The 57,671-nt window shown below is 58.9% G+C and carries 50 protein-coding genes, 1 tRNA gene and 1 pseudogene (2 of these 52 cut by a window edge); 11 read left to right on the top strand and 41 right to left on the bottom strand.

The window, feature by feature from the left end:
- Positions 1-542, bottom strand: the beginning of a protein-coding gene (gene gabD, locus ACYZT7_RS01850; protein WP_054050229.1) for an NADP-dependent succinate-semialdehyde dehydrogenase. 901 nt of this gene lie to the left of the window's left edge; only the first 542 of its 1,443 coding nucleotides appear in the window; it begins with the start codon at positions 540-542; its stop codon lies beyond the left edge, outside the window.
- A 350-nt stretch (positions 543-892) separates the two neighbouring features.
- Here gabD and ACYZT7_RS01845 point away from each other — a divergent pair.
- Positions 893-969, top strand: a tRNA-Arg gene (locus ACYZT7_RS01845).
- An 83-nt stretch (positions 970-1,052) separates the two neighbouring features.
- On the opposite strand, the gene ACYZT7_RS01840 is transcribed toward ACYZT7_RS01845, so the two are convergent.
- Both ACYZT7_RS01840 and ACYZT7_RS01835 read right to left on the bottom strand, forming a co-directional pair.
- Positions 1,053-1,337 (bottom strand): type II toxin-antitoxin system RelE/ParE family toxin, encoded by a 285-nt coding sequence (locus ACYZT7_RS01840; protein ID WP_462039718.1) that lies wholly within the window; start codon positions 1,335-1,337, stop codon positions 1,053-1,055.
- Between the two features lie 20 nt (positions 1,338-1,357).
- The gene (locus ACYZT7_RS01835; RefSeq protein WP_462039717.1) at positions 1,358-1,657 is read right to left on the bottom strand and encodes a type II toxin-antitoxin system prevent-host-death family antitoxin; all 300 of its coding nucleotides are present in this window, start codon (positions 1,655-1,657) and stop codon (positions 1,358-1,360) included.
- A 178-nt stretch (positions 1,658-1,835) separates the two neighbouring features.
- On the opposite strand from ACYZT7_RS01835, the gene ACYZT7_RS01830 reads away from it, so the two are divergent.
- Positions 1,836-2,702, top strand: coding sequence for a hypothetical protein (locus ACYZT7_RS01830; RefSeq protein ID WP_462039716.1), 867 nt, complete (start codon positions 1,836-1,838; stop codon positions 2,700-2,702).
- Positions 2,703-2,729: 27 nt separating this feature from the next.
- Here the strand turns inward: ACYZT7_RS01830 and ACYZT7_RS01825 are convergent, their stop codons facing one another.
- The 5 genes from ACYZT7_RS01825 to ACYZT7_RS01805 all read right to left on the bottom strand — a co-directional run bounded on the left by ACYZT7_RS01825 (position 2,730) and on the right by ACYZT7_RS01805 (position 6,565).
- Positions 2,730-3,020: a hypothetical protein gene (locus tag ACYZT7_RS01825; RefSeq protein WP_462041728.1), complete on the bottom strand. Its 291-nt coding sequence runs from the start codon at positions 3,018-3,020 to the stop codon at positions 2,730-2,732.
- A gap of 20 nt (positions 3,021-3,040) precedes the next feature.
- Positions 3,041-3,640 (bottom strand): hypothetical protein, encoded by a 600-nt coding sequence (locus ACYZT7_RS01820; protein ID WP_462039715.1) that lies wholly within the window; start codon positions 3,638-3,640, stop codon positions 3,041-3,043.
- Entirely contained in the window at positions 3,637-4,203 is a 567-nt protein-coding gene (locus ACYZT7_RS01815; protein WP_282483175.1) for an RNA polymerase sigma factor, read from the bottom strand. Before ACYZT7_RS01815 ends, ACYZT7_RS01820 begins: the two co-directional genes overlap by 4 nt.
- Before the next feature lies 1 nt (position 4,204).
- Complete coding sequence (locus ACYZT7_RS01810; protein ID WP_462039714.1) at positions 4,205-5,917, bottom strand: vWA domain-containing protein; 1,713 nt, start codon at positions 5,915-5,917, stop codon at positions 4,205-4,207.
- Positions 5,918-6,004: 87 nt separating this feature from the next.
- Entirely contained in the window at positions 6,005-6,565 is a 561-nt protein-coding gene (locus tag ACYZT7_RS01805; RefSeq protein ID WP_462039713.1) for a YbhB/YbcL family Raf kinase inhibitor-like protein, read from the bottom strand.
- Positions 6,566-6,704: 139 nt separating this feature from the next.
- On the opposite strand from ACYZT7_RS01805, the gene ACYZT7_RS01800 reads away from it, so the two are divergent.
- Positions 6,705-8,234: an FAD-dependent oxidoreductase gene (locus ACYZT7_RS01800; RefSeq protein ID WP_462039712.1), complete on the top strand. Its 1,530-nt coding sequence runs from the start codon at positions 6,705-6,707 to the stop codon at positions 8,232-8,234.
- A gap of 41 nt (positions 8,235-8,275) precedes the next feature.
- Here the strand turns inward: ACYZT7_RS01800 and ACYZT7_RS01795 are convergent, their stop codons facing one another.
- The 18 genes and pseudogenes from ACYZT7_RS01795 to ACYZT7_RS01710 all read right to left on the bottom strand — a co-directional run bounded on the left by ACYZT7_RS01795 (position 8,276) and on the right by ACYZT7_RS01710 (position 27,019).
- Positions 8,276-9,238, bottom strand: coding sequence for a transposase (locus tag ACYZT7_RS01795; RefSeq protein WP_462039711.1), 963 nt, complete (start codon positions 9,236-9,238; stop codon positions 8,276-8,278).
- A gap of 8 nt (positions 9,239-9,246) precedes the next feature.
- Entirely contained in the window at positions 9,247-9,492 is a 246-nt protein-coding gene (locus ACYZT7_RS01790) for a hypothetical protein (protein WP_462041897.1), read from the bottom strand.
- Positions 9,493-9,590: 98 nt separating this feature from the next.
- Entirely contained in the window at positions 9,591-10,091 is a 501-nt protein-coding gene (locus ACYZT7_RS01785; protein WP_462039710.1) for a hypothetical protein, read from the bottom strand.
- Positions 10,092-10,533: 442 nt separating this feature from the next.
- The gene (locus tag ACYZT7_RS01780; RefSeq protein ID WP_462039709.1) at positions 10,534-11,451 is read right to left on the bottom strand and encodes a hypothetical protein; all 918 of its coding nucleotides are present in this window, start codon (positions 11,449-11,451) and stop codon (positions 10,534-10,536) included.
- Positions 11,448-14,720, bottom strand: a complete 3,273-nt coding sequence (locus ACYZT7_RS01775; protein ID WP_462039708.1) for a toxin VasX — start codon at positions 14,718-14,720, stop codon at positions 11,448-11,450. Before ACYZT7_RS01775 ends, ACYZT7_RS01780 begins: the two co-directional genes overlap by 4 nt.
- Positions 14,717-15,550 (bottom strand): DUF4123 domain-containing protein, encoded by an 834-nt coding sequence (locus ACYZT7_RS01770; RefSeq protein WP_462039707.1) that lies wholly within the window; start codon positions 15,548-15,550, stop codon positions 14,717-14,719. Before ACYZT7_RS01770 ends, ACYZT7_RS01775 begins: the two co-directional genes overlap by 4 nt.
- On the bottom strand, positions 15,547-17,616 hold the full coding sequence (locus tag ACYZT7_RS01765) for a type VI secretion system Vgr family protein (RefSeq protein ID WP_462039706.1): 2,070 nt from the start codon (positions 17,614-17,616) through the stop codon (positions 15,547-15,549). The genes ACYZT7_RS01770 and ACYZT7_RS01765 overlap by 4 nt, the downstream gene beginning before the upstream one ends.
- Before the next feature lie 252 nt (positions 17,617-17,868).
- Positions 17,869-19,374, bottom strand: a complete 1,506-nt coding sequence (locus tag ACYZT7_RS01760) for a YdgA family protein (RefSeq protein ID WP_462039705.1) — start codon at positions 19,372-19,374, stop codon at positions 17,869-17,871.
- Between the two features lie 290 nt (positions 19,375-19,664).
- Complete coding sequence (locus tag ACYZT7_RS01755) at positions 19,665-20,303, bottom strand: NADH:ubiquinone oxidoreductase subunit N (protein ID WP_462039704.1); 639 nt, start codon at positions 20,301-20,303, stop codon at positions 19,665-19,667.
- A gap of 82 nt (positions 20,304-20,385) precedes the next feature.
- Complete coding sequence (locus ACYZT7_RS01750) at positions 20,386-21,834, bottom strand: efflux transporter outer membrane subunit (protein WP_462039703.1); 1,449 nt, start codon at positions 21,832-21,834, stop codon at positions 20,386-20,388.
- Complete coding sequence (locus tag ACYZT7_RS01745) at positions 21,831-22,718, bottom strand: efflux RND transporter periplasmic adaptor subunit (protein ID WP_462039702.1); 888 nt, start codon at positions 22,716-22,718, stop codon at positions 21,831-21,833. The genes ACYZT7_RS01750 and ACYZT7_RS01745 overlap by 4 nt, the downstream gene beginning before the upstream one ends.
- Positions 22,715-22,924: a DUF1656 domain-containing protein gene (locus tag ACYZT7_RS01740; protein WP_033058629.1), complete on the bottom strand. Its 210-nt coding sequence runs from the start codon at positions 22,922-22,924 to the stop codon at positions 22,715-22,717. The genes ACYZT7_RS01745 and ACYZT7_RS01740 overlap by 4 nt, the downstream gene beginning before the upstream one ends.
- Positions 22,921-24,993: an FUSC family protein gene (locus ACYZT7_RS01735; RefSeq protein WP_462039701.1), complete on the bottom strand. Its 2,073-nt coding sequence runs from the start codon at positions 24,991-24,993 to the stop codon at positions 22,921-22,923. The genes ACYZT7_RS01740 and ACYZT7_RS01735 overlap by 4 nt, the downstream gene beginning before the upstream one ends.
- On the bottom strand, positions 24,990-25,418 hold the full coding sequence (locus ACYZT7_RS01730) for a MarR family winged helix-turn-helix transcriptional regulator (RefSeq protein WP_462039700.1): 429 nt from the start codon (positions 25,416-25,418) through the stop codon (positions 24,990-24,992). Before ACYZT7_RS01730 ends, ACYZT7_RS01735 begins: the two co-directional genes overlap by 4 nt.
- Before the next feature lie 258 nt (positions 25,419-25,676).
- Positions 25,677-25,799 (bottom strand): annotated as a pseudogene (locus ACYZT7_RS01725) (type II toxin-antitoxin system RelE family toxin); the annotation flags it as partial.
- Complete coding sequence (locus ACYZT7_RS01720; protein WP_347803064.1) at positions 25,789-26,034, bottom strand: type II toxin-antitoxin system Phd/YefM family antitoxin; 246 nt, start codon at positions 26,032-26,034, stop codon at positions 25,789-25,791. The pseudogene ACYZT7_RS01725 and the gene ACYZT7_RS01720, both read right to left, overlap by 11 nt.
- A gap of 144 nt (positions 26,035-26,178) precedes the next feature.
- Positions 26,179-26,424 carry a DUF2789 domain-containing protein gene (locus tag ACYZT7_RS01715; RefSeq protein ID WP_283189581.1) on the bottom strand — a complete coding sequence of 82 codons (246 nt, stop codon included), beginning with the start codon at positions 26,422-26,424 and terminating at the stop codon, positions 26,179-26,181.
- A gap of 133 nt (positions 26,425-26,557) precedes the next feature.
- On the bottom strand, positions 26,558-27,019 hold the full coding sequence (locus ACYZT7_RS01710) for an aminoacyl-tRNA deacylase (protein ID WP_462039699.1): 462 nt from the start codon (positions 27,017-27,019) through the stop codon (positions 26,558-26,560).
- Between the two features lie 195 nt (positions 27,020-27,214).
- Here ACYZT7_RS01710 and ACYZT7_RS01705 point away from each other — a divergent pair, with 195 nt between their 5' ends.
- From ACYZT7_RS01705 to ACYZT7_RS01695, 3 genes are all read left to right on the top strand, one after another.
- Positions 27,215-27,745: an NfeD family protein gene (locus ACYZT7_RS01705; protein WP_462039698.1), complete on the top strand. Its 531-nt coding sequence runs from the start codon at positions 27,215-27,217 to the stop codon at positions 27,743-27,745.
- Positions 27,746-27,747: 2 nt separating this feature from the next.
- On the top strand, positions 27,748-28,506 hold the full coding sequence (locus ACYZT7_RS01700) for a slipin family protein (RefSeq protein WP_462039697.1): 759 nt from the start codon (positions 27,748-27,750) through the stop codon (positions 28,504-28,506).
- A 359-nt stretch (positions 28,507-28,865) separates the two neighbouring features.
- A complete protein-coding gene (locus ACYZT7_RS01695) occupies positions 28,866-29,249 on the top strand; it encodes a DUF6124 family protein (RefSeq protein WP_282383246.1) in 384 nt (127 codons plus the stop codon).
- A gap of 109 nt (positions 29,250-29,358) precedes the next feature.
- On the opposite strand, the gene ACYZT7_RS01690 is transcribed toward ACYZT7_RS01695, so the two are convergent.
- The 13 genes from ACYZT7_RS01690 to bcsQ all read right to left on the bottom strand — a co-directional run bounded on the left by ACYZT7_RS01690 (position 29,359) and on the right by bcsQ (position 48,124).
- The gene (locus ACYZT7_RS01690) at positions 29,359-30,225 is read right to left on the bottom strand and encodes an ABC transporter permease (protein ID WP_462039696.1); all 867 of its coding nucleotides are present in this window, start codon (positions 30,223-30,225) and stop codon (positions 29,359-29,361) included.
- A gap of 20 nt (positions 30,226-30,245) precedes the next feature.
- Positions 30,246-31,106, bottom strand: a complete 861-nt coding sequence (locus ACYZT7_RS01685; RefSeq protein WP_462039695.1) for an ABC transporter ATP-binding protein — start codon at positions 31,104-31,106, stop codon at positions 30,246-30,248.
- Positions 31,107-31,111: 5 nt separating this feature from the next.
- Positions 31,112-32,137, bottom strand: a complete 1,026-nt coding sequence (locus ACYZT7_RS01680; RefSeq protein ID WP_462039694.1) for an ABC transporter substrate-binding protein — start codon at positions 32,135-32,137, stop codon at positions 31,112-31,114.
- Positions 32,138-32,155: 18 nt separating this feature from the next.
- A complete protein-coding gene (locus tag ACYZT7_RS01675) occupies positions 32,156-33,052 on the bottom strand; it encodes a TauD/TfdA dioxygenase family protein (protein WP_462039693.1) in 897 nt (298 codons plus the stop codon).
- A 329-nt stretch (positions 33,053-33,381) separates the two neighbouring features.
- Positions 33,382-34,524, bottom strand: a complete 1,143-nt coding sequence (locus ACYZT7_RS01670) for an alginate O-acetyltransferase AlgX-related protein (RefSeq protein WP_462039692.1) — start codon at positions 34,522-34,524, stop codon at positions 33,382-33,384.
- 11 nt (positions 34,525-34,535) lie between these two features.
- Positions 34,536-35,948 carry an MBOAT family O-acyltransferase gene (locus ACYZT7_RS01665; protein WP_462039691.1) on the bottom strand — a complete coding sequence of 471 codons (1,413 nt, stop codon included), beginning with the start codon at positions 35,946-35,948 and terminating at the stop codon, positions 34,536-34,538.
- An 18-nt stretch (positions 35,949-35,966) separates the two neighbouring features.
- Complete coding sequence (locus ACYZT7_RS01660) at positions 35,967-36,635, bottom strand: alginate O-acetyltransferase AlgF (RefSeq protein WP_462039690.1); 669 nt, start codon at positions 36,633-36,635, stop codon at positions 35,967-35,969.
- Positions 36,635-37,303, bottom strand: a complete 669-nt coding sequence (locus tag ACYZT7_RS01655) for an SGNH/GDSL hydrolase family protein (protein WP_462039689.1) — start codon at positions 37,301-37,303, stop codon at positions 36,635-36,637. The genes ACYZT7_RS01660 and ACYZT7_RS01655 overlap by 1 nt, the downstream gene beginning before the upstream one ends.
- 15 nt (positions 37,304-37,318) lie before the next feature.
- Entirely contained in the window at positions 37,319-41,251 is a 3,933-nt protein-coding gene (locus tag ACYZT7_RS01650) for a cellulose biosynthesis protein BcsC (RefSeq protein WP_462039688.1), read from the bottom strand.
- Positions 41,227-42,468: a cellulose synthase complex periplasmic endoglucanase BcsZ gene (bcsZ, locus tag ACYZT7_RS01645; protein WP_462039687.1), complete on the bottom strand. Its 1,242-nt coding sequence runs from the start codon at positions 42,466-42,468 to the stop codon at positions 41,227-41,229. Before bcsZ ends, ACYZT7_RS01650 begins: the two co-directional genes overlap by 25 nt.
- 6 nt (positions 42,469-42,474) lie before the next feature.
- Positions 42,475-44,736: a cellulose biosynthesis cyclic di-GMP-binding regulatory protein BcsB gene (bcsB, locus tag ACYZT7_RS01640; RefSeq protein WP_462039686.1), complete on the bottom strand. Its 2,262-nt coding sequence runs from the start codon at positions 44,734-44,736 to the stop codon at positions 42,475-42,477.
- Positions 44,736-46,958, bottom strand: coding sequence for a UDP-forming cellulose synthase catalytic subunit (gene bcsA, locus ACYZT7_RS01635; protein ID WP_462039685.1), 2,223 nt, complete (start codon positions 46,956-46,958; stop codon positions 44,736-44,738). Before bcsA ends, bcsB begins: the two co-directional genes overlap by 1 nt.
- A complete protein-coding gene (bcsQ, locus tag ACYZT7_RS01630) occupies positions 46,955-48,124 on the bottom strand; it encodes a cellulose biosynthesis protein BcsQ (protein ID WP_462039684.1) in 1,170 nt (389 codons plus the stop codon). Before bcsQ ends, bcsA begins: the two co-directional genes overlap by 4 nt.
- Before the next feature lie 588 nt (positions 48,125-48,712).
- On the opposite strand from bcsQ, the gene ACYZT7_RS01625 reads away from it, so the two are divergent.
- Positions 48,713-49,051, top strand: coding sequence for a tryptophan synthase subunit beta (locus ACYZT7_RS01625; RefSeq protein WP_129439553.1), 339 nt, complete (start codon positions 48,713-48,715; stop codon positions 49,049-49,051).
- A 52-nt stretch (positions 49,052-49,103) separates the two neighbouring features.
- Here the strand turns inward: ACYZT7_RS01625 and lapD are convergent, their stop codons facing one another.
- Positions 49,104-51,050 carry a cyclic di-GMP receptor LapD gene (lapD, locus tag ACYZT7_RS01620; RefSeq protein WP_462039683.1) on the bottom strand — a complete coding sequence of 649 codons (1,947 nt, stop codon included), beginning with the start codon at positions 51,048-51,050 and terminating at the stop codon, positions 49,104-49,106.
- A 14-nt stretch (positions 51,051-51,064) separates the two neighbouring features.
- Positions 51,065-51,757, bottom strand: coding sequence for a cysteine protease LapG (gene lapG / locus ACYZT7_RS01615; RefSeq protein WP_462039682.1), 693 nt, complete (start codon positions 51,755-51,757; stop codon positions 51,065-51,067).
- A 233-nt stretch (positions 51,758-51,990) separates the two neighbouring features.
- Between lapG and ACYZT7_RS01610 the strand changes: the two genes are divergently transcribed.
- The 4 genes from ACYZT7_RS01610 to ACYZT7_RS01595 all read left to right on the top strand — a co-directional run.
- Positions 51,991-52,701, top strand: a complete 711-nt coding sequence (locus ACYZT7_RS01610) for a GntR family transcriptional regulator (RefSeq protein WP_462039681.1) — start codon at positions 51,991-51,993, stop codon at positions 52,699-52,701.
- A 677-nt stretch (positions 52,702-53,378) separates the two neighbouring features.
- Positions 53,379-54,155, top strand: a complete 777-nt coding sequence (locus ACYZT7_RS01605) for a DUF3050 domain-containing protein (RefSeq protein WP_462039680.1) — start codon at positions 53,379-53,381, stop codon at positions 54,153-54,155.
- The gene (locus tag ACYZT7_RS01600) at positions 54,152-55,081 is read left to right on the top strand and encodes a diiron oxygenase (RefSeq protein ID WP_462039679.1); all 930 of its coding nucleotides are present in this window, start codon (positions 54,152-54,154) and stop codon (positions 55,079-55,081) included. Before ACYZT7_RS01605 ends, ACYZT7_RS01600 begins: the two co-directional genes overlap by 4 nt.
- 13 nt (positions 55,082-55,094) lie before the next feature.
- Positions 55,095-57,671: the 5' portion of an amino acid adenylation domain-containing protein gene (locus ACYZT7_RS01595; RefSeq protein ID WP_462039678.1), read on the top strand. It continues 840 nt past the right edge of the window; the window shows 2,577 of its 3,417 coding nt (coding positions 1-2,577); its start codon is at positions 55,095-55,097; the stop codon falls past the right edge of the window.

Genomic DNA, 57,671 nt, shown 5'->3' with positions numbered 1-57,671 from the left:
GGCTTGAGCACCATGGTGCAACCGGCGGCCAGAGCTGGGCCGGCTTTACGGGTGATCATTGCGGCCGGGAAGTTCCACGGGGTGATTGCAGCGGTCACGCCGATTGGCTGCTTGATCACGATCAGGCGCTTGTCTGGCTGGTGGCCCGGAATCACATCACCGTAGACGCGCTTGGCTTCTTCGGCGAACCACTCGATAAAGGAAGCGGCGTAAACGATTTCGCCCTTGGCTTCGGCCAATGGCTTGCCCTGTTCCAGAGTCATCAGGCGAGCCAGATCATCCTGGTTCTCGATGATCAGTTCGAACCAGCGACGCAGCTTGTTCGCACGGTCCTTGGCGGTCAGTGCACGCCAGGCCGGCAGCGCTTTGTCAGCGGCTTCGATCGCACGGCGAGTTTCGGCAGCGCCCATTTTCGGCACGGTGCCCAGAATTTCGCCCGTTGCCGGGTTGTTGACCTTGATCGTTTGACCATTGTCCGCATCAACCCAAGCGCCATCGATAAAGGCTTGCTGGCGGAACAACTGGGTGTCTTTAAGCTGCATGTCGGCTTTCCTTAACAGCACCGCGGCAAGCGCGGAGCGAATTATGATTGTAGAAAGGCGCCTTGTAGGCTGCCGTCAGGGAAATCATTCACCGGGCTGAAGCACATAAATAGCGCACTGATTGAAACTCGTGCGGTTCAGCACCCAGACAAGAGCGTTTGAAATCTCAAACGAATCCTAGGATCAAAGGGGGTAAAGGACAATAGCCTGTTCGAAAAAAAGAACGAAAACGCCGCATTTGCCTAATTTTTCTGATCAACGTAGCAAACACAGGTTACGCTTTGGAAAACCGCAGGCGATTCAGCAGCATGGACGCCCGCAGCGCATATGAGTATCATGGCGCCCGCATTGCACCAGTAGCTCAGCTGGATAGAGTACTGCCCTCCGAAGGCAGTGGTCGTGGGTTCGAATCCCGCCTGGTGCACCATACGTAGAAACGAGAAAGCCTCAGACCGCAGGGTCTGGGGCTTTTTTGTGGAACTCGGGAAAGTTTGGCAAAACGGATGACCATTAATGATTGTTGGTCGAAGACTCGAACAAGCGCCCTATGTCTCTCGCACCATGCAACACCCGCTCAATCCGTATGTCGTTTTCGACTTGGCAATAAAAGATCAGATACGAGCCGTGGCTTATTCTGCGCAAGCCTTTTGCGCAATCCTCTTGGGAAACGCCAAGAACAGGCTGTTCAAGAAGTAGCTCACATTGCCTGCGGAGCTCGCCAACAAAAGACTTGGCCCTGACAGGATTGTCCCTGGCGATAAAACGGGCAATTTGCTGCAAATCGTCACGCGCCATCGCGGTGAGTATCAGTCGCCTCATCGACGATTTTGCTCGGTTGCGACGTCATCAATAATGGCATCCAGCTCCGCAAAAACCGTGTCCGCATCAATGTCTGGGCGCGGGTCATTTCTACTGGCAGCAATCGCCTCGCGAATCTCGGCAGCCTGCAATCGATCAAGAAGCCGTTGATAAGCCGCCTGCGGCAAAAGGTAGGCGGCCGGGCGATTGTGGTTCAGCACCGCCACCGGCTCTGATCCGGCCTGCTCAATCACAGTGCTTGGGCTGCGCTTGAGTTCTGTGATGCTGACTGAGCGGCTAGCAAGTAGTTGCTCCATGAGCAGGCTCCAAGGTACTGAAAAAGGTACCTGATAGTGCTCGATTTACCTTCACGCGGTCAACGTACATCTGATCAGCAACCACCCAAGCTAAACAAATGCCGATACATCTCTGTTCTTCCGTCCCAAGCACATTAAGGTTTTCATACGCGCCTTGTTTCTGGACAGGAGGTCCTCGATGTTGCTTGACCCGTACCTTAATCAACCTTACCTACCAAAGCTTTCGTATTGGGTCGGCAGCTTTAGTGTGTATGACAGGGAGGAAACCTTGGGTGAAGAGTTGAACAAGTACGATCCCAACGACCCAGTGGATCGTGACCTACTGATTCGACGGTACTGTCTGCGCTTGCTCCCACGGGAAACTTTCCGTCACCGCAGGGCAGAATATGACTTGCTTGAGCAGGCATTAGCCGATCCAGATTTCGACTTCGCTGCTGTCTGGGAAGATGATGAAGACGAAGAATATCTTTACGACTACTGGTCTTGGCCAAGTGACTGGCCAGAAATCGCTGACCCTCGAGGTTTATTCCAGGCCATTAGAGACATTGCCGAAGAGGTCTGGCAGGAAGATCTGCGGCGCTCCAAGCTGCCTACTCTTCAGAGTTGCAGAGAAATACCTGAGCGCGATCTTGGAACCCGCGACTGGTTGTTCCGCGTAGACAACCCTCAAGACTGGACGGAAGTTTTCAATCTCGCCGTCACTCCTAACGACCTAACAACTCAAGGTCCGGTTTTTCACAAAGAAGGTTTCACAATAAGCATTGAGGGTCCGTTAAACAGCCTGATTTTTCGACCGTCGCATTGGCCCCCAAGCACCGCGTTCAGCTATTGCAATCTCGATGCAACGGTCTCAGGCATCAGCGAAGTGGAAGTACGCGGTAGCCAGTTTGCCGGCCCATTAAGAGGAGTGCTGACGCGACTTCGGGATGGATACTACCTTCGCCTGGAAATAGGTTTCGACTGCGTGATCGAATGTGTCGCTCTTCATGTACGCATAAGCAACGTGATTGGAAGCCATCGAACCAAAAAGTATGGGTCGCGCTAATACAAAAAAACCGCCGAAGCGGTTTTTTCATTCAGTCGTCCAATCAAACTCGTCGTATTCATCATCCTCTTCGTCCTCGTCCTCGTCCTCGTCCTCGTCCTCGTCCTCTTCATCATCAAGAACGTCTTCCTCAAACGCTTCTTCTGCCTGCTTCGCCAGCAGAAACTCCTTACGGCTCTCAGTAACCGCGCGCCGCAATTCCTGACCCTTCTCCGGGCAGTTGAGCATTTGGGCGATGCGATCGATTTTTTTCGCCATGGCTTCCTCCAACGCATCGGCTATGGGCCGATAGTGCGCGCTTTCCGGCGTCGATGCCAAATTGGCGACCGCTGTGTCCTTCATTTTTTCTGCAACGCCTTGAGTCGGGCCGTGAGGTTTTCGTCAGGGAAACGCTTGTGCAATGTTTTCAACAGGGCATCAGCGGCTTGAGTCTGACCGGCCTTTTGCAGGCGCACCACTTCACGCAATTGCTCATCCAGGGTTTTCGCCGGAGCTGCTGCCCGTTTGCTGACCTTTGCTTCATCAGCATTGATCGATTCACTCTGCGCGGGTGCGGCAAAATCGGCCATTGGCGCCGCGGGCGCGGGAGCAGCCAACGAGCGAGCAGTCGAAGATGGTGCCTCCGCAGCTTCTTTTTTGGCGACCGGTGCAGACGCTTTGGGTGCAGGAGCGAAGTCGTAACTCGGCAGTTGCTCCTCCGTGCGTTGCACCAGTGCAATCATCAGGGACACCCCGACGAGGCTGGCAAATGCGACCTGCCAACGGGGTTTGTGGCAGGCCTGAACCCAGCGTTTCCACAGGCCTGGCTTCTGCACAGGGACTTCGCGTTGCGCTGTGGCGAGGATGAAGGCGTCGAGATGGGACGGTGGTTCGCCGGCCGCATGTTCGCGAAAATGCTGCAGCACGTGGTCTTCTGGTGTAGGTCGGGCGTCAGTCATGTCAGTACCTCCTCGGCCAGCAGCCGACGCAGTTTTTGCTGGGCGTAGCGCAAGCGGCTTTTGACGGTTTCCAGCGGTGTTTCGGTGAGGGTGGCGATCTGCGGCAGGTCGAGATCGCCGTGGGCGCGGAGCAGGAACACTTCGCGCTGGTCAGCGGGCAAGTTTTGCAGGGCCGCTTCGAGGCGCTGGTTGTCGCGGCTCAGGCTCAGCAGTTGTTCGGGATCGGCAGTGTCATCGCTCAGCGCGTGGATCTGTTCGTCGTAGCTATCGTGCAACGGGTTGTGGATGCCGTGTTTGCGCCAGTGATCGATCAGTCGATTGCGGGCAATCTGGTAAAGCCAGGTACGAAAATTCGCCCGGCCTTGTGGCTGACTGGTGCTGCGGATCAGGCTCAACCAGGTTTCCTGGTAAACCTCTTCGGCCAGTTCGGACTTGCCGCTCAGGCCAAGCAGGAATCGGTAGAGCCCTTGGCGGTGACGGGCGTACAAAATCTCGAACGCTGGCCCGTCGCCTGCGCGATAACGGGCCAGCAGAGATTCGTCGCTCGATTCAGGAGCAGACATTTCAGTTGTAGCCTCCTTTAAGCGGCTCACTATTCGATGCAGTCGTGGTTCGCAGACTTTGCGCCAACTCCACCAACTGCACGAATTCTGCACGCAGACCAAATCGATCGTCGCCCCGCGCACCGCGCGCCAAAGCCTCGGTATCCTTCAAGCTGAAATCACCGGTATAACGCCCGTCCTTGAGCTGCTGGGAAAACGCCGCCACGGCCGCCGCAAATCGCAGATCATCACTGGCTTTGCCGAGCACACTGTTGACGATCGGCCGCTCGATCAAGCGACTATTCCCACCCTCAGGCGACTGATAGCGCACTCGCAACATCGCCAATTCCCCAGTCTTTTCGGAAACAGCGGCCCCAGGATTGCCATACCGCAGCGGCTCCAGCCAGCCCTTCTCGCCCTTGGGCACAATTTCGTACAACGCCGTCACCGTATGCCCTGCGCCGATTTCACCGGCATCGACCTTGTCGTTACTGAAATCCTCACGCTTCAACGCACGATTCTCATACCCCAATAGCCGATATTCACTGACCTGTACCGGGTTGAACTCCACTTGCAGCTTCACGTTCTTCGCCACAACCGCGAGGGTCGAGCCGAGCTGATCCACCAGCACCTTGCGCGCCTCGCGCAGGTTGTCGATGTAGGCATAGTTGCCGTCGCCGGCATCGGCCAACTGTTCCATCAGGTGTTCATTGTAGTTATCCACACCAAAACCCAATGTGGTCAGGGAAACACCGGTCTTGCGCTTATCCACAGCCATTTGCTTGAGGCTGTCGAAGTCGCTGATGCCGACATTGAAGTCACCGTCGGTGGCCAACAGGATGCGGTTGATGCCCTTGGGAATAAACGCCTGCTGCGCCATCTGATACGCCAGTTCGATGCCTGATGCCCCTGCGGTAGAGCCGCCGGCAGTCAGGTGCTCGATGGCTGTGCGAATCTTCGCTTTTTCCCGCCCGGAAGTCGGCTCCAGCACCACACGCGATTCGCCGGCGTAGACGACCAACGAAACCCGATCCTGCTCGCGCAATTGATCAACCAGCAATTTGAGGGTGCTTTTGACCAGCGGCAAACCCTCGCGTCGGTCCATCGAGCCGGACACGTCCACCAGAAACACCAGGTTCGCCGGGGCCAGTTCCGCGACCGAGCGGTCCGAGGCCTTGATGCCGATGCGCAGCAATCGGGTATGCGGGTTCCACGGCGACGGCGCCAGCTCGGTGGTCACGCCGAAGGGTGAGCCATCGGTAGGCAATGCGTAATCGTAGGGAAAGTAATTGACCATTTCCTCCAGTCGCACCGCACCTTCGGGTGGCAGGCGCCCTTGATTGAGCAAGCGGCGGACGTTGGCGTAAGCACCGGTATCGACGTCGGCGCTGAAGGTCGAGACGGGCGCTTCGGCCACGCTGTGAATCGGGTTATCCGCCAGCGCTTGATACTGCTCCCGCTGCTCATCCCGATAGCCCTGCGGATACGCCTCGCCCGCGGGCATCGGCGCATAGCTCGCCGTCGGTGCCGTACGCACGCTGCGCTTGGCCATCGAAGTGTCCGCCATGACAGCCTCGCTGCGCACCAATGTTTCAGCCGGCAGTGCACCTTGAGCCGGTGGCGACACAGAAGCGGAATCAGGCTTGGATGAAACGCCGCAACCGGCAATGGCCAGCAGCAACCCGGCGGCGAAACCCTGGACGGCCGGGCGGAGGAAATGCAGAGGGAGGGACATGGGGGCTGACCTCAGGAGGAAATTGATCCATTCATCCTCTGAGACGGACAGCCCCGTCGATTCGGGTTAAGACCGCTGAAAAAAACTTCAGCGGTGATAACGCCGCACCACACTGCTGTTTTTCAGCACATGGCCTTTGATTTTTTCCAGTAGTTGCGCGCGTGTCAGGCCGGCGGACAAAGCTTCCGGCGCCAGGTCCAGGGCGTAGAGCTGGATGATGTAATGGTGCGCGCTGTCGCCGACCGGCGGGCAAGGTCCGACATAACCGGTGGTGCCTTTGCTGTTGGTGCCACCGACGCCTTCAAGGGCGGATTTTGCGCCGACACCGGCGGCAATCTGATGAGTCGTGGCTTTGATGCCGTAATGCACCCAGTGATCGACGCCTTGGCCTTTTTGGCCGTCAGGATCGTGCATGACAATGGCGTAACTCAGGGTACCCGCCGGGCCGGCGTTCCAGTTCAAGGCCGGTGACTGGTTGTGCCCACCACAATTGGGCGCATCGCTGGCGGCAGCCGAGGTAAACAGTCGATCGTCGGTGACACCTGGAATGTTCAGGGTAAAACGCTCCTGGGCCTGCGCCGGAAATTGCACGCAAAGGGCGACTGCAACGGCCGCCAGCCAAGGGTTCAGAGAGGTCAATCGGGGCATACCGGAGCACCTTGTGCGGGTGGGGCCGTCGTCGGCGTGCAAACTATAGCCGGACCGTTCATTCGGTGGCAGCGGGAATTGGCTGAACCTCCAGATAAGCGCCAAACTCTTAAGTGAAACGCTTGCCTGGAGAATAATCATGGCACTGCACCGCGTTGCCTGTTACGCCGACGTTCCCGAAGACCGTGGCCTGGAAGTGCGGATCGCGGACACCAAAATCCTCCTGCTGCGGGCCGGCGATCAATTGCGCGCCTATCAGGGCGAATGCCCCCATGCCGGTGCGCCGCTGGCCGAAGGTGCGCTGTGTCATGGACGGCTGATCTGCCCGTGGCACAAGGCAACGTTTCGGATCGAGGACGGCGCGCTGTGCGAACCGCCGGCCCTGGACAGCCTCAAGCGCTATCCCCTTGAGGTACGCGAAGATGAGGTCTGGGTCGACGATCAGCCGATGTCCGACGCTCACACCCCACCGGCCGACGATGAGCGAACGTTTGTGATCATAGGCGCCGGCGCCGCAGGCACGGCGGGTGCCGCGGCGCTGCGGGAGAGAGGCTTCGGTGGCCGGGTGCTGTTGATCGACCGTGAAACCGACGCCGGTTACGACCGCACGGTCTTGAGCAAATTCGTGATTGCCGGGGAGATGCCACCGGAAGAAGTCCCGCCGCTGCGTGATGAACACTTTTACCAAGAGCAGCGCATTGAGCGAGTAAACGCTGAAGTGACGAGCCTGGACGCCGCGAACAAGACCTTGCGCCTGGCTGATGGTCAATCGCTGAGCTACGACGCTGCCCTGCTCGCCACCGGTGGCACACCCAATCCGCTTACGTTGCCTGGCGCCGACCTGCCGCAGGTGTTCGTGCTGCGTTCGAAGGATCAGGCGCAACGGATTCTGGGCTCGGCAAAACCAAGCCAACGAGCGGTGATCATCGGCGACAGTTTTATTGCCATGGAATCCGCGTCCTCCCTGCGTCAATACGGCCTGGACGTCACCGTTCTGGCCCGCCACGCAGTGCCTTTTGCCAAACAGTTTGGCGAAGCCGTCGGCAAGGCAATTCGTGCCCTGCACGAGGCCAACGGCGTGGTGTTTCATACGGATGGCGAAGCAACGCACATCGAAGGAACCGCCAGGGTCGAAGCAGTGCGCCTGGACAACGGTCAACGTTTACCGGCGGATCTGGTGTTGGTCGGCATTGGCGTCAGCCCGGCAACCGGCGCATTTACCGGCCTGCCCACGGAAAAGGACCAGTCACTGAAGGTCGACGGCGGGATGCGCGTGGCCGATGGGCTTTGGGCCGCCGGCGATATCGCGACCTTCCCGCTCAACGGCCAGCCCCAACGGATCGAACACTGGCGCCTGGCCCAGCAACACGCACGGGTCGCGGCGATGAACATGCTCGGCGGCGACGAGCATTACCTCGGCGTGCCGTATTTCTGGACCTGGCACTTCGGTAAAAACTACGACTACCTTGGACTCGCCGAAACCTGGGACGAGGTCGAGTTCAAAGGCGACCCCGACCATCCACCCTTTATCGGCCTGTTCGGCAAGGAGGGATTGGTGGTCGCCGCAGTGGCTTGCGATGAAGAACGTGCAATAGCGATGCTCGCCGAACGGATGAAACAGCCGTTGCCGGTGGATGAGGCGTGGCGGCTGATTCGGGACGTTGGCTAGAAACGCTATGTTCATAACCAGGCTGGAATACTGATCATGTATTAGCTGCAAATGCGGGCAACAAACCTGCCTTTACGCGTTCCTTGCGGATAGACAGAGCGCGTTGCCTTGTCCAGGTGACCACCCTGACGCACAAAACTGACCGCTTCATTGTTACGACGACTGCGCATCCAGGTGATCCATTGCAACAGTTCAGGGTGCCCCAGTTGATCGATAAGCAGTAAAAACTGTTCACGCCAGCGCGTACTGCCGCCCATGCCCAACCCTGAGCGCCGTTTAAGGTCCGGGATACTTTGGCCATCCATCACCCCTTTCACAAAATCGACCCAGAGTTCAGGTCGAATCATCCCGACCAGCGGCGTCCCGGACAGAATGGAAAAGCAGGTCACGCAGGGATCGCACTTGAACTTCGGGCGAATGCCTTTAATTCGATAGGTCCGCGTTCCCCCACACCTTGGGCACGTCGCGTGCTGTGCGTTCAGCATCGTTTCAATCCAAGTGATGACCGCTTGCTGTTGCGCTGCAATGTGTTCGGGCGGTTGCAGGTTTTCCCGGTAATGGCGTGTCGTCCACCACTGGTGCAACTCAGGACACTCCTCCGCCATCACCTCCCGAACCGCCTGCCCCCAGCTGAAGTAGACCTTGTGGTTCACCCCCAAACGCGGCGCGATCTGGACGCTGGACCAACCGGCCAGCAGGTACACGGCAAACGTTGACCACAGGTCCATCCGGCGCATGTGTGCAAAGGGCGAATCGCTCAAACTGTTGCAGCTCTTGCGACAGGAACCGCAGTAGTAACGTGGGAGCCGTTGTAGGGCCAAATGATTTTGCAGGTTCAAGTTGGTGTGGCCACACCAGGGGCAGTACTTCACTCGCCGATGTGGCAATTCGTGCAGATAGCGAATCAAACGATCGGCGTCGGGGCGCAGGTTCGCCGGGAGGCATACGTCGTAGTCCGGTAGTTCGCCGTGTCCGGGAGTTGGTAGTGAGGGAAGTTGAGACATTACAGTTTCTAAGACTGTTCCATAAGCAACGCTTGTTCCGCCTGCGCGGCCAGTTCAGCCTCGCGTTTGGCTATGGCTTCTTCCAGCTCTGGAGAGCGTTTGGCCCACTGCTCGGAAGGCAAGGGTTTTGACCATTCGATGATGTCGGGATAGGGCACGTCAGGGGGCGGAACGCCGTCGTCGCGGGGTACGCAAAATTCTCGGAACTGGCGATTGAAGCGCATCAACAGTGGCACTGCATGTAATAGATCCATAATTAAAATCATCGCAAATCCCCCCCAACCCAAAAAATCTCTTAAACAAAATCGGAATATAACTTCGACCGCAGTACAACACCATCACAACTACCAACTCACACCAGAAACTTCCTTATGCTTCTTACAGGGAAATTTATTTCACTCAGCGACAATGTAAAATCATTTAAAAAACGATTTAACTCAGACTTACTCAAAGACAAAACAAAACGAAATTGCTTTCCGTCATTTGTTTCAATTACAACACCACGATCCCGAACCCTGAGCCACCCATCTTGAACATAGCCTGAAACGGATCTAATACCGGCGATAGACAGCACGTGTATAAATCGCTCTGAACCTAACGACATTTCGACAGAGACGCCTGCCGAACTGAAACAAACATTCAAAACTCTCTCGATGAGATTACTATCGATAGACTTACCCTTACTCTCAGACCACTCCACCACCACAATAATTACTGTCAAAACGAGAAGTAACGCACCTAAACCAAGCATCGCATATGCAAAAGCTTCAGAATACTTTGGCACCAAAAAAAAACGCACAATGGCGACTACGAATACCAGAAAACCAAACATTACATAGGTAGTTGCAACCATTAACCTCCACCACAGAGAGCATGTTATTTCAGATACGACTTCAGATATCACTTCAGATGACGCTCTAGGATAACGATAGGTCTTCTCGATGTAACTCAATGGAATTATCACACTCACTTCAACTTCTCCGCTTACAAAATCAGTTAACAACATTGTTAAAATAAAAAATTACCGCAACACAAACCACCCTCCAACTACTGCACTTCATCCCACTGTCTGTCCGACCTCAAAATTTTATAATCGCCGCTCCAATGCCAATAAAAGTTTGGCACCCTGCTCGGGAGATACGGTTATGACAATTCGTCGATTTTCCTTGGAAGGCATTCGCTGACAGGTGCTACAGCGCAACCATTTAGGCGTCATATCGCGCCAAGGACGGAGTGGTATGCAGCGACTGAGCGGGCTGTTTTGATCAGATTCCCGCAGCCTCGAATACTCGCCTTCAAGCTAACTCTCGCTCGGCGTGAGCGGCTAGTTCAGCCTCGCGTTTGGCGATGGCTGCTTCCAGTTCCGGGGAGCGTTTGGCCCACTGTTCCGGGGGTAATGGTTTTGACCATTCGATGATGTCGGGGTAGGGCAGATCTGGCGGATAAGAAAGTTTCAAATCCTGAAGTTTCTCTGCCAAATACGTCCCCAAAATCGTAATACAAAATATTCCCCATAAAACGCCTAACAAGTTGCCCTTGCGCAAGTCGGTGATGATCGAACCAATTTGCGTTTCTTCGTAGGGTGCAACGCCAACTCGACTTTCAGGGACAGCCTCCGGACTAATTTCTATGTAACTGCGCATGCACTCCCACAACGCCATGGCCGTGGTGCCGCCGCCACAGTTGAAACCTAGGGAAAAATGCTTGTTGTCGTCCTTAGCTAGCGGGTCTGGGTTTTCGAAACCGATGACCAGTAAACCCATCGTGGCTTTACCGGTCTGGCTGACCGACGAGTGCTGGGTGGCGGCAGCCGTCAAGGTTTCCCACGGGACGATCCAGTACTCGCCATCGTCGCGGGGCACGCAGACTTCGCGGCGTTGGCGATTGAAGCGCACGGGTAAGGGCACTTCCCGGAATAGACCTTGGATTAAAAACATTGAAGGGAGACCAATGATGATTAATCCTCCCATCCAGATCATTCCAGGCTCAGGGGTGATGTAACCCATAAGTACAAACACCATCAGCGTTGGCCACATAACCATCACCGCAGAACCGATGCTGTAGTTACCAATGTCGAGAAATACCTCATTCTTGCGCCAAATGGTGTTGAGCACGTCCTGCGGTTTTTCTCCGGTAGGGATGGGGAGCGGCGCCAGGTAGTCATTGCGCGAAAACGTCCGTTTTTTCGTGGTGCCTGCCGGTGGCGTGCTCATCGTTTGTCCTTGGGTTGCAGGTAAATGGCGCCGGGGTGGTCCTCGCCGAGCGGGTAGTTCTGCACGCGATCAAGTTCGGGCGTCGGGTCAGCCCACAGCGCTATCACGCCGGTGGTGTCATTCAGGGTAAAGGCAAGCCCTCGTTCACCGCCGATAAAGGTGCGGGCACCGAGTATCGCGGTCAATGGCGTGCGATAACGCAAGCGCAGTGAAACAGTGCTGGGTGTCGTGCCCAATACGCTTTTCAGCTCTTTAAAGGGGCCGCTCAAGCGTAAACCCTGGCCTTCCTTGAACGGTATCCACTGACAGACGCTGCTGGACAACCAATGAGGTGTCATGTCTCGCCAGGGACGCGGTGCTTTGTAGTGGTTGAACGGGCGGTTTTTGATCAGGTCGCGGGAGGCCTGGGTATCCAACGGGTCGCCGACCATGCTCAATTCCAGATAGGCACTGCCCGGCTCCGCCCCCGGTAAATCGATGGTCAGGGCATTGATCGAACTGACGAAAGCGAGGCCTGAAGGGCCATTACCTGCGGTCGACTCCGAGCTGCTTTGCATGCTGACCCGAGGTGCATAAAGAATGAAGTACAGTCGATCGAGCTCGTCCTCTTGGGCTTTGGGCGCGATAGGTTCCAGATCAATAGCCCGAGCTTTTGACCAGCAGCAGTAGCTCAGGAAGTTTTGCAGCGGGGTTTGCTTCAAGACCGTGGTGATCAGGTGCAGAACACCCAGCACGAGAATGAGCCAACTCAACGGCCCCATGTACAGCGTGTAACGCAAGATGGCGGCTTCGGCTGTTATTGAGCCTGCCAAGGCGCGGGCGGTATAGCTCAACCCTAACAGCGCTTGGGCGCCGAAGGCCGCTACTTGCCCACCAACCACAATCTGGCGCATCTCCAGCCATGGGTCGACTCGGTTTTGGGCGCTTTCCAGTTGTATTTGCAGGGATTGGAATTCGTTTATTGCTGCACCAGTGGAAAGTGCGCCAATCACCCCACCAAATAGAGTAAGTGTCGGGCCCCTCGTTCGTCCCTTCCCAATTTCTTTGACCCCGAACCCCTTCCGCACCTGATTATCAACCACCGCCACCAAAGCTGCCGCCGCATACAACGTGGCCGAAACCGTGTCATTCACCCGCCGACTGTCCATCCCCTCCAACACCGTCGCCTGACGCAAATAGTTATGCGCATTCAGCACGTTCAACAACAACGCCGCCAACGGCACCACCCCGCCGCTATTGGCCACAACAGGCGAGTTAACTATCCGCCCAACCCGCCCGGCACCAATGGCCTTCCCGGTCGCCTTCGCCCAGTCGCCCAGTGCTTCGGCCTGTTGCCCCAACAACTTCCACACCTGCCGGCCTGGCTCGGTCACGAACTGCAAACGCGCGCCGCTGCCCAAGCGCGCGGCGACAAAGACGCCCATCCATGAGCGGCTAAAGTTGTTGCTCCCCTTGAGCAACAACAATGAAGCCGCCAGCCGATTGACCAACACACTCCATTGGCTGCTCGCGTCTCGGGCCATGGCCGCGATGTCGTCTAGAACCGCTGCACTCAACGGCGCCAATGCCTGGTGAGTGGCGCTGATGTTGTCGGAGGCCAGTGCGGCCATCAGCTCGCCCAGGCGAGAGGTGTTGTTAACGGCCGCATCGATCGAGGGGGTCCAGGCGCTGAACAGTTGTTTCAGGGCACCGCCGTCGGCGGCTCGCACGTAGTCGGCGTATTGCTCGGCGCCCTGGGCGCGCAGGCATTGGGCGGTCAGGCAGCCGGTGGCCAGTTCGGTCAGCCAGTGGCGAGTGTCCAGATCGGAGTAGTCGACAAACCAGGTGCCGCTGAGCGAGCGGTTGAGGTACATGCCCCGGTCGCCAAACAACGCGGTGTGACGCTGTTCGATCTGTTGGTAGTGCGCCGCTGCGGTCTGCGCGAACCAGGTATTCATCGCCTCGAGGTCGATGTACTTGCCGACCTTGGCACTGAAGAAATGGTTGTTGAGGTTGGCGTGCTTTTCAGCGCGGTATTCGCGGACGACGAATTCCACTTCGTTGTACAAGTCCGCCGCAATAAAGGCCCGTACCGGGGCGACGATGGCTGCGATTCGTGCATCGCGGGCGGCGGCTTCAGTCTGAGTGGGCTGACCGCCGTATTGACGGGCCCGGGCTTCAGCCTTGAGTTCCTCATCCAGCCGATGCTGGGTGTCGAGCATGACTTGGCCCTGTTCGGGCGTGAGGGTGATGTCTCGGGCCTTGTAGCGGTAGCTGATGGACCCGGCCAGTTCGGCGCCATCTTCAGTGATCAGGCTGCGAACAAACCCACCAATGCTCAGGCGCAGGTTGTTATCACCTAGCCACTTTTCGTGACGCGCCTCGACCCATTCCTGCTCATGGTTGATATCACGCAGCACGCCCAGATCGTCATCGAGGCAGGCAAAAACGGAAAAAAGGTCCTTGGCGTGTGCCTTGGCGCTTTCCAACCAATCCTGAATGCCCTGGCCATCCCAAGGTTCGGCGCTCCACTCGCCTGGCGCTTGATCGCTGGCCTCGGGGTATTGGGCTAGGACTTTTTCGCGCTCACGCGCGAGTTGCATGGAGTCGGTGTAGGCCTTGATGTTGACCGGGGTCGGCTCTTTCATCAGCGTTGCGCCCAGTGCCTCGGTGTCCTCGGCGCCCCGTAGCTGGTCCACTTTCATCGACCGGGCGAAGGTATTGGGCAGGAGTTCGGCCATGACCTCAACGGCTTTTTCCAGCGGCGGGCAATGCTCGGCTTGCAGTTCGTTGGCCACGGTGCGCAACGCCACATGACGCATGTGCGCACGACGTTTGGCGCTGCTGTCGCTTAGCGACTGGCAGTGCTCGGGGTTCAATGGGAACTCGCTGTAGAGCATCCACGCGTCGTGGATTTTTTCCAGGGCCAGGCCCGTCAGTGTGCCGTCGAGCACCGGGGTCGCATCGGCGTCGAGCGCTTGCTCTTTGAGCAGACCATTCGGCGAGACGGCATACCGTTTAAGGGGGTCTTTGTCCTGCCACAGATAAACAAACCCGGCCCGCAAGTGACGCGCCGCCATGGGGCGGCTTTGCGTGGTGACGCCGGGAACGCAGCAAGGATTGGCGGCCTTTTCTTCAGCCAAGGCATAACGCACGGGCACGACGAAAATCTCGGCCTGGCTGGCCGGGCACGGCGTAAGCGTACTGTTGATATCGACGTGAGGCTGAGCCTTGGCGGCGCGTTCGGCCTGAGCGGCTCGGTCGATCATCGCTAGTTTTTCTGCGCTCATTGGCAGGACTCCTTGCCGGTGAGCTGCTGACGCGTCAGTTCGGCATTCAGGTTATCCAGCCGTTGCTCGGGCGAGACACCGGGCTCGGCCAACATCCTTCGGTAAGCGGCGTGATCAGGTGCATCGGGAAAGTCAGTGCCCAGCGCAGCGTGGAAGCGAGCCCAGAGCAGGACTTCATCGATGGCGCTGTAACCGTAACGTTCGGCAGTGTGCTGGCAGTGAGATGCCCACTGTTGCAGTGCAAAGGCGTCCAGTCCTTGCAGGTATTCGGAAAAGTACTGTTGGCAGTGTTCGATCAATAGTTGAGCGAAACGCTGCCGTTGAGCCGCGCCCAAGTGATCCAGTTGCTCCGCAGGCAAGAACAACCACGGCTCTTGCGCATACTGTGCAGCGGGCTGATCCGCGTTTTCTTGATGGATATCCAATTCCGGGAGCCGGATCAGTCGTATAGGACCCATCAGGCGATCACGCTCGCAGGCGGCCAACTGCGCTAGCCACAATGCCGAGATACGCGGGTCGTGGTAACGGAACAAGACCGTGACATCCCCCGCGACACGGACGTGAATCAGGCTCCGTAAATGCTCAAGAACGACCGCTTCTTGCGCCTCTGACTCCAACCAGATGCCACACGTCGCGCTCCAGTCCCGAAAAAAGGTCTGGGCTAGCGGACTATTAGGGGAAACAGGCAGCAGTACCGGCCCGACTTCCTCCAATGGGCTATAGGCAGTTGTCTGATAGAGCGATTGAAACGTTGTGCTCCCCAGCTCAAATAGACGCTCGGGCAGACGTTCAATCTGGGCGCGATCCAGCAGCAGATAAGCCTGACTCATGCCGATATCTCCGCCAGTTTTTGACACACGGCACAGATCGGCGCGGCCTGTTGTGCTGCCTGAGTCAATGCCAGTTTTTGCGCGGCCAGGGATGGCGCAATCAGGGCCTGCGCAGCCACTGGAACCAATGAAAGCGCGGATTGAACAGGCACACCGGCTACCGGAGCCCCACCCTCGACAATGGCCACGCTGCTGAAAATCCCGCCCGAGTTGATCACGATGTGGTGCCCGCCAGCCTTGAGCGTCAGGCTCATCCCCGCATCGATCACCACGTTCGCAGCGGTGACATGGGCGTGAGGTCCAGCCTGAATCACCAACGTGCCGCCTGCCGTGGTGCTGCTGTTACCGGTGATCGAGACCAACTCGTTGCCACCGACCACCGTGTTGCGCACACCTTGGGTGGTGTGCAACTCGTCGCCCTTGATCAGGCTGGTGCTGTTGCGGTCCACCTGCTCGAAACGGTCGTTACTGATCAGGCTGTGGCTGTCGCGAGTGATCTGTTCGCGGCGGTCGTTGCCAATCTTGGTGTCGCTGTCGTTGAGGATCAGTTGCTCGATATCGCGCTGCGCCCTCAGGTAGATTTTTTCCTGCCCGGCGCGGTCTTCAATCGACAGCTCGTTGTAACCACCGGTGTGCGGAGAGCTGTGGCTGCGCAGCACGGTTTTGGTTTTGTGCTCGGGCAACGAATACGGCACTGAGGTGACAGTGTTGGCCACGCAACCGGTGATCAACGGTTGGTCGGGGTCGCCTTCCAGGTAAGTCACCACTACTTCCATGCCGATGCGCGGAATGGTCATCGCGCCAAAGCTATCACCCGCCCAACTCGATGACACCCGCAGCCAGCAACTGCTTTTTTCACTGTTGAGTTCGGCCCGATCCCACGGCAGTTCGACACGGACACGGCCATATTCATCGCAATAAATCTCTTCGCCGGCAGACCCGGTGACGCGGGCGGTCTGGCTGACCAGCACGGTTTTGCGTGGACGCAAAGGTGGACGGTAGAACACATCCCAGGGAATGGCGCGGAAGCGGTTGCGATAGCCTTGGGTAAAGCCGTCTTCGGGTTTGACGTCACTGGTAATGGCCTCTTCCAGTGACTGAGGCTGCTTGCCAGCGTGCGTCACGCTGAGCAACAGCCACAAATCGTTGCACGTTTTGCGCGGGTGTTCGGTCAGGTCGAAGAAGTGACCGCAGCGCAGCGTCGGCTGATCGCTTTTGCCCTCGGTCAACTGGTAATCGGCACGGTGCCGCTCCAAAGCCTGGTGAGCGAGCTGTTTGCCGCGTTTTTCGTTCTCGATTAATGCGGGGTAGCGATAGTCTTCGAGTTCAGGGCTGAACTCGGCGGTGAAGCGACTTTCCAGCAACAGACTCGGCCGTTTCAGGTCATAGTCCCGGCGCGTGACCGTGCTGGTACGGGTGCGGAAACGCATGGAAAACTGGCTGACCACTGGGTGCTCTGCCACCATGCCGGAGTCTTGCTGATAAGGGGTTTCGCCCAGTTTGGGGAAGTAGGTCTGGTCATCGGTGAACACCAGCAAATGACCGTCTGGCGAATGCTGGTGATGCCACGCGATGCCGTCCTCGGCGCATAAACGTTGGACGAACTCGAAGTCATTTTCCCCATATTGGGTGCAGTACTCGCGCTCGGGGCTGTTGCTGACATGAAAGACAAACGCATCGGCCTGAATGCCGTGACCTTTGAGCACCTGAGCAATAATTTGCGGCACCGTCAGGTTCTGGAAAATCCGCTGATTGTGGCTGAACTGCAAGTAGTGCAGCGCCGGTACCAGGGTCAGGTGATAACGGGTCAGGCGTTTGCCGGCCTCACCGACGAATACGTCTTCGATACGGCCATGAAGGCCTTCGCCATTCAGGCCAAATTGAAGAAACGCGGGTTGGCTGAGCAGACTCTCCAGCTCGAAATCAGGGTGCTCGCTGACCAGTTCAATCTGGATCGCATACAAGGCGCTGATGGCCTCAACACCGTCAAAGACGAGGACTTTGAAATCGTTACGAACAGCGGGGATGTGCAGCGCGAAGTGCGCCGTATTGGTCGACCCGAACATACGCTTATCCTTAAGCAGAGAGGATATAAAAGCGCGACGTCCAAACCGTCCATGGTCTGTGCACGCGAAACTGGCGGGCACGTTAACAACGGGGAAAAGGGATTTATGTAGGAAGGGTCCTCGAATACAGCCAGAGCTTTCCGTTCTTCAGAAAATTGGGCGTCGCGCCTTGTCCCGCTTCAAACGCCAGACAGCAAAACGCCCGGCATCTGCGTTGCGCAGAGGCCGGGCGTCGGTGGGTAAATCCTGGTTTTACTGGACGGTGACACTTCCGCCGAATTTGCCCATGACGAACCCGACAAACTCTTCGACGGTCATCTTCTGGCCGTTGAATTCCACCTGATTATTGGCGTAGTGCAGTTTGGCGACGATGTTGTTGCCTTCCAGTTTTGCCAACTGCGTGCCGACCGCCATGCTGCTGAACATGTCGGCGGTGGCGGTGGCCTGATCGGCGATGAGCTTGGCGTCGGTCTGACCGTCGATTTGCGATTGCACGCTCAGCAGGTCAACGAGCATTGGCTTGGACACTCGCACGTTGACGTCCAGTAGCGCGATCAGTTGTTGGGTCAACTGGTCCGGCGGCAGGTCCATGGATTGTGGTTTGGTCAGGTCGAGCACCAGGTTGGCGCGGCTTTCGCCATTGGGGGTGTTGAACGACAGATTCTCCAGGGCGACCTGTGGGCCGGCGGCCAGCAGTTTCTCCAGGCCGGTTTTGACTTGCGCCTCTTCGGCCGGGGTCAGGACCAACTCTGGAGCCGGTTCACCCGCAGCAGCGGCCTCGGCGGCGGCCCTTTCGTATGGTTGCAGTTTGGTCTGGTAAATCTGCATCAGCGACATTGTTGCCGGGATGTCGAGGTTCTTCAGGCTCATGGCCATTTGCGCAGACCCGACAGCCTTGCCGTTCAAGGTCACCTCACCCACCTTGTAATCGGCGCGCCCCGAAGCGCTGGTGCCCGATTCCTCGGTCTGGTTCTTCATTTCAAATTTCTTGAAACCCAATACCGACTGCTTTGCGCCGAAGGTGGTCTTGCTGTCGGTCAGCTCGACGGTGTTCTCGCCGGTGTAGTAACCGTAAGTACTTTTTGTCAGGTTGCTGGCCAGGGTCAGGCCGTTCAGTTCGACCTTCACCGGCGTCTGATCTTCGGCGACCGTGCTTAGCGTCAGGCTGTCCATGTAGCCGTTGGCCTTGACCTTCTGCGCTTGAGCGCTGGCGGCGACTTCGAGGTTCAGCCCGGAAAATTTCAGGTTGGATTTGTCGTCAAGCGCCACGTCCAGCGGCAGCAATTGGAGGGTGCCGTTGGTGGAGTTGTCGTAGCCGATGTTGACCACGCCCGTCAGTGGGGATTTGTCCTTGGCAGCGGCGAACCACTTTTCGGTGGTCGGGGTTCTTTCCAGTTCGTAGTGACTGGTGGCCAGGACCGGCAGCCACTTCAGCGACACCAGGCGCGAGAACGGCAGCGGACCGTGTTCAATGCGATCGACGAACAGCAGCTCGACCGGTGCTTCACCGAACATCTCGCCTTCGCCCTTGAGGCGGTAGTGCGCGGTGCTAGTGAATACGTTGCGCTCCAGCGACACCAGCTCCAGCGACGCTTTGCCGTTGGAACCGACCAGCGCGGCTTGCAGCTCTTTGTTGGCGTCGGCGATCGAGGTATTCAGCACACCTTCGAGTTTGGTCCCGGTGTACCAGGCACCGCCGGCGCTGATTGCACCGATGGCGACCACAATTCCTAGAAGCACGCCTGCTGATTTATTCATGAATGACCCGATCAATGTCCGTTGTTGAGGTGTGGTCGTCTTCCCTGAACCCATGACAGGTTGTGGTCACGACTGCGTTAAAAGCGCGATGGAGATTAGCATCAGGCGCACGGGGCGGCCCAATGATTAAAGGTTAAAGAGTGTCTATGGACCGTACGCAGGGGTTGAGAGTTTCGGCGGATATGAAATCGCCATCGCGAGCAAGCTCGCTCCCACATGGGTTATGTGTCGATCACAGAACCCTGTGGGAGCGAGCTTGCTCGCGATGGCGTCAGTCCTGCAAACACAGATCAGGAATACTGCACTTCAATCTCATCAAGTTGATGATCAAAGCTCTTGAGCCGTGCGGTCCATGTATAGACCAGCACTTCGAAGTCGCGATTGATCACCGCCGTGCCGCTTGGGGATTCCGAGCGCGGGTCGCAGAAGTCCAGTTGATAACGTCCGCGGGCCATGGCGTTGGCGACATCGCAGAGTTCACGGGCGTTGTTGAGCCAGTGCCAGCCGTCCTCGGACACTTGCTTGTCCAGCGCCTGGCATTGTTTTTTCAGGGTTTCGAGGCTTTTTTCCAGCGGCGTGCCGGTGAGTTCGCCCATGACTTCCTGGAACGTACGCCCCGGTTGCCAGTAACTGCTCCAGAAATACCGATCGAACACCGTTTCGACACGGCGCAGCGCGACCTTGGTGTCCCAGATCAGCACCAGTGTCTTGCCTTGTTCGAGCTGTCTTTTTTTGATGCGCTGGCCCTGAAGCGAAGCCCAGGCCACCACCACGATGGCCATCACGGCAATCAGCGCCGAAGCACTGTCGAGGAATACCAGCGCCTTGTCGATCTGGTGGGCCAGCATGATGCCGTAGAAATAGGTGGCCGACAGCAACACCAATGCCGCTATAGCGCACCAGAAGCCGGGAGCATAAGGGTTTTTCATTATTGGAATCCCCATGACCAACGCGAGCCTTGATTGATGAGCTCGACGCGCGACCTCATCAAGTCAAAGCATAGCAACGGCCTCAGGGTTTGCCGGGCTGTGACGCTTGCGTTCGTCCGCTTTCCCACCCACCACCCAAGGCCAGGAACAAATCGATCTGGCTCATGGCAACCTGCGTGTTGGCAGAGGCCAGTTGCGCCCGCACGTCGGTGTAGGTGCGGGTCGCTTGTAAGTCCGCCAGGAACGACGCGCGACCGGCCTGGAAGAAGCGGTGGGTCTGGCCTGCCGCCAGTTGCGCCGACTGGTCGGCATCGGCCAGCGCATCGCGACGTTGCAACAACGCGGCGTACTGGGCCAGACCCGTCTGGGTTTCGCGGATGGCGTTGAGCACCACGCCATCGAAATGTGCCAGCGCGCCTTGGGTGGCGGCTTTGGCCTCGCGAATTCGTGCGCGGGAGCCGTTGGACGGCACGGTCCAGGTCAGCAACGGCCCGAAGCCCCAGCGATTGGTCGCCGGTTTGCCGAGGTTTTCCAGGATACCGACGGTACCGACGGTCGCGCCGATGCTGATGTCCGGGTACAACTCGCCGGTGGCGATGCCGATGCCGGCGGTCGCGGCAGCCAGTCGTCGCTCGGCTTGCCGCACATCGGGACGGCGCTTGAGCAACGTCGCGCCGTCACCCACCGGCAACAATTGCGCAATTTTCGGCAGCTCGGCGCAGTCGCTGGTGCCTGGCGGCAATTGGTCGACAGGTTTGGCCAGCAGCATCGACAAGCGGAACAACCCGGCCTGCCGCGCCGCCTCATAACGCGGCATGTCGGCGCGCAAGGATTTGAATTGGGTTTGTGAGCGGGTCACCTGGGTTTCATCGCCACGCCCGGCGTCGCGCAGACGCTGGATCAGCGTGGTGCTTTGGGCTTGCAAGTCGAGGGAGTGCTGGGCGATTTCCTGCTCTTCGTTGGCTGCGCAGACTTGGGTGTAGGCCCGGACCACATCGGCCACCAAGGTAATCCGCGCAGTATCCGCCGCCGCTTGCGTCGCATCGGCATTAGCCTTGGCCGCCTCGATGCCGCGCTGCAACGTGCCAAACAGGTCGAACTGATACGAGGTGGTAATGCCAATGTCGCCGACGTTGGCCACCGGCACTTTCTCCGGTAGCAGGAATGCTTCGCCAGACTCCTGCAAACGCTGGGCGCCGATTTTCACGCCGCCGCTCCAGCCACCGGCCGCTTGAGCTTCATCGACCTGCGCGCGCGCTCGGGAAAGGTTCGCCGCCGCCACGCGTAAGTCAGTGTTGGAGGCCATGGCCTGCTCGACCAATTGATCGAGGCGCGGATCCTGATACAAGCGCCACCAATCGCTGGGCACCGGTGCCGAGACGACATTTTTGCCGTTCACCGCCAAGTCGCCCTGCAAGTCTTCACGGTGTACGGCGGCCTCGTCCGGCAAGTGATAATCCGGCCCGACCACCTGGCATGCCGACAGCAGTAAGCCTAATCCGGCAACCGCCAAACCCGAGGCCCTGCTCATTTCGCGGGCTCCTGCTGGTGGTCATCCATAATAGAAACCGTCGCCGTGCGACCGGCGATCATGCGGAAATCCGCCGGCACGTCATCGAAGGCGATCCGCACCGGAATTCGCTGGGCCAGCCGCACCCAACTGAACGCCGGGTTGACGTTGGGCAGCAGGTTACTGCCGCTGCTGCGGTCGCGGTCTTCGATGCCGGCGACGATGCTTTCCACGTGCCCGCGCAGGCGAGTTCGGTCGCCGATGACCCGAATATCGACGCTCTGGCCGACATGAATGCCATCCAGTTTGGTTTCCTCGAAATAACCGTCGATGTGGAACGAATTGCTATCCACCACCGACAACACCGGGCGCCCGGCCGTGACAAATTCCTGAGTTCGCGGTGCCCGGTCGTTGACGTAGCCATCCACCGGGCTGCGGATGGTCGAACGGTCGAGGTTGAGTTGGGCGCTGTCCACGGCCACCTGAGCTTCCATCAACGCCACTTCGGCGCGGGCCACCCGGGACTGGCTTTCTTCCAGTTGCTCGCCCGGCACCAGATTGCCGAGGCCACGGTTACGCTTGGCTTCGCGTTGCGCCTGAGCCAGGGTTTCCTGACGGTCGGCGACCGCTGCCTTGGCCTGACGCAAGGCCAGTTTGAAACGGTCCTGATCGATGCTGAACAGCACTTGGCCACGTTTCACTAATTGGTTGTCACGCACGTCGACGCGCTGGATCAACCCGGACACGTCCGGCGCGATCTGCACGATGTCGGCACGAATGTGGCCGTCCCGGGTCCAGGGCGCGAACATGTAATACATCACCATGCGCCAGACCACGACGACGGCGAAGGTCACGATCAGCAGGGTCAAGACCACGCGACCGAGGGTCAAAAAAGGTTTTTTCATGTCATCAGGTATCGACTGAGTGAGTCCACGGCGCCGAGCAGCACAGCGTAGAGAGCCACGTTAAACAATGCCCGGTGCCAGACCAGACGGTAAAAGTGCAGACGCGTCAGCAACCCGTGCACCAACAGGAACAACACGTACGTAATGCCCATCAGCACCAGCAGCGTGGGCAGAAACACCCCGCTGATATCCAGATCACCGATCATAAAGGCGCTCCATCGATGCCATGGGGAAGCGGCTCTTCAAGTTCGCCACTGCCAACGAATTCAACCCCTGGCAGCAGCGACAGACGCAGACCGCTCAAGGCATGCAGCAAATGCAGACGCGCACCTTCATCGCACTCCGTGTTGAGGGCACGACGGGTGCGGTCCAGGGTCATCAGCAACGGACTCGGTGCCGGCAAACGTTCGCCAGCCTTGAGACAGGCTTTGAAATACTCGCCGACCTCGGCCACCACCTGATGCAGCAGCGCTTGCGGTACGCCGAGGACTCGCGGTGTGTAGGCGAGTAAGTCCAGCAGGTTCAGCGCCACGCGCACTTCTCGCAGGGCGATGCCCGTGTCCTGGCCGGTCATGGCCAGGCGCGGCAAGTGCTGCATCAGGCGATCGAGCATCTGCACGCCCAAGTGCCGGTGCTCAGACAAGGTGGCCGGCTCGGTCAGGCTGACAATGTCGCGCCAGCTGAAACGGGTCAGACGCTTGGCCGCCAGTTCAGCGCCGAACGGCCGGGCGATCAGGGTCCAGACGAAGGCGAACAACAAGCCCACGGGACCGGCCAGGTTGGAGTTGGCGAAGCTGAGGAAATCCGCGTCGTAGGCGCCCTGAATGCTGATGAAGGACGAGGTGTTGACGAGGGTCAGCAGCATGCCCAGATAAAACTGCGGCTTGACCGTCAGGGTGCCGATGCAAATGAACGGCACGGCAAATGCCAGCACCAGCATCGGGAAGTCATGCAGGTTGGGCAGGACCAGAAACAGATAGAGACTGGCGAACAACACTGACATCGCCGTCCAGAAAAAGAACCGGTAGATCTGCGGTGCCGGGTCGTCCATCGACGCGAAAAAGCTGCATGCCACCGCCGCCAGAATCACCGCGGCGCCGCCGTCGGTCCAGCCGAGCAGAATCCACAGCACCGACGCGACGATGATGGCGGTGACCGTGGACGCCGCCGAATAGAGCATCAGTCCGCGATCGAGAAACGGCGACAGCCGACCGAGCCGCCAGTGCCGATAGACCGCGCGCCAGCTGTCCTGGCTTTCGCACTGGATGGCGTACTGCAGGCTGCGACAGTCCTGCCACACATCGATCCACTCGCCGAGGCGATACAGGGCATTTGAGAACAGCAGCTGCTTGCGATCATCCAGCGCTTCGGCGGACGGTTGCAGGGCTTCGAGTTGATCTTTCAGCGCTTGCCAGCGCTCGAGGTCGGCGTCTTTGTGGTCGAGCCATTCGGTGGTCGCGGCCAGCAGCGGCGCGAACTTATCCACAAGCTCGGGCGTACGCCGCTCAAGGGCATAGAGTGCGTCGTCGAGGGCGTCGATCACTGGTAGCAGGTGAATCATGCGGCCGCGCAGCTCCTTGGTGTTGCGAACCGTTTGCGGGCGCGCGCCTTCGTGGGGCAACTGACCGATCATCAATTCCAGCGTATTGAAGGTCGCGACCATCGAGGAACGCAGCGCGCTGACTTCGTCCGGCTGCACGTTGCGGCTGAGGAAACGCAGGCTGTAAGTCGAGGCATCGGCAAACCATTTGTTCACTGAATCGTTGAACACCGGCGCCAGCCGCCGAGGCCAGAACATGGCGCCGACCACCGCCGCCACCGCGATGCCGAGGAAGATTTCTTCTGTCCGCGCTTCGGCCACGTCCCACACCCCCAACGGATTATCCACCACCGGCAGAGCGATCAGCGGCAGGGTGTAACCGGCGAGCATCAGGGCGTAACTGTTGGCCGTGCGCAGGTGCAGCGACAGAAACAACAGAATCCCGGTCCACAGCGCAATGACCACCACCAGCACATAGGGGCTCTGGACAAACATCGGCACGAAAAAAACCGCGGCGGCGGCACCGAGAAGGGTACCGACCGCGCGGTACAACGCCTTGGAACTGGTAGGGCCGACAAACGGACTGGAAACGATGTAGACCGTGGCCATCGCCCAATAAGGCCGGGGCATTTGCATGAGCATGGCGATGTACAACGCGATCATCGATGCCGCGAACGTTCGCACACCGTAGAACCAGTCCCGCGCCGGGGGCATGCCGGTAAAAAATCCGCTCAAGGGTTGATCACCGGCAGATGATTGGCCGATTCAAAAGCTCTCAGAACCCGCAACGCCGCTTCCAGATCACTCTGATCGATCCCTTCGAGCACTTCATGGCGCAAGCGCACCAGCTCGATCTCGACGGCTTGCACCAACTCCCGACCCGTCTCAGTCAGGCTCAGGCATTTGGCGCGACGGTCATGGGCGTCTTCGGTGCGGCAGACGTAGCCGGCATGACACAACTGATCCAGCAGGCGCACCAGGGACGGGCTCTCCATCCCGGTCGCCTGCGCCACCGTCACCTGCCGCACACCCTCGCCCAAACGCCCGATCATCAACAACGGAACGGCGCAGGCTTCGGAGATTCCATAGTTGACCAGCGTGGTCTGGCAGATCCTGCGCCAATGCCTGGCGGCCACCACCATGGAGCTGCTGATGTTCATCTGGAGAGCGTCGAGGTTGTTCGGCACGAGGGGAAACACACACTGTTAGTTTGCTAACTATCAATATGGCATTGGAGGGGAAAGTTGGTCAAGTTTTGAAACAAATTGGTGGGCATGACCCATGACTAGCTTCGGCAGGAATCGCCGTAGCATTCGAAACTGCGTACCGCTTTGCGACCGGACCGAGACTTAACCAATGACTAAACCTCCTGAATCAGAATCTGAAAACAACCTGGATTCTGCATACTCAAAGCAGTACGAGGGCACTCGCGGGTGCTCAAGTCGCTCTGCCAGTTTCTTTTTGAATTGCTCGCGCAATGTATGACCCAGTTTGTCCCACTCCTTGCGTGCGGACGGCAGGAATTCGAGCTTATAGGTCATCCAGATTTACCGGGATCGGCGTTTCATGCCTGCGTGAGCGAACAATTTCCGCCAACTCAAGGTCATCGAGCCGCTCCATCATGGCCTCGAAAACATCGGCCGGGACCATGTAACCCATAACTCGATTGTGATTCAGCACCGCGACAGCCCCACCATGGGCGCCACTCAAGACCGCCGATGGATTTTTCTTCAACTCAGACACACTGACAGCCATGTCGGCCAGAACATTTTGCATAATTAAGACCTCAATTCAGGTCACAATTCTGGTCTATTCACACTTTATGAGCAACCTAGAAAAAAACCTGAAATTGGATGTCCACCCAGATTTTTTTACCGCTCACCAGGTTTTTTGCACATTTCAATCGTTTCGCTAAGATTTTTACACCCCCCGCCCCTTCCGCAACAGCACATCCAACTGGTCCACCACCTCCGCCCAATCGGCGTCCTCCAGAATATCGTCACGTAGGAAATCCGCTTGGCTCTTGCTCCAGAAGAACGCATCCGCCAGGTGCAGTTCGGGTTTAAGCGGTGAATGGGTGGCGATGAATTTATCGATGCTTTCGGCGTCATCAGGCAGGCCGAGTTGTTTGAACAGGTTGGGGAGGCTGTGGGTTGGGGATTCCATGTCGAGCTCCTTCGCGTTGGCTGAATAGTGACCGCTTCGCGGTCAATCGCGAGCAAGCTCGCTCCCACAGGAATCGCGTCACCCTGTGGGAGCGAGCTTGCTCGCGATGGCGATGTTACTGACGCCGCAAAAACTACTGACTCAACTCACACACCTCAGCATGCGGCACCATTTTCAGGAATTCCGGCATGCTCAGGTGCACCAGGTTGTTGTGGTTACCAGCCTCCAGGTAGATGTCTTTTTGCCGGGTCAGCAGTGGGTCGATGACCATGTCCATGCCATAGGATTCGCCCAAAGCAGGCACTGCACCGCGTTCGCAGTCGGTGAACAGATGCGCCAGGGTGCTTTCCCGGGTGATCTGCCATTCGCCGCTGCCGCGTACTTTGCTCAGGTCCAGGTGACGGCTCGCCGGCAGCACAGCCATCAGATAATGGCCGTGGTGGTCGTCGAGGATCACCGATTTGGCCACCCGTTCGGCAGAAATGCCCGCGACCCGCGCCGTTTCAAGGCTGCTGGCCGAGTGCGGATGGGTGACGACGTCAAATTTGCATTGAGCCTTGTTCAGGCTGTCCTGCACAGTTCTTGCCATACGCATGATGCACCTCGGTGTCCGCAACAACTGTTCGGACGATGGTTAAACTTTTTCTCTCCATTAAAAGTCTAGGCCCGCTGGCGCAATCGCGCGGGAAATCTGCCCGCCGGAATAACGTCAACAACTGATCAAAATTCGTACAATTGAGCGCTCAGCTAGACTGTATACAGAACCCCCAATGATTGGCCGGAGGGTCACGTGAACACTCGTTGCTGTGCAGTTGCGCTGCTGTTGGCCTTGAGCGGATCGGTTTTCGCGGCGGACACCGTCGTCCTGCTGGTGCCCAACCCCATCGGGATCTGGCTGATCACGTTCGGCATCGCGTTTCTGATCGCCGAGGCGGCCTTGCCCAATTACGGCGTGATCGGTCTGGGCGGCATTGTGATGTTCGTGATTGGCGCGGTGATTATGACCAACACCGAAGTGCCTGTTCCGCTGATGATCGGCTTGGGACTGGTCAGTGCCCTGCTGCTGATTTTCCTGTTGATCCACGCTCTGAAAACCCGACCGCGCGAAAACGTCAGTGGCGATGCAGGACTGGTGGGTAGCGTGGCCCCGGTGATGTCGCTGGCCGGCAGTGCCTATAACGGCTGGGTGCACCTGCAAGGAGAGAAGTGGCAAGTACTCAGCGCCACGCCGCTGCAACCCGGGCAAAGGGTCCGGGTGGTGGCACGCAAGGGATTATTGCTGGAAGTGGCCGCGGCTGACGCGGCGCCGGGTGGAGAATAACCATGGGCCTGCAACTGGGTTTTGCCGCGCTGCTGTTACTGGTGATTGCACTGGCGGGGTCGACCTTCCGCATCCTGCGCGAATACGAGCGCGGGGTGGTGTTCCAGCTCGGGCGCTTCTGGCAGGTCAAAGGCCCTGGCCTGATCCTGCTGATTCCAGTGGTGCAGCAAATGGTTCGCGTCGACTTGCGTACCGTGGTCCTCGACATACCGCCGCAAGACGTGATCACCCGCGACAACGTATCGGTCAAGGTCAACGCGGTGCTGTATTTCCGCGTTCTTGATCCGCAGAAGGCGATCATCCAGGTCGAAAACTTTCTCATGGCCACCAGCCAACTGGCCCAGACCACCTTGCGGGCGGTGCTCGGTAAACATGAGCTCGATGAATTGCTCGCCGAGCGTGAGCGGTTGAACATCGACATCCAGCAAGTGCTCGACGCCCAGACCGACGCCTGGGGCATCAAGGTCGCCAACGTCGAGATCAAGCACGTGGACCTCAACGAATCGATGGTCCGCGCCATCGCCAAGCAGGCCGAAGCCGAACGGGAACGCCGGGCCAAAGTCATCCACGCCGAAGGCGAATTGCAGGCCTCGGAAAAACTCATGCAGGCCGCTGAAATGCTCGGGCGCCAGCCTGGGGCCATGCAGTTGCGGTATATGCAGACCTTGAGTTCGATTGCCGGGGACAAGACGTCGACGATCGTCTTTCCGCTGCCGATCGAGTTGCTCAAGGGCATGGCGGATTTGTCGTCCAAAGAGTGACCTTCACCACAGACACCAACGTCCGGTAATCCCGTCGGAGATTTCCTTCAAGTTGTAGTGGTGTTGGTGAACTTGTTACGACCCAAACCCAGGTCTAGTCTGGCCTTGTCACTGAATAAACGGTGACACGGACGTGCAAGTCCGGGTAAAACGTTGACCAATTTCGCGTAGGCATTCGTCGGGCACTTTGTGCTCGCTGTATTCGCTTTATGGCGGCTATGTGCGGGAGACCTTCGGGTCTGCCGAGGTTTTTTGGTCTGGCGGTTTACTCGGTCTTGCACCCCGCACATAGCTGCCACCCTAACTTCGCGTGCAAGCGAACCGGGTCAGCGCCTTTTTTAAAAAAATGAGGTCAGACCATGTTCAAACCAACGCCGAATCCTCCAGAGAACTCTGGAACCGATTCCGAAGATTCTCTCGAAGCCGAAAAACTCAAAGAAGCCGCAGACCGCGCCTTCGCCCACTACTTCCCCCCGACCACCGAAAAACCGCCCAAGCACCGCAAAGGCAACCTCTTCACCGTCGCCCCCGATGTCAACACCGAAACCCTTCTAGCCAACGCCTCCGAAGACCTGCTGTCCATCAGCGCCATCGCTGCCAATCTGGCGGACGATGTGGACGGGACACGGCGCTCCGTAGCCCTGGCGCTCAGCCGCATGGCCGATGGCGTGCAGTTGCTCGTAGAGCGAGCGCTGGATCATTGGGAGGAGTCGGAGATCATGCAGGCTCGGGTCAAGGTTTAGCCGGGGAGATTTGTGGTGAATTGACCGCCGCCATCGTCGGATCGCCGCCCGGAACGAGCTTGCTCCGGGCGACGATACGACGATGGGGTCAGACCAGACACCGCAGAACTTAGCGTTGCATCCCCCAACGCTTCACCGTGACCCGCTCCAAGGTGTCGAACACCAGATTTTCCACCAGCAACCCGATCAGGATCACGACCGCCAACCCGGCAAACACCTTGTCGGTGTACAGCTCGTTACGGTTCTGGAAGATGTACCAACCCAATCCACCCTTGCCGCTGGTGGCGCCGAACACCAGTTCGGCGGCGATCAGCGTGCGCCAGGCAAAGGCCCAGCCAATTTTCAGTCCGGCGAGAATCGATGGCAACGCTGCCGGGATCAGGATGAACAGCACGAAACGCATGCCTTTCAAACCGTAATTGCGCCCGGCCATGCGCAGGGTTTCCGAAACACCGAGGAACCCGGCATAGGTGTTCAACGCCAATGCCCAAAGCACCGAATGCACCAATACGAAAATCAGGCTGTTCTGCCCCAAGCCAAACCACAGTAGCGCCAGCGGCAACAGCGCAATCGCCGGCAGCGGGTTGAACATCGAGGTCAACGTACTCAATAGGTCGCGACCGAACTGCGTCGACACCGCCAGGGTGGTCAAGGCAAACGCCAGCACGATGCCGATCAGGTAACCCTTGAGCAACACCACCAGCGAAATCCACACCTTGCCCAGCAACTCACCACTGAGCAGACCGTCGTACAGCGCGCTGCCGGTTTGCAGAAAACTTGGCAGCAACAGGTCGTTGTTCTGAACACGGGCAACCACTTCCCACAGCACCGCGAGCAAAATCAAGATCAGGCTTTTGCGCACCCAGCCCTGTTGCCAGAGGCGCTGACCGAGCGGCAATTCACGCTCCAGCGGCACACTCGTCAGCGGCTGTAACACCGTTTCAAATTCTTCACGCGGGGATGATAAAAGGCTCATCGGGCACTCCTCTCAATGGCTCAATAAGCGATGCGGATGTCGGAGAAATCCAGCTCACGCTCGGTTTCCGAGGACTGACCTTCATCGAACAACAACCGATGAATGCGCCGCGCCGACTCCTGAAAGGCCACGCCGCCGAGGCTGTGCAAGTCGTATTGATGGCTGTGGACTTCCGCCCGCACCCTCCCCGGATGCGGCGACAGCAACAGGATTCGATTGCCCACCACCAACGCTTCTTCAATGGAGTGAGTGACGAACAGCAGCGTGAAGCGCACTTCTTCCCAGAGCAGCAGCAATTCTTCCTGCATCTTGCGGCGGGTCAGCGCATCGAGGGCGGCGAAGGGTTCGTCCATCAAGAGGATTTTCGGCTGCATCGCCAACGCCCGGGCTATCGCCACACGCGCTTTCATGCCGCCGGACAAGGTATGCGGGTAGGCATCGGCAAACGCCGCCAGACCGACCTTGTCCAGATAGTGCAGCGCTCGCTCCTCGGCCTCTTTGCGCTTGAGCGTCCTGGACGCCTGCAGCGGAAACATCACGTTCTGTTTGACGGTTTTCCACGGCGGCAGTTGATCGAATTCTTGAAACACCACGATCCGGTCCGGCCCAGGGGCATTAACGGTTTGCCCCTGAAGACGGATTTCCCCTTCACACGGCTGGATGAAACCGGCGACAGCCTTGAGCAACGTTGACTTGCCGCAACCGGATGGACCCAGGAGTACAAAGCGGTCCGCCGGATCGATCTCGAAACTGACCTGATGGGTCGCCCGAACCACCCGCTGCGGCGTGCGGTATTCGAGGCTGACGTTGTCGACCGACAGCAGCGCCTGGGCTGCCGCGATCGGTTTGCTGACCGTGTGGCCTTGCAAAGGGGCATTCATCTCGGTCAGCTCCCCTGCAGCGGTTTGGCGTCCTGGAAGAAGTAGTCCTTCCACGAGTCCGGTTTGTTTTTGATCGCGCCGACGCGGTAGAGGAATTCGGCCAACGGGTAAGTATTTTTCGGCGTGACGCTAAATTCGAACTGCGGGTTATCAATGATTTTCAGCAACGCGGCACGGTCGATTTTGGCCTTGGTGACGCGGATGTAAGTGTCAGCCGCCGCGCCTTTATCGTTCTGAGCAAACTCAGCGGCTTCCGTCAGTGCTTCGACAAACGCCTTATAGGTTTTCGGGTTCTCGTCGCGGAATTTCTCGGTGGCGAACAGCACCGTCGGCGAGTTCGGGCCAAGCACGTCATTGGAATTCAGCACAACGTGGACGTTAGGGTTGGCCAGCTCTTGATCCTGGTACGGCGGGTTGGAAAAGTGCCCGGTCAACTCGGTGCCGCCAGCAATCAGCGCCGCTGTGGCGTCGGGGTGCGGAACGGCGATGGTGTACTTGTCGAGGCGATTGAATTCCTTGTCGCCCCACTGCTTGGCGGCCGCATATTGCAGGATGCGCGACTGCACCGACACGCCGACCGCCGGCACCGCGATGCGGTCCTTCTCGGTGAAGTCAGCGATGGTTTTGACCTTGGGATTATTGCTCACCAGGTAGTACGGGAAGTTACCGAGGGAGGCGACGGCTTTGACGTTCTGCTTGCCGTGAGTGCGGTCCCAAATGGTCAGCAGCGGACCGACGCCGGCACCGGCAATGTCGATGGAACCGGAGAGCAGCGCATCGTTGACAGCGGCACCTCCGGAGAGCTGGGTCCAGTCGACCTTGATGTCGATGCCTTCCTGCTTGCCGTACTTCTCGATCAGGTTCTGATCGCGCACGACGTTGAGCAGCAGGTAGACGATGCCGAACTGCTCGGCGATGCGGATTTCACCTTCGGCGCGGGCCAGGGTTGGCGCCACCAGGCTGCCGGCGATCAGGCTGAAACCCAGGCCAATGGCAGCGGCCAGCGGGGCAAATGGAAGTCGTTTGGACATGAGAGTTTCTCCGAAAAATCAGAAAGGCGCGTCGCCCTGGATGGTGGTGCGATACAGCTTGCGGCGCAGATAGCTCGGGCATCCGGCGGCGAGATGAATCAGCGAACGGTTGTCCCAGAACACCAGGTCGTGGGCGTGCCATTGATGGCGGTAGATGTTTTGCGGCAGCACACTGTGGGCGTAGAGCTCGTCGAGCAGTTGCTTGCTTTCGTCTTCCGGCAAACCAACGATGCGTGTGGTGAAACCCTCACTGATGAACAACGCTTTGCGACCGTTTTCCGGGTGGGTACGAACAACCGGGTGGACCACTTCAGCCACTTGAGAAAGCTGCTCGGGCGTCAGCGTCGGGCGCCAGTTGCCTTCGAATTTGGTCTCGCTATAGCGCGCCGTGTAAGAGTGCGCGGCCGAGCGGCCTTCGACGGCTTTGCGCAGCGCTTCGGGCAGGTTGTCCCAGGCTTTGTGCATGTCGGCGAAGAGCGTGTCGCCGCCTTCGGACGGCAGCTCTTGGGCGTGCAGCATCGAGCCCAGGCTCGGCAGCTCTTTATAGGAAAGGTCGGAATGCCAGAACTTGCCGGCGTCACCGAGGCCGATGGATTGGCTGTTTTCGATGATGTTGGAAACGATGAGAATTTCCGGATGCCCGGCCAGCAGGAATTGCTTGAGCACATGGATCTGCAACACGCCAAAACGACGGCTGAAGGCGATGTGCTGCTCGGGGGTAATGCGCTGGTCGCGGAACACCACGACGTGATGATCCAGGTGCGCGCGATGGATGCGGGCGAAGTCCTGATCATTGATCGGGCGGGACACGTCGAGGCCGATGATTTCGGCACCGACGGCGCCACTGAACGGGCGGATGTCAAAGGTTTGCGGCGCGATGTTCGCGGCACTTGGGGAAGCCGTTGCTGCAGACATAAATCACTCCCACGCACGGCACGCTCAAGGGCGCGCGCGTCGATCAAGAAACTCACGGAGGTCCCGTGTTGGTTCGTGTCGTGCGGCGCGCCGATTGGTCGGCAGGTACGCAGGAGAGTGACTTTATAGATATAAGAACTGAAATTTAAATACCGTTAGCGAATAACGATATGGCTTTTGAGGTGTGTTGCTTTTGCAGCCGCCATCGCGAGCAAGCTCGGCTCCTACAGGGTTTTGCGTCGGCCATTTCATTTAGTGAGCAAACCAAATTCTGTAGGAGCCGAGCTTACTCGCGATGAGGGCATCAGCCACCCATCATTCTTCGAGCCTTACTTACCCCAATCGATTACTTCGCTGTAAGGCGTTTGCAAATCCCGCTCCGGGATTTCCCAGATGATCAGCTTGGGCGGCGTCTGCTTGAACGCCGGGTTGTTGAAGTAGCCGTTGGCACCGCCGGAGAACTCACCTCCATCCTTGGCGAAATTGCCGATCGGCGCACCCAGCGCCTGTTGCAGGAACCCGGCGAAGTTGGAGTTGCGCGAGAACGAGGTGCCGATCAGCGCCACGTTCGGCAGGTTGTCATCGCCAAACAGGTCATCGAGGTTATCGCCGCCGTTTTGCGCTTCGGCCACTTTCTCGCTGATCTGGGTGGCCGCCACGGTTTCCGGGGCCGGTTGCAGCGTCACAGGCAGCCACTCAAGACCGGCGAGCCTGACCAGGTCGCCCGGACGGCGTGCCGGATCTTGCACTTTCGCCTCAAAGTCTCTGTGCGGCGTAGCGCTGATGCCCATGTTCTGCACCTGCGTGGCCACGGCTTTGGCAGCGGCGGCGGCGCCTGTTTCGCTCCAGTGGGTGTCGGTGCGTAGATACGCGTCGGCGCCCAACGGCTGCAGGTTCGGCGCCAGGTCCACGGCAGCGATACCGACCTTCTTCAGATCCTCGACCCACGTCACGGCGCGGTCCTGCAAAATCGTCGGGCGACGCAGGTCGCACAATTGCGCATTGGCGATGCGGCTCTTGTCCGGCACCACCGCCACCAGCAACTTGATGCCGCGTTTTGCCAGGCGTTGCTGAATATCGCGCACTACGCCGGCCTTGGTGTCGGCATTGCCCAGGGCGTGACGATTGATGCGCATCTCATCGGTCAGGAACAACCAGCCAGGACACCCCGAGCGCACACGCGGGCCGGTATCGTGCAGCACCAACCAGCTTGCGCCGCGCTCCAGATTTGCCGCCTGCTCAGGTACTGTCGCCTGTGACAGCTGCTTGGCAATCTTGTGAGTGATATCGCCCTCCAGTGCAGCCTGACGGGTAAGTTTTGGCGGCAGAAACTCGACTTTGCCGCTCGCCAGCAGCCAGACGCAGGAGGCGAAACCCAGCGCCAAAAAAGCCACGAACACCACGCCCGATAATTTGCTGATGCGGGCGGTATGTTCGCAGAGTTGAGGCGGTGCGGGAGCCAGAGAAGTCATGGGCGCGGTCATCAGAACTGAAAGTACAGAAAGGGTACGGCTTCACGGCTCGCGATCAACGCAAACGAAAGCAACCCCACCACCGGCCACAGGGCCGTCATCGGGACGAACAAGGCGTGGCGGGCGAACCGCTGCTCGAAACGGCTTTGCAGCAACGGCGCGAGGATGCACGCCACGCCCAGCAACGCTGCCAGGCCATGGACCGGACGTAACGTCACCGCCAGCGCATCGCCCAACGCAAAGTCATGCAGACCGAACTGCCCGGCATACATCGTCATCGCCGAGTGGAAATCCGGCGCGCGGAACAGAGTCCAGGCGAGGAATACAAACAACAACGTCAGTGTGTGCGAGAGCAACGGCGGAATACTTGGCAGACGAGAGCGGGACCAGAGGCGATCAACGCACAATGCGACCCCGTGTGCCGAACCCCACAACAGGTAATTCCAGCTGTCGCCGCCGTGCCACAAACCGGCAATGGCCATCGTCAGGAACAGGTTGCGGTAAGTCTTCCAGGTTCCATTGCGATTGCCACCCAACGCTATATAGAGGTAATCGCGCAACCAACTGGACAGCGACAAATGCCAGCGGCGCCAGAAGTCCTGAATGCTGCTGGCCAGGTACGGCCGGTTGAAGTTTTCCGGGAAGTGAAAGCCCAGCATCAGGCCCAGGCCGATGGCCATGGCGCTGTAGCCGGCGAAGTCGAAAAACAGTTGCAGCGAGTAGGCCAGGCAGCCAATCCAGGCGTCGACAAAGGAAGGGTTTTCCAGGTGGAACGCGACGTCAACCAGCGGCGACAGGGTATCGGCTATCAGCACTTTCATGCACATGCCGATCATGAACCGACGCGCACCCAGGGAAAAATTCTGCCAACTGAAATACCGCTGCGTCAGCTCCCGGCGCACCCAGTCATAACGAATGATCGGGCCGGCAATGGAGTGGCCAAACATCGAAAGGTACGTGGCGAAATTGATGAAGCTGCGCTCCACCGGCACGGTATGCCGATGCACATCCACCAGATAGGAAATCGCCTGCAGCACGATGAACGACAGCCCCGCCGGCAGCGCCACTCGCTGCCATTCCAGCGGCATCGCCCCGTAGTAAGTGATCAGCTCACTCCACGTCCCGGCCAGGATGTTGGCGTATTTGTACCAGCACAGCACAGCCGTGTTGAACACGATCAACACGATCAACAGTCGCACTCGCCCACGGGAGCCGCCCGGCGCGCGGTCCACCAGCAAGCCGCCGACCCACGCCACAATCGTCAGCACGATATGCAGCGTCAGGAACAACGGACTCAGCCATCCGTAGAACAGCCAGCTGCCGAGCAACAGAATGGCATTGCGCCAGGCCGGTCGGCCCAATGCGTAAACCAGCAAAAACGCTGGCAAAAACAATATCAGGAACTCTAATGAGGCGAAGACCATGGCGGCGGCAAGATCCGATCAGTGGGACAACGAGTCCGTGGCATTTAACAGACGCGGTCCCGATGCCGATGGCACCAGCATGACGCTGTAGCGCTCACCCGCTTTGAGTTCCCCCAGATCCAGCGGCGCACCGACGTTGGCGTTGGCGCACACCAGTTGCACCGACAGGCTCACCGGGTTGATCGACCGACGTTGCAAGCTGTCGACCGGCACGCCCTTGAACAAATCGGCGGTACGCCCGGCAGGACGCAGGCTCGCGTCGGCGCAAGAAGCGTCGACGTTGAAGAACGCCAGCGACGCTTTCAGGCCGTTGAAATCGTCCGGTTGCTCGCGCACGGCGACTTGCTTGATGCCCGTGCCGTCCGGCAACGCCACCACGGTCGCGAATTCACCGGGCTCGATTTTCAGGTCCATGGCCAGTTTTTGCGCACCGCTGACCAAGGTGCCCTTGACCGGATTGCTCGACTGCACAGGGAAAAATAATGACACCGGTTGCGCCGCTTCCAGACGCATCGGCGGTTGACCGGCCTGGGCGATCACGTCCAGCGGACCTGTCCCGGCATTGACGAAACGAATGAACGCCGCGTCTTCGCTTGGGCCCGTGGGGTACAGGGCAAATTCCGCAGCCAGTGCGTTGACGCTGGAAAACAGCGCCGCCACGGCGCATACGGCACAGAGGGCACGCATCACTGCTTGGCTCCCTTGTTGCTGACCTTATCGGACGGCAGTTTAGCCAGCGCACCGCCGATGGCGGTGGCCCAGGATTTATACCCCGCTACGGTGAAGTGCTGGCCGTCGGTGGTGACCCACTCGCCCGGTTTGGAGAAGGTCGTCGAATCGATGTAGGTGCAAGGCGCCACGTTGCTCGACAGGAATTCCGACATCAGCTTGGTGCGCGCATCATTCTTCCCATACATACCACCGGCCTTGCCCCAGGCCGGACCGACCCAGGCGCACTTGGCGCCGTTGGCGGTGATTTCCTTGGCCAGCGCGGTGACGTTCTGCCAGGCCCAGGTTTTCGGGAACGCCGTTTTGTCGTAGGAGGCCATGGTGTCGCCGATCACCAGCACGACGAGGTCCGGCTTGTCGGCGGCAATCAGGTCTTTGATCGGCGTGGTGGTCGCTTCGCGGCCCTTGATGACGATCTTGCCGTTGCCTATTTGCTCGGCACCGCAATCGACTTTCTTGGTGATCAGCCAGTCGCCGGCGCTGGCGCCGCACGCACCGATCGAATGCACGATCGCGCCTTGCTGGGTCAGGTTGGCTTGCAGCGGCTCCATCAAGTGGTCCGCCAGGCTCATGTGACTCTCTCCAAGGACCAGAAGGGTCATACCGGCGAGAACAGAAGAAGGCATCGAAGTCTCCAGGAATCAGTTGGAATAAGGGGAGCGGTAAGGGCTGACCGGCAATTCCATCGGGCCGTTCATGTCTTCGAACATGTAGCGCAAGTACATGGCCCCCGTAAATTGCTTGTAGTCCTGAGCATTGTCCAAGCCGAGATTGGCGCCAAGGAAAAAGCTCGAACCGAATTTGTATTCGCCGGCACCGCTCACGCTGTAACCCACGCCGGTTTTGTTCTGGCCCTTGTAACGCTGGTTGTTGGCAGCCTGCAGGTCTTTGTCGTTCGGGAAGAAATCCGCCTCATCCTGCTCGAAGTACTGAACACCTACCGAGCCCTTGACCTGATAGGAGAACCTTTCGGTGCGCTGCGCCCAGGTCACCGGCACGCCCAGGGCGAAGTAGCTTTGCGGGCTGAAGTAGCCGCCATGGCCGTAGGTAAAGAAGTCCTGGTTGTTCCCGAAGCTCAGGCCGGTGGCACTGAGGCCGAGGGTCAGCTTGCTGTCCTCGGCATTGCGCAGGTACCAGTACACACCGCCGCCCAGTTCGGCGCGGCTGTTGGATTCGACGTTGTGGCCCAGCAATTTGTGCCAGGAGCCGTAGCCGTAGGTACCGACTTCTTGATCGTCATAGCTCAGCTGCGCGCGGCCGCCGTTGGCGGTCACACCACCCCACGACTGGCCGGTACGCTGGTCGGTGGCGCCAGCGAACGAGGTCACGCTGTCGGTCAGCGGACGCCGCGAAACGTTAACGCCATAGCGCACGTTGGAGTTGTTGGCGAACGGCCGATCAACACTCACGCCGCCGGCTGCAGTGCTGTACTTGAAGCCAATCGGCGTCGTGCCGACGTCAGCCTTGATACCTTCGTCTGGGCGGGCGTAAGCCACGCTCAAACCTACGCCTTTGTCGCGTTGGGAACCGGTGCCCTCAGAGGATGTTCCACCACCGCCGAAGCGTGCGGCGGCATCGCTGCCGACACTGCCGGCATTCAGCGTCACCGGGGTCACGCGCACGACAAAGCGGTTTTCGCCAGACGGCAGGTTGATCTCCAGCGGCGTTTCGACGTCCGTCATCTTGCTCAGGCCCGATTCGCTGTCGTTGCTGCGAATCGTCACGCCCTGGGTCACGTAACCGCTGCGTTCCTGGAGAATGTTGTCCAGGGCGCGCTGGGCGGAACTGACTTGATCTACCGCGACGTTGACCGAGCCTTGTGGCGCGAACGGGTTACCCGCCGCATCGGCAAAACGCCCGGCTGGCAACGGCTGACGAGCAGCACCAGCGGCCACCATTCGTGGCTGCGCCTGACCCGGGTACGCGTCGGCCGGCAACGCTACGTTGCTCGCGACCATGACCGGCGCTGCTTCAAGTTGCGCCTGCGCCGGTGCGGGAATGCTATCCACTGGCACACGGCTCACCTGGTTGCGCTGGCCCGGCAAACCCACAAACGGGTTCGGTGCCACGTGCAGCCTGTTGGCCTGGACGCTCAGGCTACGTTTCTGTTCGCTCTGTTCCATGGCCACGGCTTTACGCAACAGCTCAGTGGCCTGGCTGGTCTTGCCCATGCTGCGGTAGATTCGCGCCGCTTCGGTCAGCGATTGCGGGTCGTAGGTTTCCAGCTTGAGGAATTGCTCCAACGCACGATCGGCATAGGCAATATCATGGGCTTGAGCCGCCGCATCAGCGGCATTCAGCAATATCTGCGGGTCGTTGGGCTGACGCTGCAACAACGGCTTGTACAGCTCAAATGCCTTGGCATTGTCGCCGTTGCTGACATACATCCGTGCCAGCGCCGAGACCACGCCAGCATCCCCCGGACGCGAAGCCAGCGCCGGTGCCAGGGTGTCGTAGGCCGCGGCCAAATCGCCGTTTTCGCGCAGGATATCGGCCTGACGAATGCGGTATTGATACAGCACGTCATCGTAGCGTTTGCGCGTGGCCACGCTCATCTGCTGATTCTGCAAACCACGCAGGATTGAGTTGACCTGCGCATCGTCGCCCGTCTTGAGCAGCAGACTGGCGTATTGCAGCATCAGGTCAGCGGACGGCGTCGGCGTCTGGGCAATCACGTCACGCATCATTGATTGCGCGTGTGCCGAATCACCGGCATCGACATAGGCCGATGCCAGCGTCGCCATGCGATCGGGACTGCGGCTGGCCATCGGCTGCAAGCGATCGAGCAGTGCCAGGGCTTCCTGGCGCTGGCCACGCTTGGCGATACTGGCAGCCAGTTTGATTTGTACAGTGAGCGTGATCTGGTCTGCCAGTTCGTTCATGTCCGCGGAGCGTCGGTCAGCCGGAATCCGGTTGATCGTCTCCTGCGCGGCGTTCCACTGCTCCATTTCAACCGAGAGCAACGCACTGGTGTAGAGCGCGTCTACGTTGTCGGGGTGGGCTTTGAGCATTGCATCAATCAAGTCCCTAGCCTTCTGCGATTCACCCGTCTTGAGGTACAGGCGCGCCAGGTCGAACCGCGTCCAGACGTTGTCCGGATCGCTTTTCACGGCCTCCACCAAGGCGCTTTGAGCGCCACGCACATCACCGCGTTGCTCGGCCAGCTTGGCCATTTGCGTTGAACGCAAAGCGCGCAATTGAGCGCTGCCGCCCAATTTGGTCTGGTCGGTTGCCGGCAGGGTACTGAGCAAGCGCATCGCTTCATCGACCTGGCCGGTTTGCGACAGTACGTTAACCAAGCCGGTGACGGCCTGCAGGTTGCCCTGTTTCACGGACAGAACCTGACGGTAGTTGGCTTGGGCGGCATCCAGTTGCCCGGACTGGGCCTGAATATCGGCCAAGGTCAGTCGCGCATCGACACCCGCCGGATTCAAGCGCATGGCCCGTGTGGCGGCGTCCAGCGCCTGAGCGGTCTGCCCGTTGGTTTGCAGATCACGAGCCTGTTGCAGCAGCGACCAGTAACGAACGCTGTCGAGGGCCGCTTTCCAGCGCACACCCCCTTTGCTGATCGCTCGGGTCAGCAGTTGCTCGGCCTCGCCAAACTTGTTCTGCTGCTGGCGAACCACGCCAAGGCCACCCAGTGCATCGGCATCGTCCGGCTTGGTTTTCAGGCGTGCCTCAAAGGCGCGTTCGGCCCCGGCCTGATCACCTTTTTGCAGGGCTTCAAGGCCACGGGCGACAAGCGGGTCCTGTTGCCAAGCCGGCGCACCGGCGGTTGCGGACTGGGCCTTGCCTTTACTCATCTGGTCCCGGATTTCCTGATCGTCGGGATGTACTTTGAGGAAGGCTTCGAACAACGGGAGCTGTGCGGCATTGGGCGGGCCGATCCAGGTCAGTGCCAGACGCCAGCTTTCGTCGGCATCGCCTGCGATATCCGTTCGGATGGACAGCTTCGCCAGCGCTTGAATACCTTCGGCGCGACTGTCCTCATGGCGCACCAGGTGCTTGGCCAGAAACAGTGCCACGATCGAATCGTTCGGCATCTCGCGCAACAGCCGCTCCAGCCCTTTACGCGCCTCAGGCCAACCGGCGTCATTAAAGGCCAGGTTGGTGTAGTACTCGCGTCCGATCTTGCCTTCGGGCGTGCGCCCGGCAAACAGTTGGCGGAACACCTCGGTGGCCTTGTCACGCTCGCCACCATCGGCCAGCAGCCGTGCTTCGTCCAGCAGCGCCTGGTTATCCGGCTGCACAAGCGCGATGTCCTGCTCCAACTGGCGGGCCAGCCAAGGCTGTGGCGACAGCGCCTGCAGACGCGCGAGGTACACCTGCGCCTGTGCCGGTTGTTTCTGTTTGAGGCTAACCAATCCCATGCCATACAGCGCTTCGACCTGGTTGGGGTCCAGACTCAGGGCTTTCTGCCACGCCTCGGCAGCACGCTGAGCATTGTCGCGGGCCTGCCAGTACCGACCTTGTTCGACCAATCGGGCCTGCACATCATCGCTCTGAGCGTGGACGGTGGAGACAATCAGCGCGGTCAGAATCCCTACAGCTAGTGTGTGGCGGCGCGGACGCATGACGTCTCCCAAGACAGTTTGAGTGTTCCGTCATCACGAAACTGATAGCGTTTTTGTGCCCAGCCCAACGCGAACAGGCTGAGCATGGCGTTGTAATACAACGGTTCGGCATGTTCACCGTCAGCCTTGGCAAGCGCGGTGTTCAATGCGTCTTCGACCCTACGCTGTTGTTGTTCGCCCAGCCAAGGCTGACCTTTAGCCTGGAAGTAAGGAATCAACGCGGCGGAATAACCGAACGGGCCTTGCCCCTCGACATCACCACTGAGGACTTTAACCTTTTCCGGCGGAATACCACTGGACGCCGTGCTGCTCGACATACCGTCGAGCCGCGCCAACAGGGGCCCGGCCAGCGGGTCGGATTTGGCTGTCATGCCGGCCCAGAGATAGACACGAATGGCGTCGTAACTGCCCAGCTCGCCCTTGATCGGGTCGATTACAAAAAGGCCAGACTGCGGCGCGGTACCGCGATAGCCAATCCAGTCCGCCACGAAGCCCTTGGGACTGGAGGCGCGAACCATCTTGACGGTGTTCTCGGCAATTTCTTTCCACGGCCCGGTCGGGACCTCTTTGGCAAGTCGACGCAACAGAGGCAAGGGCAAATAGCTGGGATTCAGGCGCCAGAGGTGGTCGGGCTGAACGAAGCCTTGCGGGCCGGGCAGGACCATTTTCCCCAACCCCGGAAGATTGACCACCAATTGCTGCTCAATGGTTTTGAGCAAGTGCAAGGCATCTTCCCGGTAGTCCGGGCGTTGCCACAGACGTGCGGCTTCGAGCAGCGCATAGGCGATCCACAAATCCGAGTCGGACGCCGAATTGGCATCCTGCAGTTGCCACGTCCCATCCTTGCCCTGCCCCCATAACCAGCCAGGCAGACGATGGGTGATATCGGCGCCGGCCATATTAGCGACGGTCCACTTCCACAGTGCGTCGAAACGTTCCCGATCATTGCCGATCACGGCGAACAGCATGCCGTAGGACTGACCTTCGGAAGTGCTGTGATTAGGCTCAAGGCTCGATTCCAGCACACGTCCGTCGGCTTGAACGAAACGCGCTGCATAGGTCTGCCAAAGAGGCCAGGCCGGGCTACCGCATGCCATCTCTGCAGCCGGCGTCGGCACCATGACCAGAGAGGCAACAGTGCCTGCCAGCCACAAGACCGCCTGGCGCACCCGACGTGCGCAAGAAACAAGGCAACGATTTATCGCAATGGCGTTCATGGCGGCTCAATTACCCAACCGTTGTTTAGCGCGCGCACGCAGTGCCAGGTACGCCAGACAGCTGAGCAACACGATGCTCAGACCGGTCAGCAGCAATGTCCAGCCAGCATGCCGTGACATCAGCCATTGCATGTACTTGATCGGGCCCAGCTGGCCAATGTAGTAGTTCTCGTCTGCAACCAGCGGTTCAATGGTTTTGCCGCGAATCACCACCAGGCTGCCTTGAATCGACTGGGTGTAATCCTCACCGCCAATCAACGCGCCTGTTGCTTCAGCCAGGCCTTCAGGACGACCGCTGGCGATGATCACCACGCTACGACCTCTCTTGAGTGGCGACTCGAAACCCGTGAGGAAGGTGCTGTGTTGCCCACCGGAAAAAGCCATGGCGATCCGCGTTTTGCGCATGTTCGCTTCAGCGTCCGGGCTGAACCAGTCACGCAGACGGAACGCCAGGTCGGACAGCTGGAAACTCTGCTGACCGTCCTTGTCAGTGGCCGGCAAACGATCGGCCCACTGGGTAAGAAGCGGCTGATTAGCCCCAGAGGCGAACACCAGCAAGTCCTTGTCGGCCACAGCGGCTACCTGATCTGCTTGCGTCACCACCACGCCCGTCGCCGGGTAACCGGTGGACTGGCCGAAACGGCCCAACACGGTCAGATAGGCACTCAGTTCGGCATTGCCGGCGTTGTCCGGCATGACCACCGCGGTTTGCGACAGGTCGGCCATACGGGTGAATGGGAAGCCCGCATCCTTGAACACGCCCAGATTCGGCATGGCCATGAAGTGATCGTAGCCGCTGAGGTCCAGGGTAGATTCCGGATCAATACTGCCGCGCATGTTGTCGATGATGATGTCGCCGCATTCGCCCTGTTTGATGTAGTCGAACATGTAGCGCAGTTGCAGACGCGACTGCAGGGCCACCGAGTTGAGTGGCAGGCGCACGCGGACTTCACGGGCCAGGGTGCCATCGGTGATTTTCAGGGCGCTGAGTACACCGCTGTCGAGTTTGTCTTCGGACGGCAGGTTCTGGGACTTGATCAGCGCATCGTTGAAGCTGACGATGAACGACGAGTTAGTCGACTTCTCCTGGGGGGTGTAGCGATATTTGAGGTCCAGCGGAGCACCTTCGTCGCGCCAGCTGAACAAATCTGGCGGAAAGTTCAGCGGGACGGTGATGTTGCCCGGGTTGTAGCCGGCGACGTTCAATTGCTTGGCGGTCATCAACTCACCGAGCTTGACCGGACGATCACTGGGTAACCAGTTCGGAGCGTCGTAGGGTTTTCGCGGCTGGAGCGCCTCCAGGCGATCGATCACCACGCTGCTGCCCGACAGGGTCTGCTTACCCAGGGTCAGAGCCGTCGCAGCCACTTTGAGTTCTGCCGCATCACGACCGGTGACGAACAACAGCTTGCCATTCGCATCGTTGGGGTTGGTCATGAGCGTCAACGTCGGTCCTTTCGGTGCCGGCAAGGTCAACGATCCCAATTGCAGCGCGTCCTTGCCACTCAACAGCACCACGGCGCTGCCAGTCGCGGGCAGTTGATTGAGCAACGAGGCGAACACCGCCCCCCGGTAGCTGGCCTGGGCGCCTAACCACGACGACAGGACACCGGCGGCTTCCAGAGTACCGTTGTCAGGTGTCCCGGCAAATATGAACGGCAGATTCAATGTCCGGGCATCTCGGTGATCGAACAACGGCAGCGGCAAAATCGACAAATCATTCGGCAGCGCCAGCGACGAGAGCTGGATGTAGAGTTGGCTGGTGTTGCTGATCTTGGCCCACAGGCTGGAATGCTGCGGGTCTTCGCAACCCATCGTGTAGTGACCAATAAATTGCAGGCTCAGGCGGTTGAACTCGGTGATCAAGTGGGCCGGAATCTCGACCACCTGCTTTTGCATCACCCCGGCGTTTTCCTTGGGCAAGGGCAGGCTGGCGGCCACCTCATCGTTGACCATGATGTTGATCTGCGAGAGGTCGGCCAGCAGCGCGGGCGAATACGTGTACTGAAGGGTCAAGCGAGCGCTGGTGACGATGGAATCGGCCCGCACATCGAAGGCGACGCTGTCAGTGGACTCGACCCCATGTAGGCTCATCGGGTAGTTACGGCCCAGCTGTTTCAGCGTCACGCTGTAGCTATTGGCCCCGTAAGCATTCGCCACAGGCGCCGTATCGGCCACGGCCATTGCACCGCCACCCAAGGCCATCAAAGAACACATCACCTGTATCAGGGCACGCAGATTACCAAGAGCGCAATACTTTGAATTCATCACTTGTCCGTAAGATTTTCAAGAGTGGGTGGGGCCGAGCGACGACTGTGGAACAACGTCTGCATTTCCATGACCGTGGCTTTGAAGAGTTCGTAGATGCCCCGCATGCCAATGGCACTGACGTCACGCAACGCCGCCAGCGGCGTATCGACCTGACCGCTGCCCCAGGTCGATGCCCAGGTGTCGGCGCGGGAGAAGGTCAGGCGTACCAGTTCGCTTTGCTGGCGCAGGGTCAGCTGATCGAACTGAGCCCCCAGAAGCCCATCGCGACTGAACACGATGACGGCCGGGAACACACTCAGTTGCTGATTGCGGAACAGTGAGATCTGCACGCGTTCGCCCCGGGGAATAATGACCCCTTCCGGCAAACGGAAGCCCAGGCCTTTTTGTGAGAAGTCCTGGGTCATTCCTTCAATGCTGGTGCCGTCGGCACGCGTCAGGCGCATCGGCAACTGGGCCGCGACACGAGGCTCGGAACGCACCTGGCGGGTTTCACTGGCCACCGCCACCGACGCACTGGTGATGATGATGTTGTAAACCGTCCATGCCAGGTTGATCAGGATCGTGGTGGTCGCGCCGTCTGCACCTTGTATCAGCCTCACAACACCGAAGATGAGCCCCGCCATGTTCAGGCTCAACAAGACGATGTAGGGACGAGCCAGTTTCCACTCGAAGTATTTCTTATCGATGATCCCGCCCTTGTCAGTAACGTTGAAGCCACCGAACTTGGGGTTGACCAGCGCCATCAGCACCGGGCCCATGATGTACCAGGCCAGCACCGTCTCGTAGACCTCGTTCCAGAACGAGTGGCGGAAACGCCCCTGAATACTGGAGTTAGTCAAACTCGCGTGGAGGATGTGCGGCAACACGTAGGCGGTGATCATCAACGCCGAGGCATGGAAGATTTGGGCATCAAAGAACAAGAAGGCCAGGGGCGCGGTGAGAAACGCCAGGCGCGGCAAACCGTAAAAAAAGTGAAGCATCGCGTTCAGGTAACACAACCGCTGACCCAGGTTCAGCCCTTTGCCGAAAAGCGGGTTATCGGTGCGAAAAATCTGCGCCATCCCACGAGCCCAGCGAATCCTCTGGCTGATGTGCCGTGACAGGCTTTCCGTCGCCAGACCGGCGGCCTGAGGAATAGCCAGATACGCCGTGTTGTAGCCCGCGCGGTTGAGTTTGAGTGCGGTGTGCGCATCTTCGGTCACTGTCTCGATGGCAACACCACCGATCTCCAGCAACGGTTCACGACGGATAACCGCACAGGAGCCGCAAAAGAAGGTCGCGTTCCACAAGTCATTGCCGTCCTGCACCAGCCCGTAAAACAACTCACCTTCGTTTGGCACGGAGCGGAAGGTATTGAGGTTTTTCTCGAATGGGTCGGGCGAGAAGAAAAAGTGTGGCGTTTGCAGCATTGCCAGCTTCGGGTCCTTGATGAACCAGCCGATACTCACCTGAAGGAAAGAACGCGTCGGTACGTGGTCGGCATCGAAAATGGCCACGTACTCGCCATTGGTAACCTTCAGCGCTTCATTCAGGTTGCCCGCTTTGGCATGACGGTTGTTGTCGCGAACGATGTAACCCACGCCGATCTGCTCACAGAACTCGCGAAAATCTTCGCGACGACCGTCATCCAACACGTGGACACGCAGTTTGTCCTGAGGCCAGTCGATGGCCTGGGCGGCGAAGATCGTGACCTTCACGATGTCGAGGGTTTCGTTGTACGACGGAATGAACACATCGACAGTTGGCCATTCGCTGGGAGGGCCACTCAGCAATACCGGCTTACGGCGCAGAGGCCACGCGGTTTGCAGGTAACCGAACACCAGCACAATCATCGCGTACAACTCGGCCATGACTAGGCCGTAGCCGAACAGCATGTCCACCCAACCTTCGAAACCAAGGGTCGAGGTCAGCCGCCAGTACAGGTAACGCAGTGACGCGGTGAGCGACAGACCGATGAGTATCAGCACCGTCAGGTGCCCTGGAATTTTGCGCAACACCATGGCCGCGATAAAGCAGCCAAGGGCAAAGATGCATTGCGAGTAAAGCTCGAATGGCACCGTGATGATGAACAGCGCCAGCAGGCCGCACAGCACGGTTATGCTGATGGTCAGCGCTCGACGTGCGGCAACCGGCCAGTGATCGAGCTGATCAGACAAGGTTTGCGCCCAGCGTTGGGAGCGGGTCAGCACGGTGCTGGCTTCGGCAGAAGTCGTGGTCACGAGGCGTAAAGTTCCGCAGTACGTGCGGATTCAACCCGGGCCTTGAGCTGCTCACTGAGCCTCAACAGGTCCTGGCATGCCGGGGATGAGCCTGGCGCCATGAGCGGATTGCGACCGTAAGCCAGCGCCTCACCGAGGGCATGATCCAGAGATATGACACCTAGCAGTTGCCCGCCCAGACGCCGTTTGAGTACTTCGTGCATGTCGCGGGAAAATTCACGGCAGGCATCGAATTGGTTGATGACATAGCTGCATACCGAGGACGGCGCACGCGTGTCAGGGGCTCCGAGCAATTTATCCATCTGATCAAGGGTCAAGAAGCTGGCCGCGTCGGCGGTGGTCACCACGACGATCTGATCGGCCACATCCAGGGCCTGCTCCAGGTAAACCGTGCGCCCCGGTGGCGTATCGAGAATGACCACGTCGTTTTCGTTCAGGGCCATGCGCGCCAGTTGCCGGGCCAGCCAGTGACGGTCGTTGACCAAATAATGCTCCAGGGTGTGGCGCTCCTGTTCAGTCAGCGCACCAAACGGCAGCAGCAGCGAGTCGGCGGAGCCGGGCAGCAACAGTTCGTTCCAGTTATTGCCGGTCAGGCTCGCGCTGCCCATGCCGGCCACATCGGGTTGAACACCCAGGTGGTACTGCAAGGCGTTTTGCGGGTCGAGGTCGATGGCCAGAGTCCGGCCGCCTGTCAGGTGCAAGGTGCTGGCCAGCGCGGCGGCGAGGGTCGTTTTACCAACGCCGCCCTTGCTCGACACCAACGCCACGACGCGGGCCTTGCACTTGGCTGACCGCCCATGAGGCAGCGCCTGACGCAGGGCTTCGTCGTTGAGCGCCAGGGCTTCTGCCTGACGGACCAACGCGACTTCAGCCAGCAAATGACGAAGTGGCGCAGGGACCGCAGCGGTATTGTCAGCCCGGACATCGGCGACAATCTCTAAAGGTTTGGCGGCGAACATCAGTTTTACCGACTCAATCACAGGCACAGCGTTCACAGGCTCAATCACCAGCGCTTCAATCACGGCATCCGCCACCGGCTCGGCGGCTGCCGGCACCAGTGCCAAAGGCTTTTCCTTGTAGTCGAAATGGCTATCAAACTCGAGATAACTGTCCGCACTTGCTCCGAACCTGTTGAACAGGTTCGATATATCGTCTGTACGATTCATAAAAGACTATCCGAGGCACTAGCTATAGGGAGAGCGTGTAGCTCGGTACAATCCGTCGAGACGAGCCATCAAAATGATATCGTCAAAATTTTGAATTGCGCAAGCGTAATATTTGATCGCGATTAAGAAAACATTTTTTATCGCCATATATTTGACGTACTGCTCTTTTTTTTATTTTGTCGCCCCGTTCTCGCAACGTCACCGATTACGCCCGAGGCGCCGCAATATGGGGCCTGGCAGGTGGCGCGGGATTATCCAGCAAGCGTTGAAAGGGCGCACATATTTTGCGCCGAATGGCAGCTGGCCGGATGGATGGCAACCTGCGAACAACGCGAAACAACGCGAAACAGCGCAGCAATAAGCGGACCATATGAACTATCAATATGTAAGCAATGCTTCATTACTTAAATATAAGTGTTTTAAATCAACATCTTAGTTTTATGTAAGTGACTTTCTGGCACGTTCTGACCGATGAGCGATCTACAGGTCCCGGGATTGTCGGCGGTGATAGATAAGACTCCCTCTACTGGCGCGACGTTGACTATGCTGCTGACAGAATAATGCGGGTTCATTCAGGAGGGATGCTCAATGTTCTACGTGCAACGCGATGCGCAAGGTCAGTTAGTGCGCGTGGAAGCTGCGGCCTACGCCGAGGCCACGGAAACGCTGCCGGCCGACCACCATGAAATCCAGGCCTGGTACGCCAACGAGGTAGTGGAAACCAGCCTCAAACAGCTCAAGCAGAGCGACCTGGAAATGATCCGGGTACTCGACGACTTGATCCAGGTGTTGACCAGCAAAGGCGTGATCCGCGTCACCGACCTGCCGGCCGCCGCCCAGGCCAAGCTGATGGACCGGTCACACGCCCGTGAAGCGTTGGGTGGGTTGAGCCAATTGATCGATGATGATGAGACGGGGTTGATCTAACTCCAGACGCTGGTCGTTCCCACGCAGCGTGGGAACGATCAATCTAAATGACTCACCCCCAAGGTTTCGGCTCACCAAACAACTGCCCCTGAACCCCATACAACCCCATCTCACGAATCACCATCAACTCCCCTTCCGTCTCAACCCGCTCGGCAATCAACGGCAGATCAATGCTGTGCGCCGCCCGCTGAATCGCCTCGATGAACAATCGCTTGTCACTCTCCTGATCAATCGCCCGGATATAACTGCCGTCGATCTTCAGGTACGCCAACCCAAGCCGCGCCAGGTTGCCGATCATGCTGAAGCGCCCGCCAAAGCGTTGCAGGCTCAGGGAGAACCCGAGTTCATGCAGACGTCGCGTCAGCTCTTCCAGCATGGCTTGATCCGGCAGCTGCTCCTCGCCGATTTCCAGGGTCAATCGCTCCCCGAGACTCGAGTGTTGACGCAGGATTTCAAAGACTTTATTCAACGCCTGCGGGTCGGCCAACGTCGCTGAAGACAGGTTCAGCGCCAGCGATTCTTCATGCTCGGCCATCTGTTCAAGCACCAGCTCCAACATCAGACGGTCCAACCGCGCGGTCCAGCCAAAGCGCTCGAGCCATGGCAGGAAGCGCCCGGCGGGAATGGTCTGGCCTTCGTCGTCGATCAGACGCGACAGCACCTTGTAATGCAGCACCAACTGCGTGTCCTGGGCGGCCACCACCGGCTGGAAATACAGCTCGAAACGCTGCTGGCTCAACGCCTGTTCCAGTAAGTTGTGCCAGGCATGATGGTCGTCGCCGACGTTGGCCGACGCGCTGTGATCCAGGCAGACCCAGCTCGAATCGCCCTGGCTTTCCGCCTGAGCCAACGCCTGATCGCCCAGCCCGAGCACCGCTTGCGGGGAGTCGCCATACACAAACGGCGCCAGCCCGATCGAGGCCACCGAGGCCACGTCGGTGGCGCCCGTCGCGTGCAGGCTCGCCAAGGCACTGTCGAGGTTCTGCGCCAGTTGCAGCGCTTCCTCGCGTACCAGCCCCGGCGCCAGCACGGCGAATTCACCGCCGCGAATCCGCGTCACGAGGTTCAGGGTTTCCGGGTATTTGGCACACTCTCGGGACAACTGCTCGCCAACCGCTTTCAACAACTGGTCAGTGCGTTGACCGCCCAACCGCTGGTTCAACCCGGCCAGGTCCCTGACCCGCAATAGCAGCAGATAACCGGAACTCGCCTGCTCCGGATTGCTCACTCGGGCGTTCAATTGCATTTCAAAATAACGACGGTTGGCCAGCCCCGTCAGGTTGTCCTGATAGGACTCGGCCCGCAGCTTTTCACTGCGTTCGGCCTGTTCCTGAAACAGCGCTTTAAGCTTCTCGACCATCTGGTTCATGGCCTGCACGACACGCCGCAGTTCCGGCGTGCGCGGCAGTTGCGGCAGGCTGAGGAACTCGCGGCGAGCGATGGCGTGGGATTGCTTGACCATGTAATCCAGCGGCTTCAGTTGCCGGCGCAACAACAGCGCACCCAGCACCGCACTCACCGCACCGCAGATCAGCAACCAACCAAGACTGCCCAGCGCGCTCTGCCAGAGTTTTGCCAACGCGAACATCGGATGGCTGACCACCTCGACCCGCGCCGCCTGCTCCCAGCCACGGCTGACGAGCGCATCACCACCGGCCGCTTCCAGCCCGATCATTTTGACAAACCAGTCCGGCACGTTGTTCACCGCTGGAATGGCGCTGCGCTCGACGATGGTCTGATCGGTCTTGAGATCGACCACGCGGATGCTCGCGTAATAACCGCTGTCGAAGATTGAACTGACCAGCAACTCGACCATTGCCGGGTCGTCGATGTTCGGCGTCAGGGACAGCGCCAATGCGGTCGCGGCATCCTGGGCGTGGGAGCGCAACTGGTTGACGTACTGGGTGCGCGAACTTTCCAGGCTGACCACGAAGCTACCGGTGAAGGCGATCACCAGGAACAGACAGATAGCGATCAACAGCTGTTTGAACAAAGACATCTGAGCGCGTGCTCCTAGTTAGTCGTCTCGACCGGGAAACCTTCGGCCTGCATTTTTTTCAGCACATCCTGCCAACGAGACAGGCGTTTGGTGTCACCGACTTTCTTGTTGCCCTTGGCGCCCGGCAACCACAACCCTTCGGCATTAAAAGAGTAGACCGGCAGCAAATCGGTTCGTTGGCTGGCCGGTTTGATCGCGTCGATCAAGCTGTCGAGTACCAGCGGCATGGCCTCGGCGCTTGAGTAGTAGGTCAACACCATGTGCGCCCGATTCAGGCGCAACGCCTTGACGTACGTGATGCGCAGCTTGTCACTGGAAACGCCGAGATGGCGCAGGCTGAAATACTTGGCGATCGCGTAATCTTCACAATCGCCGGCGCCCTTCCACAGGGCCTCGATGGGCGTTTCCCAATAATCGACCTCGTGCCACAGGTCGATGTCTTCCTCATAGCGCATCTGCTTGTTGAAGAATTGGTTGACCACTTTAAGCTGTTCGAGCTCGTTGACCTGCTTTTGCGTAGACAATAAGTGCTGCCAGGCATCAATCCGTTGCTGCCCTTCGCCCAACGGCCCGTACAATGCCTGCGCGCGACGGCTGATCAGCGAAAAATCCCAATCGGCATGCAGCCCGCCCAGCATAACGCCGGCCAGCAGCAACGCGCAGCACAGCCAGCGCAAAGTCCGAGGGATCGCGAAACATACCGCCAATGCGAGGCATCCAGGTCAGGCAGGTGGGAAAGCGTTTGATGGTGCAGGTTAGCCCGGTAAAAGACAATGGCACGGTGAGATCACTGGTGGCGCGCTAGACTTTGTATGGCAGGTGTCATTAAAAACACCGTGGCCACGTCAGGCTGCGACCTTGTGTACGTTTGACAACCTGTCAGGCAGTCACTAGTGTCCTCTTGGATCCAAATTTTTTCAGTCAAACAGGGTGCGTAGTTGTGACACAGAAGCCCAATCCTCTGAACAGCATCAAGGTCAACGGGCCGATACCGGCTCATCTGGCACGCTCGGTGATCGAAGAAACCCTGCGTTCGGCCATTCTCGACGGTCGCATTCCCTGCGGCACCGCTCTGCGTCAGCAAGATTTGGCCGATCTTTTCGGTGTCAGCCGCATGCCGGTGCGCGAAGCCTTGCGCCAGCTCGAAGCTCAGGCGCTGCTCAACGTCATCGCCCATAAAGGTGCAGTGGTCGCACCGCTGGTTCAGGGCGATGCCGTGGAAACCTATGCACTGCGGATCCTGCTGGAATCCGAAGCGCTGCGCCTGTCGATCCCGTTAATGGTCAATGAGGATCTCGAACAGGCTGCCCGCTACATCGACGAACTGGAAACGGAAAACAACTACACCGAAATCGGCCGGCTCAATCGGCTTTTCCACATGGCGCTGTACTGCAAGGCGCCGAACCAACGGCTATTGAGGCTGGTGGAAGACGGACTGAACGAAGAGGAGCGTTTCCTGCGCTTCAACCTGGAAGCCATGGGCCTGGGCAAACTGTCCCAGGAAGATCACCGGGCGCTGTTGCTGGCCGTCGAAGACCGGGACGTCGAGCACGCGGTGAAGTTGCTCGAACAACACCTCAACCGGGGCGTCGAGGTCATCACACGCTACCTCAACAGCCCCGAAGCGCTGAACAAGAAAATCTCCAAGTAAACCGCGCCGGCAAGCCTGAGCGAGCAGATCGAACTGCTCGTTCTCGCTTGCCGCGCTGCGCTACGCCCCTCTCCAAAGCTCTGCCCTCGATTTACCCCTCTCAAAACCAACAATGACTCCGAGTCGATGACGCGCCGGTGATAGCGGCTGTCGTGATTTACGCTCACTCTTGGGCTGCCAACAAATAATGAACGGGCGACGCACCGCACGAGCGGAGCAGTCCCCGCACCAAGAACCTACGGAAGGAGTCTTGCCACGGGAAAGGAAGAACCGGCGTTGATCCCAGTCAACTTCCGTCCCCTCTAACCACTTCAACGACTCAGTTAGAAAGTTGCTTCGAGTGAGGCATTCACTCTTCATTCTAATTCTGACTTATATAAGCCGGAAGGAGTAACTACATCCAAATGAAACTCAAATGAAAAGTTTTATTGGAACGTGTCGCGCGCGAAAAAGTTAAACTTTTAAATAATATAAAAATAACTTGCCCGACACTTTATTCATGTATTAGTTTTTCTCCGCCGCCTTCAATACTGGCGCCAGGCCGTCACTTAACGACGTATTGCAACTTACCCACATCAATTCGCTTGAGGCATCCGCTCGCCCGCAGAAAGCTTTAACTAACGATCGCTTATTCATTAAAACGCAACGGCATATCCAATTCACTTATAGGCTCGCCCATGAAACCGACTAAAGACCGTCTCAACCAGAAGAAAGCAGAACTTAGCGCTCATCCGATCTTTTCTGAAATCAACTCACTGTCGGTATTGCAACGTTTCATGGAAACCCATGTCTTTGCGGTATGGGATTTCATGTCACTGACCAAACGCCTGCAACAGGAACTGACCTGCGTCCAGCTGCCCTGGCTGCCGCCGCGAGATCCGCAGGCAGCGCGTTTGATCAACGAGATCGTGCTGGGTGAAGAGTCCGATGATCGTCCGGCTCACGGTCACTACAGCCATTTCGAGTTGTACCTGGATGCCATGCGCGAAGTTGGCGCCAGCACGGTGGTGGTCGAACGCTTCGTCGCGCTGCAAAAAGAAGGCGTGAGTTACGACGTGGCACTGCAAAGCGTGGACGTCGATCCGGCGGCAGCGCAATTCGTGCGCAACACGTTGCACACCGCCCTGCATGCGCCGGGGCACAGCGTTGCGGCGGCATTTCTGCATGGTCGCGAGAGCGTCATCCCGCAGATGTTCCAGCGAATTCTTGATGACTGGGGCATCGGCATCGAACAGGCGCCGACCTTCCGTTACTACCTCGAACGGCACATCGAAGTCGATTCCGAAGACCACGGCCCCGCCGCTGAAAAACTCCTCGCCCGGCTGGTCGATGGCGATCCGCAACGCGAGGAAGACGTCTACGCCAGCGCCATCGCCGCCGTGGAAAGCCGCATCGCCTTGTGGGACGGCCTGCGTCTGAGCATGAGCGAACCTGTTGCCGAGGTGAGCGCATGAACGCCGCCGATTACCAATCCTTCGCCGATGCCTGGGAAAGCCGCGCGACCATCCGTACCCGCCCCCGGCGCGTGCTGGAGAACGACGACAAGCTGATCTACCCGTTGAGCCGCCAACCGTTGGTGCTGAGCGAAACCTTCCTGCGTGAATGCCCGGAGCAGCGCGACTTTGCACTGGTGCAGACGCTCTACAAATTCATCAACGACGTGGTGATTTTCGAAACCGAAATCGTCGACAAGACTGCCCGCAGCATCGCCAAGAATCGCTTCGCCGTGGCCTTCCCGTTCGCCTGCCGCTACGACGCCATGACCGTGGTGGTGGACGAGGATTACCACGCGCTGGTGGCGATGGATTTCATGCAACAGACCGTCGCCATGACCGGCATCACGCCCATCGACCTGCCGGATGAAATCGAACTCAGCCGAGCCATTCCAGCGGCCGTGGCGCTTGCCCCGGAACACCTGCGCAGCGCCGTGGAATTAATCTGCGTGGCCATCGCCGAGAACACCGTGACCGGCGATGTCGCGGCGTTCGCCAAGGACGACACGGTCAAGCAGTCGATCAAGGGCCTGATGGCCGACCACTTGCTCGACGAAGGTCGCCACTCCGGGTTCTGGGCGCGGCTGGTGCGCATCTACTGGCACACGGCGAGCGAAGACGACCGCCGATGCATCGCGCACATCCTGCCGATATTCATCGGCCATTACCTGACCAACGACATCCAGAAGTCGTTCGACTTCCGCCTGATCGAATCCTTACAGATCAGCGATGGCGCACACCACGCACTGAAGAGCGAAGTGTCGGGGCTGGCCTTCCCGATCAATCGCCATCACCCGCTGGTCGCCAACATCGTGCGGTTTTTCCGCAGCAGTTCGCTGCTCGATTCGCCGTGCGTGCAAGACGCCCTCAGCGATTACCTGGTTTAACGAGGAGCACATCATGAGACGTCTCGACATTCTGCTCATTGGACAAAGCCAGGCCCTGACCGATCTGGCGCTGGAACTTGAACAACACGGTCATTCGCTGGTGCGCCTGACAGCCGTCGACGAGCAGCCGTTGGGTAACGCTGATTTGCTGATCGACGACGCCAGCCTGCCTGTTCATGACGTCGGCGATGCGCCGCGACTGACGCTGCAACTGGGTATCGGTGAGCCTGGAGTTTCTGGCCTGCCGCCGCTGGACTTGCTGTGCACGTACGGTTCGACGCTGTTCACTCGCGTGTCGATCACTGACGAACCGTCGGGTAACGGCCAGGTATTGCGCCTGCGGGCAGTGGAGGAACTGGTCAATCACGTGGCGCTGCTGATCAGCCGTTACTCTCGCGATGCCGACTATTTTCTGCTGGCCGACTCTGCGGCTCCCCCTCACTTCGGGCTCGTGGAAAACCTGCTCTATTTGGAGAGCCTCGCGTTTTTCCATCGGCTCAACATCACGGCTGCACCCGCGCTGCTGGAACTCAGCCAAATTTCGCTGATTGAGCGCCTTGAGCAGCGCTTCATCCAGTGTGCCGAACGACCCGCGTTGAACGTTGCCGGCACGTCCCTGAGCTATCGGCAATTGCACACCCACAGCCGCGCGATCCAGCAGCGATTGCTGCCGTTGCTCGCTCGGCATCAAGGGCCGTTGGTGGTCGGGATCTGCCTGCCGAAATGCAGCGCGTTGTATGCCGGGATTCTCGCGATTCTCGGCAGCGGCGCGGTGTATTTGCCGCTGGAGCCGAGCCATCCCCTGCAACGCCAGCAGTACATCCTGGAAAACGCCGGGGCCGTGTTGCTGCTGCATGACGGTGAGCATCCGCTCGCGGCGCAAATGCCGGGACTCGACATCAGCCGCATCGACATCGATGACCTGGATCTCGATCAACCCTTGATGCGTCAACGACCCGATCCAGGCGCGCCGTGCATGGCGCTCTACACCTCGGGCACCACCGGACATCCAAAAGGCGTGTTGCTCAGCCAGGCCAACCTCGCCCATTTCACCGCGTGGTACGCCGACTACGTGCAGCTGACCGAGCAGAGTCGGGTGCTGCAATTTTCGTCATTGAGTTTCGACTCGTCGCTGATCGATATTTTCCCGACCCTGCTCCAGGGCGCCGAACTGATCGTGCCCGGCGACGATCAACGTCGCGATCCGTTGCAACTGGTCGAACTGATCCGCCATCAGCATCTGAGCCACGCCTTTTTGCCGCCGGCGTTGTTGAGCATCCTGCCGCTGGATCAATTGCAATGCCTCGATCACGTGATGACTGGCGGCGATGTCTGCGAACCCTATGTCATCGAGCAACTCACCCGTCAGGGCAACCTTTACAACCTCTACGGCCCTACCGAAGCGACGGTGTTGATTACCGCGCGGCAACTGCGCCACGGCGACAACAACCGCACCCTCGGCGCGCCAATCGCGAACAGTCAGGTACTGATTCTCGATGAGGATTTTCAACCGGTGGCCGAGCAGACCATCGGTGAGTTGTACATCGTCGGGCCGGGCGTGTGCCTGGGTTACCTGAACAACTCGCAGCAGACCGCCGAACGCTATCTGAACCTGAGTCTGCCGAATGGCCGGAGCCTGCGCGCCTACCGCACCGGCGACATGGTGAAGTGGACTCGCGACGGCATTGAGCTGTGCGGACGGCGCGACAACCAGGTGAAGATTCGCGGCTTTCGCGTCGAGCCGGAAGAGATCGAACGCTGCCTGCGCGACAGTCAGTTGTACCGCCAGGTAGCGGTGGTCATCGACAGCCAGCGCCGGATTCTGGCCTTCCTCGCGCAGCCTCAGGAGGATCAACCCGGCACCGCTCGCGATGCGTTGAAAGCCCACTCGATGCAGTTTCTGCCGGATTACATGCAGCCCACCGCCTGGACCGAACTGCCGAGCATGCCGTTCGCCAGCAACGGCAAAGTCGACCGCAAGGCGCTGCTGGCGATGCCCGTGAATGTCTCCGAAAACACTTTGCGGCGCTTGCCCGCCAGTGCCGATGAGGCCCTGTTGTTGGAGATCTGGGCCGAGCTGCTGGAGCTGCCGGCCAGCGATATTTCTACCGACGAAAGTTTCTTCAACCTGGGCGGCCACTCGATCCTGCTATCGCGCATGCTTTTGCGCTTGCGGGAAGAGTTCGGTCGCAGTATCTCGATCAACCGCTTCATCGAATTGCCGACCATCGCGAAGTTGGCGACCTTGGTGCGCGGCTCCGGCACCGAAGAAGTATTGAGCGAAAAAGCCTTGGCCGATGCCTTCCGTGAACTGGATATCCAGCCGTTGCCAGTCAACCGTATGGGCGACGTGCACAAGGTGATCGTTACCGGCGCCAACAGCTTTGTCGGCGTGCACATCGTCGAAGCGTTGCTCGCCTGGGGCGCCAGCGAAGTCGCCTGCCTGGTGCGCGACGGTGGTGGGCAATCGGCGGCCGAGCGGTTTGCCCATGCGCTGCGAGAAAACCGTCTGGAGCATCTGGACCTGAGTCGGGTGCGGGTTTATGCGGCGGACATTACGCGTCCGTCATTGGGGCTCGAAGCGGATGTT

Source organism: Pseudomonas sp. RT4P38, assembly GCF_054897765.1.
Note: the sequence above shows the minus strand (reverse complement) of the source record. Positions and strands in the feature narration are given on the sequence as shown.

Coding starts and splice junctions, on each gene's coding strand:
- ACYZT7_RS01840 (WP_462039718.1), bottom strand. CDS start 1,337: ATGGCGCGTGACGATTTGCAGCAAATTGCCCGTTTTATCGCCAGGGAC.
- ACYZT7_RS01835 (WP_462039717.1), bottom strand. CDS start 1,657: ATGGAGCAACTACTTGCTAGCCGCTCAGTCAGCATCACAGAACTCAAG.
- ACYZT7_RS01830 (WP_462039716.1), top strand. CDS start 1,836: ATGTTGCTTGACCCGTACCTTAATCAACCTTACCTACCAAAGCTTTCG.
- ACYZT7_RS01820 (WP_462039715.1), bottom strand. CDS start 3,640: ATGACTGACGCCCGACCTACACCAGAAGACCACGTGCTGCAGCATTTT.
- ACYZT7_RS01815 (WP_282483175.1), bottom strand. CDS start 4,203: ATGTCTGCTCCTGAATCGAGCGACGAATCTCTGCTGGCCCGTTATCGC.
- ACYZT7_RS01810 (WP_462039714.1), bottom strand. CDS start 5,917: ATGTCCCTCCCTCTGCATTTCCTCCGCCCGGCCGTCCAGGGTTTCGCC.
- ACYZT7_RS01805 (WP_462039713.1), bottom strand. CDS start 6,565: ATGCCCCGATTGACCTCTCTGAACCCTTGGCTGGCGGCCGTTGCAGTC.
- ACYZT7_RS01800 (WP_462039712.1), top strand. CDS start 6,705: ATGGCACTGCACCGCGTTGCCTGTTACGCCGACGTTCCCGAAGACCGT.
- ACYZT7_RS01795 (WP_462039711.1), bottom strand. CDS start 9,238: ATGTCTCAACTTCCCTCACTACCAACTCCCGGACACGGCGAACTACCG.
- ACYZT7_RS01790 (WP_462041897.1), bottom strand. CDS start 9,492: ATGGATCTATTACATGCAGTGCCACTGTTGATGCGCTTCAATCGCCAG.
- ACYZT7_RS01785 (WP_462039710.1), bottom strand. CDS start 10,091: ATGGTTGCAACTACCTATGTAATGTTTGGTTTTCTGGTATTCGTAGTC.
- ACYZT7_RS01780 (WP_462039709.1), bottom strand. CDS start 11,451: ATGAGCACGCCACCGGCAGGCACCACGAAAAAACGGACGTTTTCGCGC.
- ACYZT7_RS01775 (WP_462039708.1), bottom strand. CDS start 14,720: ATGAGCGCAGAAAAACTAGCGATGATCGACCGAGCCGCTCAGGCCGAA.
- ACYZT7_RS01770 (WP_462039707.1), bottom strand. CDS start 15,550: ATGAGTCAGGCTTATCTGCTGCTGGATCGCGCCCAGATTGAACGTCTG.
- ACYZT7_RS01765 (WP_462039706.1), bottom strand. CDS start 17,616: ATGTTCGGGTCGACCAATACGGCGCACTTCGCGCTGCACATCCCCGCT.
- ACYZT7_RS01760 (WP_462039705.1), bottom strand. CDS start 19,374: ATGAATAAATCAGCAGGCGTGCTTCTAGGAATTGTGGTCGCCATCGGT.
- ACYZT7_RS01755 (WP_462039704.1), bottom strand. CDS start 20,303: ATGAAAAACCCTTATGCTCCCGGCTTCTGGTGCGCTATAGCGGCATTG.
- ACYZT7_RS01750 (WP_462039703.1), bottom strand. CDS start 21,834: ATGAGCAGGGCCTCGGGTTTGGCGGTTGCCGGATTAGGCTTACTGCTG.
- ACYZT7_RS01745 (WP_462039702.1), bottom strand. CDS start 22,718: ATGAAAAAACCTTTTTTGACCCTCGGTCGCGTGGTCTTGACCCTGCTG.
- ACYZT7_RS01740 (WP_033058629.1), bottom strand. CDS start 22,924: ATGATCGGTGATCTGGATATCAGCGGGGTGTTTCTGCCCACGCTGCTG.
- ACYZT7_RS01730 (WP_462039700.1), bottom strand. CDS start 25,418: ATGAACATCAGCAGCTCCATGGTGGTGGCCGCCAGGCATTGGCGCAGG.
- ACYZT7_RS01720 (WP_347803064.1), bottom strand. CDS start 26,034: ATGCAAAATGTTCTGGCCGACATGGCTGTCAGTGTGTCTGAGTTGAAG.
- ACYZT7_RS01715 (WP_283189581.1), bottom strand. CDS start 26,424: ATGGAATCCCCAACCCACAGCCTCCCCAACCTGTTCAAACAACTCGGC.
- ACYZT7_RS01710 (WP_462039699.1), bottom strand. CDS start 27,019: ATGCGTATGGCAAGAACTGTGCAGGACAGCCTGAACAAGGCTCAATGC.
- ACYZT7_RS01700 (WP_462039697.1), top strand. CDS start 27,748: ATGGGCCTGCAACTGGGTTTTGCCGCGCTGCTGTTACTGGTGATTGCA.
- ACYZT7_RS01695 (WP_282383246.1), top strand. CDS start 28,866: ATGTTCAAACCAACGCCGAATCCTCCAGAGAACTCTGGAACCGATTCC.
- ACYZT7_RS01690 (WP_462039696.1), bottom strand. CDS start 30,225: ATGAGCCTTTTATCATCCCCGCGTGAAGAATTTGAAACGGTGTTACAG.
- ACYZT7_RS01685 (WP_462039695.1), bottom strand. CDS start 31,106: ATGAATGCCCCTTTGCAAGGCCACACGGTCAGCAAACCGATCGCGGCA.
- ACYZT7_RS01680 (WP_462039694.1), bottom strand. CDS start 32,137: ATGTCCAAACGACTTCCATTTGCCCCGCTGGCCGCTGCCATTGGCCTG.
- ACYZT7_RS01675 (WP_462039693.1), bottom strand. CDS start 33,052: ATGTCTGCAGCAACGGCTTCCCCAAGTGCCGCGAACATCGCGCCGCAA.
- ACYZT7_RS01670 (WP_462039692.1), bottom strand. CDS start 34,524: ATGACTTCTCTGGCTCCCGCACCGCCTCAACTCTGCGAACATACCGCC.
- ACYZT7_RS01665 (WP_462039691.1), bottom strand. CDS start 35,948: ATGGTCTTCGCCTCATTAGAGTTCCTGATATTGTTTTTGCCAGCGTTT.
- ACYZT7_RS01660 (WP_462039690.1), bottom strand. CDS start 36,635: ATGCGTGCCCTCTGTGCCGTATGCGCCGTGGCGGCGCTGTTTTCCAGC.
- ACYZT7_RS01655 (WP_462039689.1), bottom strand. CDS start 37,303: ATGCCTTCTTCTGTTCTCGCCGGTATGACCCTTCTGGTCCTTGGAGAG.
- ACYZT7_RS01650 (WP_462039688.1), bottom strand. CDS start 41,251: ATGCGTCCGCGCCGCCACACACTAGCTGTAGGGATTCTGACCGCGCTG.
- bcsZ (WP_462039687.1), bottom strand. CDS start 42,468: ATGAACGCCATTGCGATAAATCGTTGCCTTGTTTCTTGCGCACGTCGG.
- bcsB (WP_462039686.1), bottom strand. CDS start 44,736: ATGAATTCAAAGTATTGCGCTCTTGGTAATCTGCGTGCCCTGATACAG.
- bcsQ (WP_462039684.1), bottom strand. CDS start 48,124: ATGAATCGTACAGACGATATATCGAACCTGTTCAACAGGTTCGGAGCA.
- ACYZT7_RS01625 (WP_129439553.1), top strand. CDS start 48,713: ATGTTCTACGTGCAACGCGATGCGCAAGGTCAGTTAGTGCGCGTGGAA.
- lapD (WP_462039683.1), bottom strand. CDS start 51,050: ATGTCTTTGTTCAAACAGCTGTTGATCGCTATCTGTCTGTTCCTGGTG.
- ACYZT7_RS01605 (WP_462039680.1), top strand. CDS start 53,379: ATGAAACCGACTAAAGACCGTCTCAACCAGAAGAAAGCAGAACTTAGC.
- ACYZT7_RS01600 (WP_462039679.1), top strand. CDS start 54,152: ATGAACGCCGCCGATTACCAATCCTTCGCCGATGCCTGGGAAAGCCGC.